This is a genomic window from Haloarcula onubensis (genome assembly GCF_031624605.1).
GTDB classification, from domain to species: domain Archaea; phylum Halobacteriota; class Halobacteria; order Halobacteriales; family Haloarculaceae; genus Haloarcula; species Haloarcula onubensis.
In genome coordinates this window covers 326,491-381,677 of the sequence record NZ_JAMQOS010000004.1, presented here as the reverse complement: position 1 = coordinate 381,677, position 55,187 = coordinate 326,491, and the positions used below count along the sequence as shown (strand labels likewise).

Annotated in this window: 53 protein-coding genes (2 of these 53 only partly in view); 25 read left to right on the top strand and 28 right to left on the bottom strand. The window is 68.2% G+C overall.

The features are described 5' to 3' along the window. Nucleotides 1-1,412, top strand: the 3' portion of a protein-coding gene (locus tag NDI86_RS14065) for a DHH family phosphoesterase (RefSeq protein WP_310901071.1). Its footprint begins 43 nt before the window's first position; the window shows 1,412 of its 1,455 coding nt (coding positions 44-1,455); the start codon falls outside the window, past its left edge; its stop codon occupies nt 1,410-1,412. Here the strand turns inward: NDI86_RS14065 and NDI86_RS14060 are convergent. Then, nucleotides 1,409-1,714 (bottom strand): PRC-barrel domain-containing protein, encoded by a 306-nt coding sequence (locus tag NDI86_RS14060; RefSeq protein WP_310901070.1) that lies wholly within the window; start codon nt 1,712-1,714, stop codon nt 1,409-1,411. The genes NDI86_RS14065 and NDI86_RS14060 overlap by 4 nt on opposite strands. A gap of 121 nt (nt 1,715-1,835) precedes the next feature. Between NDI86_RS14060 and NDI86_RS14055 the strand changes: the two genes are divergently transcribed. Next, nucleotides 1,836-2,318 carry an SRPBCC domain-containing protein gene (locus NDI86_RS14055; RefSeq protein WP_310901069.1) on the top strand — a complete coding sequence of 161 codons (483 nt, stop codon included), beginning with the start codon at nt 1,836-1,838 and terminating at the stop codon, nt 2,316-2,318. A gap of 9 nt (nt 2,319-2,327) precedes the next feature. Here NDI86_RS14055 and NDI86_RS14050 read toward each other — a convergent pair whose 3' ends face one another. Continuing rightward, on the bottom strand, nt 2,328-2,861 hold the full coding sequence (locus NDI86_RS14050; protein WP_310901068.1) for a DUF7504 family protein: 534 nt from the start codon (nt 2,859-2,861) through the stop codon (nt 2,328-2,330). Nucleotides 2,862-3,049: 188 nt separating this feature from the next. Here NDI86_RS14050 and NDI86_RS14045 point away from each other — a divergent pair, with 188 nt between their 5' ends. After that, entirely contained in the window at nt 3,050-3,727 is a 678-nt protein-coding gene (locus NDI86_RS14045) for a protein sorting system archaetidylserine synthase (protein WP_310901067.1), read from the top strand. On the opposite strand, the gene NDI86_RS14040 is transcribed toward NDI86_RS14045, so the two are convergent. Further along, complete coding sequence (locus NDI86_RS14040; RefSeq protein WP_310901066.1) at nt 3,712-4,506, bottom strand: alpha/beta fold hydrolase; 795 nt, start codon at nt 4,504-4,506, stop codon at nt 3,712-3,714. The genes NDI86_RS14045 and NDI86_RS14040 overlap by 16 nt on opposite strands. A gap of 148 nt (nt 4,507-4,654) precedes the next feature. On the opposite strand from NDI86_RS14040, the gene NDI86_RS14035 reads away from it, so the two are divergent. The 6 genes from NDI86_RS14035 (at nt 4,655) to NDI86_RS14010 (ending at nt 9,749) form a co-directional block, all read left to right on the top strand. Next, on the top strand, nt 4,655-4,897 hold the full coding sequence (locus NDI86_RS14035) for a DUF7127 family protein (RefSeq protein WP_310901065.1): 243 nt from the start codon (nt 4,655-4,657) through the stop codon (nt 4,895-4,897). Further along, nucleotides 4,898-7,165 (top strand): CDC48 family AAA ATPase, encoded by a 2,268-nt coding sequence (locus NDI86_RS14030; RefSeq protein WP_310901064.1) that lies wholly within the window; start codon nt 4,898-4,900, stop codon nt 7,163-7,165. Nucleotides 7,166-7,396: 231 nt separating this feature from the next. Further along, nucleotides 7,397-8,224 carry a cytochrome c oxidase subunit 3 gene (locus tag NDI86_RS14025; protein ID WP_310901063.1) on the top strand — a complete coding sequence of 276 codons (828 nt, stop codon included), beginning with the start codon at nt 7,397-7,399 and terminating at the stop codon, nt 8,222-8,224. Between the two features lie 246 nt (nt 8,225-8,470). Further along, nucleotides 8,471-9,169, top strand: a complete 699-nt coding sequence (locus tag NDI86_RS14020; protein WP_310901062.1) for a helix-turn-helix domain-containing protein — start codon at nt 8,471-8,473, stop codon at nt 9,167-9,169. A 95-nt stretch (nt 9,170-9,264) separates the two neighbouring features. Further along, nucleotides 9,265-9,597, top strand: a complete 333-nt coding sequence (locus NDI86_RS14015) for a hypothetical protein (protein ID WP_310901061.1) — start codon at nt 9,265-9,267, stop codon at nt 9,595-9,597. A 2-nt stretch (nt 9,598-9,599) separates the two neighbouring features. Further along, nucleotides 9,600-9,749, top strand: a complete 150-nt coding sequence (locus NDI86_RS14010) for a hypothetical protein (RefSeq protein WP_310901060.1) — start codon at nt 9,600-9,602, stop codon at nt 9,747-9,749. Between the two features lie 59 nt (nt 9,750-9,808). Here NDI86_RS14010 and NDI86_RS14005 read toward each other — a convergent pair whose 3' ends face one another. After that, nucleotides 9,809-10,318: a DUF7979 domain-containing protein gene (locus NDI86_RS14005; RefSeq protein ID WP_310901059.1), complete on the bottom strand. Its 510-nt coding sequence runs from the start codon at nt 10,316-10,318 to the stop codon at nt 9,809-9,811. Nucleotide 10,319: 1 nt separating this feature from the next. Further along, nucleotides 10,320-12,587 carry a DUF6789 family protein gene (locus NDI86_RS14000; RefSeq protein WP_310901058.1) on the bottom strand — a complete coding sequence of 756 codons (2,268 nt, stop codon included), beginning with the start codon at nt 12,585-12,587 and terminating at the stop codon, nt 10,320-10,322. A 173-nt stretch (nt 12,588-12,760) separates the two neighbouring features. Between NDI86_RS14000 and coxB the strand changes: the two genes are divergently transcribed. Beyond that, nucleotides 12,761-13,576 (top strand): cytochrome c oxidase subunit II, encoded by an 816-nt coding sequence (coxB, locus tag NDI86_RS13995; RefSeq protein ID WP_310901057.1) that lies wholly within the window; start codon nt 12,761-12,763, stop codon nt 13,574-13,576. Nucleotides 13,577-13,700: 124 nt separating this feature from the next. Beyond that, nucleotides 13,701-14,258, top strand: coding sequence for a DUF420 domain-containing protein (locus NDI86_RS13990; RefSeq protein ID WP_310901056.1), 558 nt, complete (start codon nt 13,701-13,703; stop codon nt 14,256-14,258). Nucleotides 14,259-14,301: 43 nt separating this feature from the next. On the opposite strand, the gene NDI86_RS13985 is transcribed toward NDI86_RS13990, so the two are convergent. Then, entirely contained in the window at nt 14,302-15,009 is a 708-nt protein-coding gene (locus tag NDI86_RS13985) for a DUF2270 domain-containing protein (protein ID WP_310901055.1), read from the bottom strand. A gap of 217 nt (nt 15,010-15,226) precedes the next feature. Here NDI86_RS13985 and NDI86_RS13980 point away from each other — a divergent pair, with 217 nt between their 5' ends. Beyond that, entirely contained in the window at nt 15,227-16,507 is a 1,281-nt protein-coding gene (locus NDI86_RS13980; RefSeq protein WP_310901054.1) for a cation:proton antiporter, read from the top strand. Between the two features lie 278 nt (nt 16,508-16,785). Here NDI86_RS13980 and purF read toward each other — a convergent pair whose 3' ends face one another. The 6 genes from purF to NDI86_RS13950 all read right to left on the bottom strand — a co-directional run bounded on the left by purF (nt 16,786) and on the right by NDI86_RS13950 (nt 21,950). Next, on the bottom strand, nt 16,786-18,228 hold the full coding sequence (gene purF, locus NDI86_RS13975) for an amidophosphoribosyltransferase (protein WP_310901053.1): 1,443 nt from the start codon (nt 18,226-18,228) through the stop codon (nt 16,786-16,788). Between the two features lie 9 nt (nt 18,229-18,237). Then, entirely contained in the window at nt 18,238-18,411 is a 174-nt protein-coding gene (locus NDI86_RS13970) for a 50S ribosomal protein L37e (RefSeq protein WP_220587618.1), read from the bottom strand. Next, complete coding sequence (locus NDI86_RS13965; protein ID WP_262177988.1) at nt 18,408-18,590, bottom strand: LSM domain-containing protein; 183 nt, start codon at nt 18,588-18,590, stop codon at nt 18,408-18,410. Before NDI86_RS13965 ends, NDI86_RS13970 begins: the two co-directional genes overlap by 4 nt. A 76-nt stretch (nt 18,591-18,666) precedes the next feature. Next, on the bottom strand, nt 18,667-19,800 hold the full coding sequence (locus NDI86_RS13960) for an AI-2E family transporter (RefSeq protein ID WP_310901052.1): 1,134 nt from the start codon (nt 19,798-19,800) through the stop codon (nt 18,667-18,669). A 187-nt stretch (nt 19,801-19,987) separates the two neighbouring features. After that, nucleotides 19,988-20,782, bottom strand: coding sequence for an HpcH/HpaI aldolase family protein (locus NDI86_RS13955; protein WP_310901051.1), 795 nt, complete (start codon nt 20,780-20,782; stop codon nt 19,988-19,990). A gap of 109 nt (nt 20,783-20,891) precedes the next feature. Beyond that, the gene (locus NDI86_RS13950) at nt 20,892-21,950 is read right to left on the bottom strand and encodes a zinc-binding metallopeptidase family protein (protein WP_310901050.1); all 1,059 of its coding nucleotides are present in this window, start codon (nt 21,948-21,950) and stop codon (nt 20,892-20,894) included. Nucleotides 21,951-22,027: 77 nt separating this feature from the next. On the opposite strand from NDI86_RS13950, the gene NDI86_RS13945 reads away from it, so the two are divergent. Both NDI86_RS13945 and NDI86_RS13940 read left to right on the top strand, forming a co-directional pair. Next, nucleotides 22,028-22,252, top strand: a complete 225-nt coding sequence (locus NDI86_RS13945) for a hypothetical protein (protein ID WP_310901049.1) — start codon at nt 22,028-22,030, stop codon at nt 22,250-22,252. Between the two features lie 43 nt (nt 22,253-22,295). After that, nucleotides 22,296-23,246, top strand: coding sequence for a zinc-dependent metalloprotease (locus NDI86_RS13940; protein WP_310901048.1), 951 nt, complete (start codon nt 22,296-22,298; stop codon nt 23,244-23,246). Between the two features lie 11 nt (nt 23,247-23,257). Here the strand turns inward: NDI86_RS13940 and NDI86_RS13935 are convergent, their stop codons facing one another. Together NDI86_RS13935 and NDI86_RS13930 are read right to left on the bottom strand one after the other, a co-directional pair. Continuing rightward, nucleotides 23,258-23,581: a hypothetical protein gene (locus NDI86_RS13935; protein WP_310901047.1), complete on the bottom strand. Its 324-nt coding sequence runs from the start codon at nt 23,579-23,581 to the stop codon at nt 23,258-23,260. Nucleotides 23,582-23,594: 13 nt separating this feature from the next. Beyond that, on the bottom strand, nt 23,595-24,140 hold the full coding sequence (locus NDI86_RS13930; RefSeq protein ID WP_310901046.1) for a hypothetical protein: 546 nt from the start codon (nt 24,138-24,140) through the stop codon (nt 23,595-23,597). A gap of 131 nt (nt 24,141-24,271) precedes the next feature. Here NDI86_RS13930 and NDI86_RS13925 point away from each other — a divergent pair, with 131 nt between their 5' ends. The 8 genes from NDI86_RS13925 (at nt 24,272) to NDI86_RS13890 (ending at nt 35,160) form a co-directional block, all read left to right on the top strand. After that, the gene (locus NDI86_RS13925; protein ID WP_310901045.1) at nt 24,272-26,602 is read left to right on the top strand and encodes a DUF4129 domain-containing protein; all 2,331 of its coding nucleotides are present in this window, start codon (nt 24,272-24,274) and stop codon (nt 26,600-26,602) included. Beyond that, entirely contained in the window at nt 26,599-27,507 is a 909-nt protein-coding gene (locus NDI86_RS13920) for a DUF7269 family protein (protein WP_310901044.1), read from the top strand. Before NDI86_RS13925 ends, NDI86_RS13920 begins: the two co-directional genes overlap by 4 nt. Then, nucleotides 27,507-28,811, top strand: a complete 1,305-nt coding sequence (locus NDI86_RS13915) for a DUF58 domain-containing protein (RefSeq protein ID WP_310901043.1) — start codon at nt 27,507-27,509, stop codon at nt 28,809-28,811. The genes NDI86_RS13920 and NDI86_RS13915 overlap by 1 nt, the downstream gene beginning before the upstream one ends. Next, a complete protein-coding gene (locus NDI86_RS13910; RefSeq protein WP_310901042.1) occupies nt 28,812-30,266 on the top strand; it encodes a glycosyl transferase in 1,455 nt (484 codons plus the stop codon). A gap of 105 nt (nt 30,267-30,371) precedes the next feature. Beyond that, complete coding sequence (locus tag NDI86_RS13905) at nt 30,372-31,529, top strand: AAA family ATPase (RefSeq protein WP_310901041.1); 1,158 nt, start codon at nt 30,372-30,374, stop codon at nt 31,527-31,529. A gap of 45 nt (nt 31,530-31,574) precedes the next feature. Then, nucleotides 31,575-31,949 (top strand): DUF2237 family protein, encoded by a 375-nt coding sequence (locus NDI86_RS13900; RefSeq protein WP_310901040.1) that lies wholly within the window; start codon nt 31,575-31,577, stop codon nt 31,947-31,949. Next, nucleotides 31,946-32,401, top strand: coding sequence for a DUF6653 family protein (locus NDI86_RS13895; protein WP_310901039.1), 456 nt, complete (start codon nt 31,946-31,948; stop codon nt 32,399-32,401). Before NDI86_RS13900 ends, NDI86_RS13895 begins: the two co-directional genes overlap by 4 nt. A gap of 38 nt (nt 32,402-32,439) precedes the next feature. Further along, nucleotides 32,440-35,160, top strand: a complete 2,721-nt coding sequence (locus tag NDI86_RS13890; protein WP_310901038.1) for an AAA domain-containing protein — start codon at nt 32,440-32,442, stop codon at nt 35,158-35,160. Between the two features lie 25 nt (nt 35,161-35,185). On the opposite strand, the gene NDI86_RS13885 is transcribed toward NDI86_RS13890, so the two are convergent. Both NDI86_RS13885 and NDI86_RS13880 read right to left on the bottom strand, forming a co-directional pair. Continuing rightward, nucleotides 35,186-36,754, bottom strand: a complete 1,569-nt coding sequence (locus NDI86_RS13885; protein WP_310901037.1) for a PH domain-containing protein — start codon at nt 36,752-36,754, stop codon at nt 35,186-35,188. Then, nucleotides 36,751-37,212 carry a PH domain-containing protein gene (locus NDI86_RS13880; protein WP_310901036.1) on the bottom strand — a complete coding sequence of 154 codons (462 nt, stop codon included), beginning with the start codon at nt 37,210-37,212 and terminating at the stop codon, nt 36,751-36,753. The genes NDI86_RS13885 and NDI86_RS13880 overlap by 4 nt, the downstream gene beginning before the upstream one ends. A 151-nt stretch (nt 37,213-37,363) precedes the next feature. On the opposite strand from NDI86_RS13880, the gene NDI86_RS13875 reads away from it, so the two are divergent. Further along, entirely contained in the window at nt 37,364-38,344 is a 981-nt protein-coding gene (locus NDI86_RS13875) for a spondin domain-containing protein (RefSeq protein WP_310901035.1), read from the top strand. 80 nt (nt 38,345-38,424) lie between these two features. Here NDI86_RS13875 and NDI86_RS13870 read toward each other — a convergent pair whose 3' ends face one another. The 4 genes from NDI86_RS13870 to NDI86_RS13855 form a co-directional block, all read right to left on the bottom strand. Beyond that, the gene (locus tag NDI86_RS13870; RefSeq protein WP_310901034.1) at nt 38,425-41,160 is read right to left on the bottom strand and encodes an ATP-dependent helicase; all 2,736 of its coding nucleotides are present in this window, start codon (nt 41,158-41,160) and stop codon (nt 38,425-38,427) included. Between the two features lie 120 nt (nt 41,161-41,280). Continuing rightward, on the bottom strand, nt 41,281-43,692 hold the full coding sequence (locus tag NDI86_RS13865; protein WP_310901033.1) for a VWA domain-containing protein: 2,412 nt from the start codon (nt 43,690-43,692) through the stop codon (nt 41,281-41,283). 2 nt (nt 43,693-43,694) lie between these two features. Then, nucleotides 43,695-44,537 (bottom strand): CARDB domain-containing protein, encoded by an 843-nt coding sequence (locus NDI86_RS13860; RefSeq protein WP_310901032.1) that lies wholly within the window; start codon nt 44,535-44,537, stop codon nt 43,695-43,697. Next, entirely contained in the window at nt 44,534-47,029 is a 2,496-nt protein-coding gene (locus NDI86_RS13855) for a PKD domain-containing protein (RefSeq protein WP_310901031.1), read from the bottom strand. Before NDI86_RS13855 ends, NDI86_RS13860 begins: the two co-directional genes overlap by 4 nt. A gap of 204 nt (nt 47,030-47,233) precedes the next feature. On the opposite strand from NDI86_RS13855, the gene NDI86_RS13850 reads away from it, so the two are divergent. Both NDI86_RS13850 and NDI86_RS13845 read left to right on the top strand, forming a co-directional pair. Then, nucleotides 47,234-48,019 carry an ArsR/SmtB family transcription factor gene (locus NDI86_RS13850; RefSeq protein WP_310901030.1) on the top strand — a complete coding sequence of 262 codons (786 nt, stop codon included), beginning with the start codon at nt 47,234-47,236 and terminating at the stop codon, nt 48,017-48,019. Nucleotides 48,020-48,206: 187 nt separating this feature from the next. Then, the gene (locus tag NDI86_RS13845) at nt 48,207-48,968 is read left to right on the top strand and encodes an MBL fold metallo-hydrolase (protein WP_310901029.1); all 762 of its coding nucleotides are present in this window, start codon (nt 48,207-48,209) and stop codon (nt 48,966-48,968) included. Nucleotides 48,969-48,990: 22 nt separating this feature from the next. Here NDI86_RS13845 and NDI86_RS13840 read toward each other — a convergent pair whose 3' ends face one another. The 8 genes from NDI86_RS13840 to rqcH all read right to left on the bottom strand — a co-directional run. Next, nucleotides 48,991-50,148 carry a sensor histidine kinase gene (locus NDI86_RS13840; RefSeq protein ID WP_310901028.1) on the bottom strand — a complete coding sequence of 386 codons (1,158 nt, stop codon included), beginning with the start codon at nt 50,146-50,148 and terminating at the stop codon, nt 48,991-48,993. 120 nt (nt 50,149-50,268) lie between these two features. Further along, the gene (locus NDI86_RS13835; RefSeq protein ID WP_310901027.1) at nt 50,269-51,336 is read right to left on the bottom strand and encodes an mRNA surveillance protein pelota; all 1,068 of its coding nucleotides are present in this window, start codon (nt 51,334-51,336) and stop codon (nt 50,269-50,271) included. Nucleotides 51,337-51,414: 78 nt separating this feature from the next. Continuing rightward, nucleotides 51,415-52,140: a DUF4013 domain-containing protein gene (locus NDI86_RS13830; RefSeq protein WP_310901026.1), complete on the bottom strand. Its 726-nt coding sequence runs from the start codon at nt 52,138-52,140 to the stop codon at nt 51,415-51,417. A gap of 131 nt (nt 52,141-52,271) precedes the next feature. Then, a complete protein-coding gene (locus tag NDI86_RS13825) occupies nt 52,272-52,772 on the bottom strand; it encodes a DUF4013 domain-containing protein (protein ID WP_310901025.1) in 501 nt (166 codons plus the stop codon). Further along, nucleotides 52,760-52,924 (bottom strand): hypothetical protein, encoded by a 165-nt coding sequence (locus NDI86_RS13820; RefSeq protein WP_310901024.1) that lies wholly within the window; start codon nt 52,922-52,924, stop codon nt 52,760-52,762. The genes NDI86_RS13825 and NDI86_RS13820 overlap by 13 nt, the downstream gene beginning before the upstream one ends. Nucleotides 52,925-53,107: 183 nt before the next feature. Then, nucleotides 53,108-53,374 carry a PIN domain-containing protein gene (locus NDI86_RS13815; protein ID WP_417936273.1) on the bottom strand — a complete coding sequence of 89 codons (267 nt, stop codon included), beginning with the start codon at nt 53,372-53,374 and terminating at the stop codon, nt 53,108-53,110. Between the two features lie 121 nt (nt 53,375-53,495). Beyond that, on the bottom strand, nt 53,496-53,681 hold the full coding sequence (locus tag NDI86_RS13810; protein ID WP_310901023.1) for a hypothetical protein: 186 nt from the start codon (nt 53,679-53,681) through the stop codon (nt 53,496-53,498). A gap of 62 nt (nt 53,682-53,743) precedes the next feature. Next, nucleotides 53,744-55,187, bottom strand: the 3' portion of a protein-coding gene (rqcH, locus tag NDI86_RS13805; protein WP_310901022.1) for a ribosome rescue protein RqcH. The gene runs 701 nt beyond the window's last position; only the last 1,444 of its 2,145 coding nucleotides appear in the window; its start codon lies off the right edge, out of view; its stop codon occupies nt 53,744-53,746.

Here is a 55,187-nt window from a genome sequence, read left to right as displayed (position 1 = left end):
ACGCCATCCTCGGGTGCGGGAGCGTGGGACACGCCGTCGCCGAGGAACTCGTAGACGAAGGGAAGGACGTGCTCATCATGGACGCCGACGAGGGGCGTGTCGAGGCACTCCGCGACCAGGACCTGAACGCCCAGCAGGCCGACATCGCGGACGAACACGTCGCCGAGACCGTCTACGACCGGGACGTCATCCTCATCATGTCACCGGACGTGACAGCCAACGCCGAGGCAGTGCGCAACATCCGCGCGGCCGACGGCGACCAGTTCATCGTCGCCCGCGCGGACGACCCCGTCTCGGCCGACGAGTTGACCGACCTCGGCGCGGACGTGGTCATCAACCCCTCGGCGGTCATCGCCGACTCCGCGCTGCGGGCACTGGAGACGGGCGAACTGGAGTACAAAGCGTCCCAGCTCGGCGACGTCATCGACGCCACGGAAGAGCGGATGGCGATTCTCATCCACCGCTCGCCGGACCCGGACTCCATCGCCTCTGCGGCCGCACTGCGTGCTATCGCGGAGAGCCGGGACGTCGAGGCCGACATCATCTACGAGGGCGAAATCGGCCACCAGGAGAACCGGGCGTTCGTGAATCTGCTGGGTATCGAGCTGGCCTCCCGCGAAGAAGTCGAACTGTCGGAGTTCGACACCTTCGCCCTGGTCGACGTCGCGAAGGGCGGCGAGGTGAGCGTCAACGACATCGACATCGTCATCGACCACTACGAGCACGACGAGGAGTACGACGCCGCCTTCTCCGACATCCGTCCGAACGTCTCGGCCACCTCCACTATCCTCACGAAGTACATCCAGGAACTGGACCTCACGCTCGACCAGACGGTCGCCACGGCGCTCCTGTACGGCATCCGCGCCGAGACGCTGGATTTCAAGCGCGACACGACGCCCGCGGACCTCACCGCAGCCGCCTACCTCTACCCCTTCGCCGACCACGACACCCTGGAGCAGGTCGAGTCGCCGTCGATGAGTCCCGAGACGCTGGACGTGCTGGCCGAGGCCATCCGGAACCGCGAGGTCCAGGGGAGCCACCTCGTCTCGAACGCGGGTTTCATCCGCGACCGGGACGCTCTCTCACAGGCCGCTCAGCACCTCCTCAACCTGGAGGGTATCACCACGACGGCCGTCTTCGCCATCGCCGACGACACCATCTATCTCGCGGCTCGCTCGAAAGACATCCGCATGAACATCGGGAAAGTGCTCGCCGACGCCTTCGGCGGGATGGGCGAGACGGCGGGCCACTCGACGGACGCGAGCGTCGAGATTCCGCTCGGTATCTTCACCGGGCTGGACACCTCGGACGACAACCGCGACACGTTGCTGGAGCTAACGGAGGAGGCCGTGAAGCGAAAACTGTTCGAGGCGATGGGCGTCGACAGCGGCGAGGGGTCGAACGGGAACTAGGCCGGGACCTCTTCCTCGTCGGTCTCTTCGTCGGGCTGGTGGAGCCGTTCGACGATGTCGTTGACGATGACCACGTCGCCGACGGCCTGGACCCACCGGTACGGGATGATGACCCCGCGAGCGCTGCGGGCCTCGGCGTCGAACAGCTCCGTGTTCAGTTGATGCAGCGCCAGTCCGGTGACCGTCTGTCGGTCCAGGTCGAGCCGGATATCCTCGACCTCGCCGACGAAAACCCCGTTCTTCGAGTACACTTCCCGCCCCACCAGCGTCGTTATCTCCTGGGGAATCTTCTCCGTTTCCATACCCCTGTCCAGTACCGGGCGGGTATTAAATGTTGAAGGCGCGTCAGACGGGCGTCCTCGGCCGGGACCCTGACTGTGGCCGGGCCGGGGACTTTTGCTGACTCGGCCCATATACAGGGCGATGCCCGAGGTCAGCGTCTCCGTCGACGTTCCCGCCGCCCCCGAAATCGTCTGGTCGGTGTTGACCGACACCGAGGCCTACCCGCAGTGGAACACGCTGCTCTCGGTCCGCGGCGAGTACGCGGTCGGCGAGACCGTCGCCGTCAGGCTCTCCGTTCCGGGCCTCCCGACGGTCCCCATCTCGCCCGAGATTACCGCCGTCGAGCCCGAACGGGCGCTGCGGTGGCGCTCGCGGCTGTTCGGTATCGAGGCCGAACACGCGTTCCTGCTGGCGCCACTCGACGGCGGCGGGACGCGGTTCGTCCAGACCGAACAGTTCAGCGGCGCGATGGCGGGGCCGGTCGTCCGGCGGTTCGAACGGCGGATTCGCCGCGGGTTCGAACAGATGAACGTCGGACTCCGCCGCCGGGCGATAGAGCGCAGCGAGGCCTCGGACCGCTCGACGGACGATGCGACCGCCGACGCTGGCAACGAGGTATCGTAGGTCGGTCAGTCAGCGACGGTCCACGTCGGTGTCGACGCTCAGCCTGAGTCGGTCGTACGTCTCGTCGGCCACGGCGTCGCCGACCAGCGTGTAGATGCCGGTGATGTCGTGGTCTTCGGCCAGTCCGGTCAGGTGGTCGAGGAAGCGGACCACGCGGGCCTGGGCCGCGTACATGAGGAAGACGTTGAGATTCTCGACGAGGAGGTAGCCGCCGGCGCCGAGCGCCTCGAAGGCCCTCGAGAGGCGCATGCTCAGTCCGGTCAGGTCGTCCGGGACGAGCGCGTCACAGGTCCACATCGGGCCGTCGTACTCCGTCTCGGCACCCGAGATGGGGATGTGCGCAACGGCGTCGAGGTCAGCGCCGGCGTCCGCCAGGCGGTCCGCGACGGCCGCCGGCGGCTCCGAGGAGACCACGATGAGGTTACGTGTCGCGTCGGCCGGCAGGTGGGCGACTGGGGACTGCATCGAGGAGAGCGACAGCAGGAGCTGTGTCCCCTGGTCCAGCGACAGTTCCCCCGGAAGTACGTCCTCGTTACGACTCACTACGGATTACCCCACTCGACGGCCCACAGGCGTTTCCCCACATAGACTGTCCCCTTGGTACCCCTGATTCGCGGTTACCCATAAATAATTTATGTAGATACGACTGTCAATTCTTGGGACACGACGGTGTGAGCCCGACGGCGAGTGGCTTTCGACTCTTTCATGTAGTCGGTGGTCCACCGCCAACCATGGGCTTCAGGGTGCATCGCCGACTCAGCCGAGCCGACGCCGTGACGCTGTGTAACGCTGTCGTCGGGTTCGCCGCCGGGGTGGTGGCCTTTACCGACCTCCAGTTGGCCGCGAGGCTCGTCCTCCTGTCGGTCATCGTCGACGCGCTCGACGGCATCGCCGCCCGCAACGGGGAGAGCTCCGAGGTCGGACCGCTGCTCGACTCCATCACGGACGTGCTCTCGTTCGGAGTCACGCCCAGCCTGTTCGTCTACGTGGTCTTGCAGTCGGGCTACGGCGACGCCGCGCCCGTCGCGACCGTCGGACTCGTGGTCGTCGCCTCGCTGTACGCCGTCTTCTCCATCCTCCGGACGGCGTTCTACACGACCTACTTCGACGGCGCCGAGGAACGGCCGGGGATGCCGAACTCGCTCGGGGCGATACTGCTGGCGACGGCCTACCTGGCCGGTGTCACCGACCCCCTCGTCGTCGCCGTCGGCGCGACCCTCCTCGCGGTCGCGCAGGTCTCCCCGTTCGACTACCCGAAGCCGGGAGTGAAGACGGTCGGGCCGATGGGCGTCGTCCTCTTCGGGGCCGTCGTCGCCCCGACCGCCTTCGGTCGCGCGGCGCCGCGACTCATGCTCGTCATCGCGCTGCTGTTTTTCGCGCTGGGCCCGCGCTACTACCGGGCCGAGTAGCCGTCGACCGCGTCGTCGAGAAACCCCTCGACGGCGCGGTTGAACGCCGCCGGCCGCTCCAGCATCGCCAGGTGGGCGGCGTCGGGCACGACGGCGAACTCGCCGCGCGGGAGTTCCCGGGCGAGCGTCTCGTGGTAGCGCCTCGGGGTGAGCCTGTCGTGTTCCCCACACAGCGCCAGCGTCGGGGCCTCGACCGCAGGGAGTCGCTCGCGCACGTCGAAGTAGTCGCAGGTCCGGAAGTCCCGGCGGGTGACGCGACGACCGACGGCCCGCAACTGCTCGCGTGAGGGGGCCAGCAGCGACTCGTCGGTCGCGTGAAACAGCCGGTCGCGCCCGTGGAGGAACTGGACGGCGCGCTCGAAGTCGTCGTCGAGCCACGCCAGGAGCCCGTCGAAGACCGGCAGCGCCGGTCCGGTGCCAGCTAGCACGAGCGCGTCGGGGTCCCAGTCGGTCTCCAGGGCGACCCACTGGGCGACCGCACCGCCCAGAGAGTTGCCGACCAGAACCGTCGCGTCGACGGCCCGCGCGACGGCGACCACGTCCTCGGCGTAGGCGTCGAGCGTCTCCCTTCCCGGGGCAGTCGTCACGTCTCCCGAGTCGCCGTGGCCGCTCAGGTCGAGCGCGACGGCGGGGTGTGCCGGCCCGCCGGGCGCGTACTGGCGGCTCCAGGGCCGGTGTGTCGCGCCGCTCCCGTGGACGTACAGCGTCACCGGCCCCGAGCCGTCGCCGGTGACAGTTCGGTACGCTGTTGTTCGCCCGTGATGTTCTACTGTCTCCACGCGCTTGCGTACGCGAGCGTAGCGAATAAAGGCCCCCGAGACCTACCGTAGAGTGTGAACCGCATTCAAGCAACAAACCGAGAATCCCCGCTATAGGGCGGTTTTTGGCGAAAGCTTTAAATACTTATCGCACTTACTCGTGGTTAGGATGAACACAGACCAACAGTTGTTCGACGAGCTGCCCGTCCGCCGATTCGAGTACGACGACAGCGTCGTGCTCGCGGCGGACGTGGGTGTCGCCGACGACACCAGCGTGGATGTCGTGGACGACACGGTGATTCTCGTCGCCGGTGACGAGCAGTACGAACAGCCCCTGCCCGAGGAGGGCGCACGTGCGTTTATCAACAACGGCGTCCTCACTATCGAACTGTCAGGCGAGGAGGACCACTAGATGAAACTCACTGTCAAACCACTCAAACAGAAGGACGCGGGTCGTGGCCTCGCGGCCATCGACCGGGCCGCGATGGACGAGATGGACCTAGAGAACGGCGACTACATCGTTCTCGAAGGCAAGGGGAGCAACCGCGCCGTCGCTCGCGTGTGGCCGGGCTACCCCGAGGACGACGGCAAGGGAATCGTCCGTATCGACGGCCAGCTCCGCCAGGAGGCCGGCGTCGGTATCGACGACTCGGTGACCGTCGAGAAGGCCGACGTCAAGCCCGCGACCAGCGTGACCGTCGCGCTCCCCCAGAACCTCCGCGTTCGGGGGAACGTCGGGCCGATGATTCGCAACAACCTCAGCGGCCAGGCCGTCACGCAGGGCCAGACCGTCCCCGTGAGCTTCGGCCTCGGGCCGCTCTCCTCGATGTCGGGCCAGAAGATTCCGCTCCGCATCGCGGAGACGGCCCCCTCGGGCACCGTGGTCGTCACCGACCAGACCGAGATTCAGGTCAGCGAGAAGCCCGCCGAGCAGATTCGCGAGGGCGAGGGCGCGGCCAGCCCCGAGTCGCCCGACGTGACCTACGAGGACATCGGCGGCCTCGACGACGAACTGGAGCAGGTCCGCGAGATGATAGAGCTGCCGATGCGCCACCCCGAGCTGTTCCAGCAACTGGGCATCGAGCCGCCGAAGGGTGTCCTGCTCCACGGCCCGCCGGGCACCGGCAAGACGCTCATGGCGAAAGCCGTCGCCAACGAGATAGACGCGTACTTCACCACCATCTCCGGCCCGGAGATAATGTCGAAGTACTACGGCGAGAGCGAGGAGCAACTGCGTGAGGTCTTCGACGAGGCCTCGGAGAACTCCCCGGCCATCGTCTTCATCGACGAGATAGACTCCATCGCGCCCAAGCGCGGCGAGACCCAGGGCGACGTGGAACGCCGCGTCGTCGCCCAACTGCTCTCGCTGATGGACGGGCTCGAAGAGCGCGGGCAGGTCATCGTCATCGGCGCGACCAACCGCGTCGACGCCATCGACCCCGCCCTGCGCCGCGGTGGTCGCTTCGACCGCGAAATCGAAATCGGCGTCCCGGACAAGGAGGGCCGCAAGGAAATCCTGCAGGTCCACACCCGCGGGATGCCCCTCTCCGAGGAGATCGACCTCGACAGCTACGCCGAGAACACCCACGGCTTCGTCGGTGCGGACCTCGCCTCGCTCACGAAGGAGTCGGCGATGAACGCGCTCCGGCGCATCCGCCCCGAACTCGACCTCGAATCCGAGGAGATAGACGCCGAGGTCCTCGAGAAGCTAGAGATTGACGACGACGACGTCAAAGACGCGATGAAGGGCATCGAGCCCTCCGCGCTCCGCGAGGTCTTCGTCGAGGTGCCCGAAGTCACCTGGGACTCGGTCGGCGGGCTCGAAGACACCAAGGAACGGCTCCGCGAGACCATCCAGTGGCCCCTCGAATACGGCTCCGTCTTCGACGCGATGGACCTCGAAGCCGCGAAGGGCGTCCTGCTGTACGGCCCGCCGGGCACGGGGAAGACCCTGCTCGCGAAGGCCGTCGCCAACGAGGCTCAGTCGAACTTCATCTCCGTGAAGGGGCCCGAACTGCTGAACAAGTTCGTCGGCGAATCCGAGAAGGGCGTCCGCGAAGTGTTCGCGAAGGCCCGCGAGAACGCCCCGACGGTGGTGTTCTTCGACGAGATAGACTCCATCGCCACGGAACGGGGCGGCGGCCAGACCGACTCCGGCGTCGGCGAGCGGGTCGTCTCGCAGCTGCTGACCGAACTCGACGGCATCGAGGAGATGGAGGACGTGGTCGTCGTCGCGACGACGAACCGGCCCGACCTCATCGACAGCGCCTTGCTGCGCCCGGGCCGACTGGACCGCCACGTCCACGTCCCGGTGCCCGACGAGGAGGCTCGCCGGGCCATCTTCGCGGTCCACACCCGCGACAAACCGCTGGCCGACGGCGTCGACCTGAACTCGCTTGCCCGCCGGACCGACGGCTACGTCGGCGCCGACATCGAGGCCGTCTGCCGCGAGGCGTCGATGGCCGCGACCCGCGAGTTCATCAACAGCGTCGACCCCGAGGATATCGGCGACTCGGTCGGAAACGTCCGCGTGACGATGGACCACTTCGAACACGCGCTCGACGAAGTCGGCCCCAGCGTCACCGACGAGACCAAGGAACGCTACGACGAGATAGAGCAGCGCTTCGACACGGCCGAACCCGACATGGAGGAAGACAAGGTCGGCCGGACGTTCCAGTAGTCCTTTTTGCTTCGGGAGGCGTCCTCGGCCGCTTCGCGGCCTGCGGGCACCCCCACTCGCAAAGAGCTACGCTAAAAGGGCCGGAATCACCGACGGCGATTCCGGTGTACCGCGTCTCGCTTCGCTTGCGCGGATGTCCACCGCAGTGTTCTCGTTCGTATCTCTGCTCCATCACCGCCCCGCTCCGCCACCCGGCCACTTATTTAACGACAGCGTCCCCACAGTACGACAATGTCCGGTTGGCTCACCAGCGCAGGCGGTCACGCCGAGGAGGACCACGACGGAGAGCACCACGACCACCGGAGCCGCTGGCCGCTCATCGCGGCCATCGGGGCCGGCATGCTGTACCTCGGGGCGGGCTTTTACTTCGTCGGCCAGGACCTCGTGCCCGTGCTCGTTCCCGCCGGCCTCGCCGGGGTCGGCGTCCTGGGACTGCTGACGGGCCTGTTCGGCTGGGCCTTCGAGGCCTTTATCGCGCCGCGGGCGGGTCACGCCGGCGGGAGCGCCGACCTCTACACGACGACGATGATTCTGTTTCTCGTCTCCGACGTGGCGACGTTCTCGGCCGGGTTCATCTACTACGCCTTCATCCGCTCGGCGCAGTTCTGGCCGCCCGACCACCTCCCGCCGCTGCTTGGCTCGCTGGTCATCATCAACACGGCCCTGCTGGTCGCTAGCAGCGTCACCATCCACTACGGACACGAGGCGCTGGAAGACGGCGACCGGACGAAGTTCCTCGGGCTCCTCGGGGCGACGTTCGCGCTGGGTGTCGTCTTCCTGGGCGGACAGGCCTACGAGTACTACGAACTGCTCGTCGTCGACGGCTTCTCCATCTCGACGGGCGTGCTGGGCAGCGCCTTCTACGGTCTGACGGGCCTGCACGGCCTCCACGTCGCGCTGGGCGTGTTGCTCATCGGCATCGCCCTGGCGCGCTCGCTGCGGGGCGAGTTCGGGCCCGCCCACGACACGGCCATCAGGACGACGTCGCTGTACTGGCACTTCGTCGACGCCGTCTGGATTTTCCTCGTGGTGGCGCTGTACGTCGGCGCGACGGTGTAGTCGGGCCCTGGGCGTCGTGACCGGGGCGAACCTGTTCGGAAGGGCTTGCTCGCCGAACCGTTCGCGGCTATCGGCTGCTATATAGAAGTCTGATTTATATACACCTTCTATTTGCAACCCCAGCCGTGACCCGCGGTAGTGTACAATTAGATGACAGATGTGCCCTCCTCCCGGTCGATGCAGTCGGTCGCACGCACCGAGAGTCCACCACCCGTTTCGACCCCCTGCTCCGGAGCGGCCGCGTCGATGAGCGTCGTCGTCGAGTTCTCGATGCCCGGCGAGTCGTTTCCGTTCGGGCGCGCGACGAGGGGCGGGGAGGACATGCAGGTGCAACTCGAACGGCTCATCCCGCTGAAACAGGAGCGAATCCCCTTTCTGTGGGCGATAGGCGAGGACTTCGACCAGTTCGAACGGCACCTGAGAGAGAGCGACGCGGTGAAACACGTCGAGGCCGTCTTTCGCCGCGCCAACAGCGTCCTCTACTACGTCGAGTGGTACACCGACAGGGAGTCGTTCCTGAACGGCGTCTGCGAGGCGGGCGGCGCGATTCTGGCGGCCCACGGCAACGCCGAGTGGTCGTTCACGATACGGTTCCGGGACCACCAAGCGCTCACGGAGTTCCACCAGTTCTACCAGTCCGGCGAGTACCCGGTCGCCATCGAGCGCGTCTACTCGCCCGAGGAGTCGTCCCGTCTCACGTACGGGTTCGGACTCACGCCGGAGCAGCGAGACGTCCTGATGCGGGCGGTCAAACAGGGGTATTTCTCGGTCCCCCGCGAGACGGACCTTGGCGAAATCGCCGAGCAAGTCGGAATCAGCCGTCAGGCCGCCTCAGAGCGTGTCCGGCGCGCGGCCGAGAAGGTCCTCCGGCAGTCGCTGGTCGGCCTCACCGCGGACGCTCTCGGACCGCCGACGGACGGGACCGAAGGGGAGCAGCAAGGTTGAAGTATATATATGACCTTGATATAGATGCCTGAATCGGTCGTGGTGTAATACATCAAACAGACTGCTGACACCGGTCAGTATCGTCTCTCTGAACGATGATACCTATCACGAACGGCCCGCCCGTCGAACTGCACCCGATGCTACGTGCGGTCTCGCGCCCCTACGCACCGCTGGTGTGTCGGTACTTCCGGCGCTACTCGACCGAGACCGCAGACGTGGACGACCTCGTACGATTCGTCCGGGACCACGACGAGCGGGCTACAGAGCCCGACCGTGTAGACATACTGCTTCATCACGTGACGCTCCCGGCGCTCGCAGCGGCCGGCGCCCTCGACTACAGTTCCGGTGACACCGTCCGGTATCTGAGGCCCGACCTCGTGGAACCGTGGCTAGACAACGTCTCCGGGGACGGAGGTGGTCGGAATTGATAATGGTCATGTGTCAGTCCTGTGGCGAGTTCGTCACAGCCACCGAAGAGAGCGGGGACCTGGTGCCGTTGTCGGACGCGTGTCCCGACTGCGGTGAGACGAAGTTCAAGCATATCGAGTCGGGCCGAACGATGGATACCGAGGAGACGTAGGCAGACTGCTGTCGAGACCGGGTCCCGTGGACGAGCGAGTGTCCCGGCGCCACGCCCTCCTATTCTACGTTCGCCCGCTCTTCCAGTTCGATGAGCTTCCGGTAGATTGGCGGCGTGAGGATACCGACGACGCCGAAGATGATGGCGAAGACGCCGAGCGGGAACTGCAGCGCCGGCGCGACGAAGCAGGGGTTCTCCGCGACGACGGTGACGTAGTGGCGCTCGCCCTCGTACGTGACGATGGTCCCGTTCTGGAAGGCGTCACGGTTGGGGAACGGGCCCGCCACCCGGGCTTCCCCGACGGGGTCTTCAAGCGCCGACCGGAACGCCGCCTGCTCCGACTCGGCGAGGTCCTCGTACCGGAGTCGCGTCAGGTTGGGCGCCGTCTCGTTGAACGCCAGCGGTGACTCTTCGGCCCCCTCGACGGCGATAGTCGGTTCGTCACAGTCCGTGATGTCCTCCTGGATGATGGCGTAGCCGCCGGGGACGGCGCCGCCGATACCGACGGCGACCAGCAGGACGCCGACGAAGGGCGCGACGTAGGTAAAGAGGATTGACTCGTCCGCCATGTCAGGCCCCCACGTCCCCTCGGCGCGACCGGAGGAACTGGAACGTGACGCTCAGTCCGAGGCCGTACGCCCAGTGGGCGACGAAGACGAAGGTGAGGTAGCCAACGAGCGCCAGTCCGGACTGGTCGGTGTAGAACGCCACCGAGAACCCGGTCGCCATGAGCGTCGCGAACACCAGTCCGGTCTCGAACATGCGCCGGCCGGGCAGGTACTCCTGGAACGAGAGGAACAGGAGGGGCCAGACGACGGTGCCGGCGACGAGGAACAGGCCGGCGCCGACGAGCTGGTTCGTCCCCAGTCCGACCAGTTCGGATATCTCGGCGAACGACGCGGGGTCTAACACGCCGATGACGATGGCCGTCCCGATGCCGCCGGTCATCAGGAAGGTGCCGATGAACCCGGAGATAGCGGCCAGGGACGCGTTCCGATAGACGTTCTGGGCGACGCTGCCGACCCCGCCCAGCAGCCCCATGGGCTCCATCTCGGGCGCGTAGGCCCGCCGCGTCGTCTCGGGCTGGGCCCGTTCCATGTCGTACTTCTCGACCATGCGGTCCTCGAACCACTGCCACTCGCGGGTGAACTGGTTCGTCGCCTTCAGGTTCCACGGGTCGGTCGACTGGACCACGTCGCCGCGCCAGTACGACACCAGCATGTTGTAGAGCCACATCACGGCCGCCAGGCCGATGACGTAGGCGCCGACCGTGGCTATCTGCTGGGCGAGCTGGTACTCCGGCGGGTAGATGGCCTGTCGGCGCGGCAGCCCGAGCCCGCCGATGACCAGCAGAATCATGAACGTGACGAACGAGCCGGTGATGAGCAACCCTGACTGGAACTTCGCCAACCGTCGGTCGTACCACCGGCCGGTCATGATGGGGTACCAGTAGTAGCTGGCCGCTATCATCATCATCGGGATGATGCCGACGACGATGAGGTGGAAGTGGCCGACGACGTAGTACGTGCCGTGATAGAGGATGTCGATGGGGATGACCGCGAGGAAGACGCCGGTCACGCCGCCGATGATGAACGTCCCGATACCCCCGGCACAGAGGATAAAGGGGGCGCTCAACGTGATGTCGCCGTCCCACATCGTCGTAATCCAGTTGAACACCTTGATGGCGCTCGGGACGGCGATAGCGATAGACAACGCCATGAACGAGGCCTTGAGCCGCGGGTCGACACCGGAGGTGAACATGTGGTGGGCCCAGACGCCAAAGGAGAGCACGGCCAGTCCCAGCGTCGAGTAGACGATGAACTGGTAGCCAAAGAGCTTCCGGCCGACGAACTTCGGCAGCGTGAGACTCATCAGCCCCGTCGCCGGCAGGAAGAGGATGTACACCTCGGGGTGGCCCCAGAACCAGAAGAGGTGTTGCCAGAGCACCGGGCCGCCGCCGCCGGTCGCGAAGAACGTCGTCCCGAGGTTGCGGTCCAGCAGCAACATGACGAGCGCGCTGCCAAGCAGCGGGAAGGCAAACAGCGCGATGCTGCTGGTGACCATCATGTTCCAGGAGAAGATGTCCAGGTTCCCCCAGGAGACGTCGTCGGCCCGCTCGTAGATGACGGTCGCGATGAAGTTGATGGCGCCCACCGTCGTCGCGATACCGCTCAGGTGCAGGCCGAGCAACAGCAGGTCTATCTGGGGGTTGGGCTGGGTGGCCGACAGCGGCGCGTACAGCGTCCACCCGACGCTGACCTCGCGCAAGGAGAGGAAGAAGGTGATGGAGTCCTCGGGCAGAAAGAGGCCCAGCACCTGGCCACCGATCTGGACGAGGAGACCGAAGCGGGCCATCAGCAGGGCCGGCGGGAGCAGCCAGAAGCCGATGGCGTTGACCCGCGGGAACGCCATGTCGTCGGCCCCGATGAGCAGCGGGAGGAAGTAGTTCCCGATGCCGAAGAACACGGGCAGGACGAAGAAGATGAGCATCGTCAGCCCGTGGGTGGTAAAGAGGGCGTTGTACGTCTCGGGCGTCCAGATGTCCGCCGGCGGCGTCAGCAGTTCCGTGCGGAGCATCATCGCGTCCATCCCGCCCCAGAGGGCGGCGACGGTGCCAAAGACGATGTAGAGGATGCCGATTTCGCGGTGGTTCGTCGTCGTCAGCCAGCGCAGCGCCTCGTCCTGGAGGCGGCCGAGTTCGAACTGGAGTTCCTCGCGGGTGAGGTAGCCGCCGTCGCTGGCCGGACGGGCCTTGTACCGGGCCCGGAACCAGAGGGTGAGGATACCGAGTGCGAGGAGCGCCAGGGCCGACCCCTCGATGACGGCACGGTTCATCATCGGTGAGCCGTCGTGAGAGCCGCAGTAGTTAGCGTTTCTGTCGGGGAAAGCATTACTCGAATCTCACGGAGCCACGGACATAAAACTACGCGACGACGGGGGCGGTGTCTGTCGATGACACGGGGGGGTAGACTGGCCAAGCTATATCATACCCCCGCCGTAAGTTGTGACCAATGCGTCTCAGTCGCGTCCTGTCCTACCTGTGCGTTCTCACACTCGGTGCGGTGGTGTTTACCACGCCCGCCGCCGCCCAGTCGGTCAACCGGGCGGCCATCGACGAGCTGAACGAGCAGTTGCTGTACGTCGCGCTCCCGTTGACGCTGTTCGTCGAACTGACGCTCGTCTACGCCATCTACCGCTTCCGCAACAACGACAGCCCCCGACCCACCATCGACGACCCGGCCCTGGAGATAACCTGGACGGCCGCCACCGGCGCCATCCTGGTGTTCGTCGGCGTCTCGGGCTTTTTCGTGCTGGCGAACCCGTATATCTCGCCGGCCGCCGCGGACACGACAGGCGACGACGTGGGTGAGCAACTGGAGGTCGACGTGCTGGCCTACCAGTGGGACTGGCAGTTCACCTACGGCGACACGGGCGTCACCACCAGCGAACGGCTGGTGCTACCGAAGGGGGCCGACGTCCGGTTCACGATGACCTCCTCGGACGTGATACACTCGCTGTATATCCCCGAGTTCGGCGTCAAACAGGACATCTTCCCCGGCCAGGAGACGATTGCGCGCACCAGACCGACCGAGAACGGGTCCTACCGGCTCTACTGTGCCGAGCTGTGTGGCTCCGGCCACAGCCGAATGCAGGCTACCGTCATCGTGATGAACCAGTCCGACTACGACGACTGGTTGGCCAAGCGCCAGGGGAACGCGCCGCCAGCGAACGGCACGGCGGCCGACTCGAACGCCTCGGCGGACGGCGCGACGGCCACGCCGACAGAAGCGAACGCGACCCAGGCGGCCCTCGCTCGACCGGCCTGACACCGGTGGCCGCGGCGCTGTGGCTCCCGACCTCTGACTCCGGACTCGTCTACGCGATGTTGCACCACCGCTGGTGAAAACGGGGTTCACAACCCACTTTATCGGGCGTCGCTAACGGACGCCCATGTTGGACGTACGCGAGCAGGTGCCGGCGCTCACCGCCGTACTGACGGTCGTCTCGCTGGCGCTGGTGTTTGGCGCGGTCGGCGGGGCGATTCCCGCCGTGTTGCTCCCCCGAGCGCCCGAGTCGGTCCTCGAAGCGATACCCACGGTCAACGCCCTCATCAGCGCCGCTGCCATCGTGAGTATCCTCGCCGGTGTCAGGGCAATACGGCGGGGGAACGTCGAGCGCCACCGGCGGTTGATGGTCGGCGCGTTCGGCCTCTTCGTGGCCTTCCTCGTCCTCTATCTCTACCGCGTTACGCTGGTCGGGCCGACGGATTTCCCCGGCCCGGCCGTCGTCGAGACGTACGTCTACTTCCCGCTGCTCGCCATCCACATCCTGCTCGCTATCGTCGCCATCCCCGCGGTTTACTACACGCTCCTCCTTGCCGCGAGCCATCCGGTGTCCCAGCTCGGACGGACGAACCACCCGCGAGCGGGGAAAGTGGCCGCGACGATGTGGCTGATTTCGTTCTCGCTGGGCATCGTCGTCTACGCGATGTTGTACGTCGTCTGGTGAGCGCGGTTCTCGCGACCAGAGGGAGCGAGAACCGCGTCGGGCCTCACCGCTTCCAGTCGCCCGACTCCTCCCCGTGGAACTCCCCGCGGGCGCGGCGCTGCCGTGGCCAGAACGTGAAGACAGTCAACAGGAGGAAGAACACGGCCACGACGCTCACGACGACCTCTCCGGCGAGCCCCGGGACCGACGCGGTGGCAACCCACGACTCTCCGGGCGTGTACAGCGAGATGCGAAACGCCCAGGCGACCCCGAGAAGGACGTACAGCGGGAAGTACACCTTCCGGAGCCGCCGTGCGAGCGCTTCCCAGTAGGTCACTTTGAACGTCGGCGTCCGGAGGTCGGCCGCGAGTTCGCTTCGCCAGGTCTCCATCGGCACCTCCTCGGGGTCGAGCGAGTTCGCAAAGAGGTTCTCCTCCAGCACGCGGACGCGGGCCCGACTGGCGTCGAAGGTCCGGTAGCGACGGACGTCGAAGAGGGCAAAGAGCGTGACCCCCAGCATCCCGATGAGCAGCAGATACGCGGCCACGTCGCCGCCCTGGAACGCGAGCGCGAGTACCGCCGTGACGACGACGATTGCCCAGTCGATGGTGAGGTCGAGCCGCGAGAGCAGGTTCCCGCTCTGGGCCACCTCGCCGCGGTAGTAGTGGGGCATCAGCGAGAGGAACGCCTCGGTGTCGGTCGCCGCCTCCTTTGCGACTTCGCTGGCCGCCGGCGCGGTCGCGTCGAAGTCGTCCGCGCCGTCACCGTTCATCCCGTCCCCCGGTGGCTACCGGCGCCGACCGGCTGTTTCCCGCAGTATCCGGTGGCTGTGCTGTGCGTGTCCATACAGTCAGTTACGCTGACAGCTGTGATGACGGTACCGCCCGGCGGCGATGGGACCGCGGCGGCCCAGGGGTCAGCTCTCGGCACAGACCCCGCAGGCAAGTCGTCACTATCCACTTTCGAGGTGGCGGCGAACGTCCACGCCCATGGAGTTCACCGGCGTCGAAGCGGTCCTGCTTGACCTGGTCGTCCTGTTCGCGCTGGCCGGTACCATCGCTGCCTTCGCCGCCGCCTCCGCCCGCATCCCGTACACCATCGCGCTGGTCATCGTCGGGCTGGCGGTGTCGCTGCTGGGCCTCGAATTCCAGAGCGGGCTGACGACCGAGCTGTTGAGCGAACTCATCCTCATGGTGCTGGTCCCCGCGCTACTGTTTCAGGGTGCCTCGCGGGTCAACATCGACGAGTTCGCCGAGAACGTAGGACCGATACTCGGGCTCGCCGTCGTGGGTCTCCTCGCGTCCGTCGCGCTGCTGGGCGCCGTCGGCCACCTCGCGCTCGGATTCCCCCTCCTGTTGAGCCTCCTCTTTGCGACTATCGTCCTCCCGACCGACCCCGTAGCCGTCCTGCCGCTGTTCGAGGAACTCGGGGCGCCGGAGCGGCTCTCGATACTCGTCGACGGCGAGAGTATGCTCAACGACGGCGTCGGGGTCGTGCTGTACACCAGCTTCATCGACGTCGTCCTGCGCGAACAGGCCCTCGGGGAGCCCACGGGCTTTGGTCCCCAGCCGGTAGCGTTCCTCGCGACACTGGCGACGGACATCGCTGTCGCGATGGGTGGCGGGATACTCGTCGGCGCGGTCTCTGGCTACGTCGTCTACCGTGTCATCGCCGCGTTCGACGACGAACTGACGACCGTCATCCTCTCCTTTGTCCTCGCGTACGGCGCCTTCCTCATCGGCGAGACACTGGCCACGAGCGGCGTCGTCGCCGTGGTCAGCGCCGGGCTGTTCATCGCCGAGCGCCGCGAGGACAGCCCCCTCGGCGCCGATACCCGCCTGACCTTCCGCGTCACCTGGCAGTCCGCGGCGTTCATCGGGAACACCTTCCTGTTCCTGACTATCGGCCTGGTGACGCCGTTCGGCGTGCTCGTCGACGAGGCCGCGCCAATCGCCGTCGCCATCGTCCTGGTCTTTCTGGCCCGGGCCGTCGTCGTCTATCCGCTCACCGGCCTGCTCAACCGCGGGCCCATCGACCCGATTCCGCTGTCATACCAGCACGTCCTCGTCTGGGGCGGCATCCACGTCTCCATCCCGCTCGCGCTGGCGCTTGGCCTGCCCGCCGCGTTCCCCGACCGGCTAGCGGCGCAGTTCCAGGCGCTCACCTTCGGCATCGCGACCTTCACGCTCATCGTCCAGGGCCTCACGATGGCGCCGGTGCTCGACCGACTCGGGCTCACGACGAAGCGAGGCGGCAATGGGGGACCGTAAGCGGCGACGGGGGCCGGCTCGCCGTCGGTCGTGGCTCACGGGTACGCGCGGCCGTCCGGAACGACTCGCTCTCCGCAGGCGCTGCTCGTGGGTCGTTCCGCCCCGTTTGCACGTACTGGGGTTCCGAACGGAACGTACAACCCCGCGGCTCACGGCTCGCTACGCTCACCGTTCGCGGTGACGGAGACGTCTCACTCCGTTCGAAACCCACGCGGCTCACGGCTCGCTACGCTCACCGTTCGCAGTGACGGAGACGTCTCACTCCGTTCGACGTCTCCCTAGTCGTCGGCGGGCCGTGGCTGCCCACTGATGTGGGGCCGGTCGACGTCGCGGTCGGTCGCCTCGCCCTCGATGTCGTAGGGGTACTCCCCGGTGACACAGCCCAGACAGAGGTCCGCCTTGCTCGTCTCTAGCGTCTCGGCGATGGCGTCGATAGAGAGATACGACAGCGTGTCGGCCTCGATTTCGTCGCGAATCTCGTCGACGGACTGGTCGCCGGCGATGAGTTCGTCGCGGGAGGCCATGTCGATGCCCATGTAGCAGGGCGCGATGATGGGCGGCGCGCCGATTCGGACGTTCACTTCCTCCGCACCGGCGTCTTTCAGCAGTTGCACGAGCTGGTTCGAGGTCGTCCCGCGGACGATAGAGTCGTCGATGATGGTGACGGATTTCCCCTCGATGGTCGACTTGATGGGGTTGAGCTTCAGTCGCACCGCGCGTTCGCGCTCGTCCTGGGTCGGCATGATGAAGGTGCGGCCGACGTACCGGTTCTTCATCAGCCCCTCGGCGAACTCGATGTCGGAGCCGTCGTCCTGTGCTGCCTCGGCGTACCCGGAGGCGAAGGCGCGCCCGGAGTCCGGTACCGGAAGCACCACGTCGGACTCGACGCCCGACTCCTCCCAGAGCTTGCGGCCCAGTTCGCGCCGGACCTCGTAGACGAGGCTCTCGTCGATGGTGGAGTCCGGGCGCGCGAAGTAGACGTGTTCGAAGAAGCAGTGGGCCGTGTTCTCCTGTTCGATGAGCTGGTAGGTGTCGTAGCCGGTGCCGTCGTCGTGGAGGACGACGAGTTCGCCGGGGCGGACGTCCCGAATCAGCTCCCCGTCCAGCGTGTCGATGGCGGCGGACTCGGAGGTGAGGACGTAGCCGTCGTCGAGTTCGCCGATACAGAGCGGTCGGTTGCCCTGCGGGTCACGCACTCCGAGGACGGTCTCGTCGTGCATGATGGTCAACGAGTACGAGCCGTGGATGCGTTCCATCGTCCGCTTGACGGCACGCACGAGGTCCTCCTCCAGCAGGTTACGGGCGAGGTCGTGGGCGATGACCTCGGTGTCGCCGTCGGAGGTGAACGCGTGGCCAAGCTCGGCCAGTTCGTCCCCGATTTCGTCCGCGTTGACGAGGTTCCCGTTGTGCGAGAGGCCCAGCGAGCCGGACTTGAACGACACCGAGAACGGCTGGGCACAGCAGGCGTTGACGCTGCCAGCGGTCGGATACCGGACGTGACCGATGCCGTTCGAGCCGTTCAGCGACTGGAGGTCGCCGGGGTCGAAGGCGTCGCCGACGAGGCCCATCTCGACGTGGCTGTGTTGCTGGAAGCCGTCGTGGGTGACGATGCCGGCGGACTCCTGGCCGCGGTGCTGGAGCGCGTACAGAGAGTAGTAGAGGGGTCGGGCGGCGTCACGGTCTTCGAGAGCGATGCCAACAACGCCGCACTTCTCGTGCATGGTGATGAGTTATTCGCCGGCTTTCGACTGCCACTCGTAGTCGCGTCGTTTCGCCGATTTACCGAAGCCACACGACGAACAGACCTTCTTTTTCGTATGATACGATTTGTTCCCACACCGTCGACATTTCGTGTGTGTCGTGGTGTTTTTCTTGCCCTGGCTCGGGGTTCCTGCACCAGTCATGGGTTGATAGATACGACGTTATCGCCGCGTATAATCGTTGTGTCTTCGTCTTCAATTACGAGGTTCATGTGCTGGTCGTAGCCTGTCAGCTCGCCCTCGAATATCTCGCCACCCTTCAACTGTACGGTGACGGCCTCGCCGAGCGACGCTTCGAGCACGTCCAGCGGTCGTCCACTCATGTTCGGTTGGCATCGTGACTGGCGCTTAAACGTACCGCTTGGCGGGCGGAATTGGTCAACTGCTGGACATCCGCGGCTACGCCGGGTCGCTGTCGACGGCGTCGTCGGCGTCGCTCGACTCCCCGCCGTCGTCCCGGCGGTCGACCGAGACCGGCATCGCGTCGACGCCGTCGCCGTCGATGAGCACGGGCAGGACGAGCCGGGCGAAGTGGTAGATGACCACGAGCAAGAGCGGCCCCAGGAAGAGTCCGTACCAGCCAAAGAGGAGCGGACCGATGATGTACGCTATCATCACCAGCCCGACGTGGAGGTTTCGCCCGGAGACGTAGGGCCGCAAGACGAGGTCCGGGATGAAATCCACGAAGACGACGGTGGCGACCACGAAGACCGCCGGGAACCACAGCGGGTCGCCGCGCAGGACGGCCCGTGCGAACAGGCCGATAGCCAGCGGGACGTAGACGAGTTTCATCCCGACGACCGGAATCAGGCTCGCCGCGCCGGCCAGTACGGCCACCAGCGCGGGGTAGGGTATCCCCTCGGCGGGCGCGAACGCGTTCAGCACCGAGTAGACGATTGCAGCGACGACGGCGATGGCGATGGCGTTGAGGATGTTGCCGAAGAAGACGCTCCCGAGGTCCTCGTCTACCTCCCGCAGATACACGGAGAGGAACGCCTGCTGGTCGTCGAACGTCTCCCGAATCCAGCGACCGAGTCGGTCGCCGTCACGCAGCAGGTAGAACGCCACGGCGAGCGCCAGGAAGACGTTGATGAGTGCGGTACCGACCAGCGGGACGTATCCCAGCGCGCCCTCGGCGACGAGCTGGCCGGCGTTGACGACGTCCGGGTTCTGGAGCAGCATCGCCGGGTCCTGGACGACCTCGGAGACGTTGACGTACGGCTCGACCTGGTCGGTCAGCGGACCCAGGTCGACGGTCCGCTGTAGCCGCGCCAGTTCCTGGGCCGCGATGGCGAGGGTGTAGGCCATCAACAGGACGACGGGGACGGCGAGGACGAGCAGCGCCGTCGCCGCCGCGATTGACGGTCTGAACTGCGGCCTGAACCGCCGGTAGGCCGGGCGCGCCACGTAGTACAGGAAGAGGCCGAGCACGAAGGTACCGATGTACGTGAGCACGACCCAGGCGGTGATGGCGCCCAGGAGCAGGGCGACGGCCCACCACGCGACACGGCTCCGGGAGTCGGGCCACTCCATGTTACGAGCGGTGGCGCCGACGTGACTGACTCCGTCGCCCGGTCGACACACAGCCTTCGGTGAGCATACCGGGACTACTGGCTGCAGTCGATTGGTTATACGTCGCCTATCGGCCGGGGGGCGGGGTACGGAAGTCCTACCCGAGGGTGCCACTGGCCCGTCGGGACGGCGGCGCCGCGCTCACGGGCTACGAACGGTCACCCTCGAACGCGTCCAGCCACTCGGTGACCATCTGCTGGAGCGCGCCGGTCGTGCTGCCGAGATGGAGCAGCTGGTAGCCGCTGGCCGCCTTCTCGTTTACGTCGTCCATCCCGAAGCCGAGCCCGCCGACGGGGACGCCGGCGTCGACGGCGCTCGAACGGACCCGTTCGACGGCGTCCCTGACGTCCGGGTGGTCGAGTTCACCCGGGTGGCCCAGCGACACGGACAGGTCGAAGGGACCGATGAAGACGAACCCGAGGTCGGGGACGGCCAGAATCTCGTCGATGGCCGCGACGGCCGCTGCGGTCTCTATGGTCGTCCCCACGACCGTCTGCTCGTCCTCCCGCTCGACGTAGTCCTCAGCGAGTCCCCACCGACTCGCCCGCGGGGCGGCGAGGCCGCGGTCCCCCGGGCCGCCGTCGTATCGGAACCGCGCCGAGCGGACCGCTCGCCGGACCTCCTCGGCGGACTCCACGCGGGGGAGGAACACGTTTCTGACGCCTATATCCAGCGCTTTCCGGACCAGCGTCGGGTCGGTGTCCGGCAGTCTGACCAGCGGGTCGATGCCCGTGCGTTCGCCCGCGAGGAGGAGGGTTTCGAGGCGCCCCGCGTGCCACGGGTCCGGCCCGCCGTGTTCGAGGTCGAGCCAGACGAAGTCGAGCCCGAGTTCGCCACAGAACTCCATCACCGTCGGGCTGTACGTGGAATCGAGCAGCCCCAGGGCCACCTCGTCGTCCCGCAGCGTCGCCGGGAGGTCGTTGGTCTGCCGTGCGTGTGCCATACGAAACTGTCGGATGGTCAACCGATAAGTGTGGTGGGCGGGCAGGTCGCGGGTCGCACTCGACGGGGCGACCGAAGCGACGGCCGACTGCCAGCGAGCGCCTGCCGTCTCAGACGTCGACCGAGAAGGGGGCGTACTCGTCGGCGCGGACGGCAAAGCCCGCGAGCAGGTCGGCCAGGCCCACCAGGTCGCCCTCGTCGATGACCTCGACCGGCGTGTGCATGTACCGGTTCGGGAGGCCGACGTTCACCGACGGGATGCCTCCACGGGACGTGTAGAACGCGTCGGCGTCGGTCCCGGTCCGGATGCCCGTCGCCTGCAACTGCACGTCGACGTCGGCGTCCTCGCCCGTTTCCCGCAGCGCCTCGACGACGACCGGATGGTTGGTACTGCCCCGGGAGACGACCGGTCCCCCGCCGAGTTCGACGCCGGTCGAGCGCTTGCCGGGCGAATCCGGTGAGTCCGTCGCGTGGGTCACGTCCGCGGCGATGGCCACGTCGGGGTCGAGGCCGAAGCCGACCATCTTCGCCCCCTGGAGGCCGACCTCCTCCTGAACCGTCGAGACGGCGTGGACCGTCGCCTCGACGCCCTGTTCGGCCGCCCGACGTAGCCCCTCGGCGGCCGCCCAGACGCCGATGCGGTTGTCCATCCCGCGGGCCGAGAGCCGGCCGTTCTCGAGTTCGGTGACGGTCTGCTGGAACGTGATGGGGTCGCCGCGGTCGACCAGGTCGGCGAGTTCGTCGCCGTCCGTGGCGCCCACGTCGACGTGCTGTTCGGCCACGTCCGGCACGTCGTCATCGCCGTTCTCCCGCAGGTGGATGGCCGTCTGGCCGACCACGCCGTCGACGGGGCCGTCGGCGGTGTGAACCGTGACGTGTTGGCCCCGCGAGACCGTCTTGTCGGAGCCGCCGATACGACCCAGGCGGACGAACCCGTCGTCGGTCAGGTCCCGCACGATAAAGCCGATTTCGTCGCCGTGACCGGCCAGCGCGACCTCGGTGTCGCCGCCCGAGAGCGTCGCGACGGCGTTGCCGTAGTCGTCGGTGCGGACCTCGTCCGCGAACTCGCTCACGTAGTCGACCCACACCCGCTGGCTGTCGGCCTCGTAGCCAGACGGGCCGGGCGTCGAGAGCAACTCCTCCAGGAACTGTCGTCGTCGGTCGTCCATACCCCGCTTTTGCCGTCACCGGTCATGAATATCCGGGGTGGCGCAACCACTAAGAGTCAGGAGGGTGAAGATTCAGTATGGTAGACATCACGCTTTTCGAACTGCACCTGGACGGCTCGAAGTTCACTGCCAACGCCCCCGGCGTCGGGGAGAGCGACGAGGAAGAGACGGACGAAGATGACGGTGGCGGCGCGCCACTTGGTCTGTTTGCCGCCGTGGCGCTGGTCGTCCTCGCGGTCACAGCGGTGGCTGTCAAGAAGAAGGGCGGGAGCGACCAGGACGGCGGCATCGACGAGGTGTGACCGTCAGGAGAAGGCCTATCACGTCCCGTGCCGTGTCTCTCATATGGGATTATATCACAGTGTGCGCGCCGTCGCCGGTGCGACAGGTGACGGCCCGATAGACTGGGGCGCGGTCGCCGATGCCGCCAAAGGGTCGACAGACCCCGGTGACCTGACACTCTCGGCGGCGGAGGAGGCGGGCTACACCACGGACGTCCGGGACGCCCGCGACCGGGTCCGCGAGGTCAGCGAACTCGACTTCGACCTCCCCAACACCGTCGAGATTCAGAACCGCCACCACTGGATCGACGCCAACGTCGCCACCTTCGAGCGCGTGATGGCCCCCATCGAACAGCAGGCCGAATACATCCCGGGCGTCGCCCGCGTGGTCAACACCGGGTCGATGGCCTTTGCCCTCTCCTTCCTGGGGAACAACGTGCTCGGTCAGTACGACCCGCTCTTGCTCGCGGACAACGACGACCACGCGCTGTACTTCGTCCGGCCGAACATCCAGCGCGTCGCCGACCAACTCGGCGTCGAGGGCGACCGCTTCCGGCGCTGGATTGCGTTCCACGAGGTGACCCACGCCGCGGAGTTCGGCGCCGCGCCGTGGCTCTCCGAGCACATGGAGGAGACGATGGAGGAGACCATCGAGAAGCTCTCCAGCGGCGAACTCGACCGCTCCTCGCTGGGCCAACTCGACACCACGATGACCGCCGTCGAGGGGTACGCCGAACTGCTCATGGACCGCGCCTTCGACGACGAGTACGACGACCTCCGGCGGAAGGTCGACGAGCGCCGGAAGGGTCGGGGGCCCATCGCCTCGCTCGTCCGTCGATTCCTCGGCCTCGGGATGAAGCGCCAGCAGTACGAGCGCGGCAAGGCGTTCTTCGACGAGGTGGCCGACGCCCGCGGCGTCGCGGCGGCGGGACGTGTCTGGGACTCGCCCGAGACCCTCCCCACCGACGACGAGATAGAGACGCCGCGGCGCTGGATGCAGCGCGTCCTCGACTGACGCCGGAACCGTTATCGCGGGCCGTTGCGGTCGCTCGCCTCTGTCTCGCCGCCGTCGGAGCGCTCGCGCCGCTCTCGCATCCGGGTCCCGGGTTTCGGGCCGCGCTCGCGGTCGTCCTCGTAGGGCGTCTCGGCGATGCTGTCTGGGAACGTGAAGTGTGCGAGGACGCCGCCCACGAGCGTCGCGGCGACGCCGACGCCCAGAGCGACCAGCGGGCCGCTCGCGCCCCACAGCGCCACCAGCGCCATCGAACCGCCCACGAGCAAGGCGAAGCCGACTTTCAACTGGACGAGGAACTTCTCGCGGTCGTCCTTCGTTATCGAGGGGCCGACCATCAGCGGGCACCCATCAGTAGAACCCCCGTTCGACGTCCTCGTCGATGACGTCCTCGAACTCCGCCTCCAGCAGTTCCTCGGCCTCCTCGAAGGTGTCGGTCAGGTCGTCCATCCGGTCGGGGCGGTCGTACTGGTCGTACTCCATCGGGCCGTAGGCGGGCGAGTCCATCGCGTCGAGCATGTCTTCGATGAGCGCCCGCGGCGTCGTCGGCGCGTCGGCGTGCGTTTCGAGGACGGTTTCGAGGTTCTTTGCCTTCTCCTTGGCGTCGTCCTCGTCTTCGGGACCGCGCTGGACGCCGAAGACCCCGGTCCCCTGTTCGGGGAAGAGCGGGTCGATGTCGTCGTCTATCTTCCGGGCGACCTGCGAGCCGACCCCTTGGACGGACATCGGGTTCTTGGCGTAGGTCTTCAGCTGGTACACCCCCGCGGCGGGGTGGCCGATATACATGTCCTCGCCGATACCCCGCGCGCGGTCGCCGCCGACGGCCCGCCACCCGGCGGGGTCGGCGCTGCTGTCCATCACGTCTTCGATGATGTCCTGCCAGTCGCGAACGCGCATGTGACACGGTTGGGCCCCAGCCAGAATGAAGCCATCGGTCTGGCCGATGGCGGGGATTGATTACCGTTCCGTATCCACCTGAATATAGGTAGCGACCGACGCGAGCGGTGCGGAAACCAGGGAGACAAATCGTGACTCCATCCAGCGGGGACGGCGATGGCGGCGTCGACAGCCGCCAGCTTCTCCTGGTGAGTGTCTGTCTGGTCGGGCTCGTGACGGCGGCGTTTCTCGCGCCGGTCACGAACGAGAACGAGCCCATCGGCATCGACGGGAGTGCCGTCCCGGCGGACCTCGTCGCCGACTTCGTGGAGTTCCTGCTCGGGCGAGCCCCCGACTCAGTCGACGCGGCCGACGGCGGGGACGACGGCTCGGGCAATCCGGGGCCGGTCCCAGACTGGCTCGTCGACCTGCTAGACGGGCTCCCGCTGCTGGAGTTCGGCGACACCGACGCTCCCGAGCGCGACGACGGTCCCGACGGCCCCGAGAGCGACGACGGCGGTGGCGGCGGTATCCCCGACTGGCTGCGGGACATCGCCGACGACCTGCCGGGCATCGACTTCGGCGACGACGAGGGCCGGGCGGGCGGCGAGCCGACCCCGTGTCAGGTGTACGTCGGCGGGAATCCGAGGCCAGGCACCGAGACCACCGTCCTGGTGACGGTCGAGGGCGACCCGACCAGCGGCGTGCGAGTCTGGTTCAACGACGAGTACGTCGGTCGGACGAACGACCGGGGCGCTGTCAGCGGCGAGGTACCCTACGTCGAGGAACTCGAGGTCACGGTCGAGTCCCCGACCGACCGGCCCTGTGCCTTCTCCCGGGAACCCTCGCTCGGCGACCCACAGCCACGGCCTGCCGACGCCGGGCAACCCGCGGCGGTGGTCGGACGGAGCGTCGGCGCGGCAATCGGCGCCGGTGTCGCCGGTGCGGGGATGTCCTCGACGGGCGGGGCGGTACGGCTCGGCGGCGACCGCACCGCCGCCTTCGTGTCGCTCCCCGACCGCTCGAACCAGCAGGCCACGCCGGGTGGCGCGAACAACTCCAGTCGGTACAGGGTCGCCGGCGACACCAGCCTGCGTATCGAGGGGGAGCCGTACCCGAACGCGGACGTCACGCTCGTCGCGACAGTCCGGGGCGTGCCGATGCGGGACGCCACCGTCACCGTCGACGGCGAGGCGGTCGGCGAGACCGACAGAGCGGGGCGCTATCGACTCTCCCTGCCCGACCGGGACGGCATCACGGTGGCGGTGACCCGAGGCGAGATACGCGGCCAGCGGCGGATAGACATCTGGGAAGTCGATCTGGCGTTCGCGCGGAAGCTGGTGGTGCCGGGCGAGACGACCACGCTGAACGTCACGCGCGACGGGGCCCCGGTCGCGAACGCGACGGTGACGCTGGCCGGGCAACGACTGGGGACGACGGGGCCGGACGGTAGCGTGACGCTCGACCTGCCGATGCGGGCCGACGGGACGGTCAGGGCCGTCACCGACGCCGGTGACGCGACCGTGCCGCTGTGGCGGGCCTACTGGCTCACCGGCGGTCTCTCGCTCCTGTTGCTCGGGCTCTCGGCGTCGACGACGTGGCTGACGGCGCGTCGCCGTGACCGCGCGACGGCGCGGCGGGTCGCGCTCTGGTGGACCCGCGCCGCGGCGCTGTTCGTCGGCGTCGCGGTCTGGGAGCTTCGCGGGCTGGTCGGTGTCGGGGCTGTCGTCTTGCTCGTCGGCCTCGTCCGCTATCGGCGGGCCGTCGCCGCGGGCGGCGCGACGGCGGCCGAACAGTCGGCCTCGGCCCTCGACTGGTGTCGGCGGCTGGTACTGCGGGCCGTCTCCGGCCTGGAAGCGACCGTCGACTGGCTCCGCTACCAGACCGGGCGGCTCGCGGCGTGGCTCCGCTCGCTCCCGCTGTCGGTGTCGGGGCTGCTGGGCCGACTGCGGGCACGGCTCCGGTCGCTCACTGCGGCGGCTCTGGCCCGGTTTCGTGGACTCTCCCGGCGCCAGGTCGGGGCGGCGGCGCTCGCGTTCGGCCTCCTCCTCGCGGCCACCGCCGCGCTGGGCGCCCGCGGGTTCGTCCTCGCGGCGCTGGCGCTCCTCCTCGTGGCCGTCGGGTGGTGGCTCCGGCGGCGCCGGTCGGGGCCCGACACGACCGGCGGGTCGGCGGGGACCGGCGCCGGGAGTGAGACGAGTGTCGCGAGCGCGACCGGCGACGACGAGACACCCACGCTCCGACGGCTCTGGCGGCGACTGGCCCAGCGGGTCACGCCCGCGGACTGGCGGACGCGAACGCCCGCTGAAGTGTCCCGTCGAGCGGTCGAGAAGGGATTCCCCCGCGGACCGGTCGAGACGCTGACCGACGCCTTCCGGGACGTGGAGTACGGCGGCCAGTCCGAGGAGAGCCGACGGGAGCAGGCCAGGGCCGCGTTCGACAAACTCGACCGCGAGACCGACGGGGAGGAGACGGAGCGATGACGCGACGCTTGCTTCGTCTCCTCGTGGTCGGCACCGGGCTGGTGCTCCTTGTCGGCGCTGTGTTCGCCGGGCTCTCGACGGCGGCGGTGGGCGGCGACGGAGCGCCGGTTTGGCTGGCCGTCCCGCTCGCTATCGTGGTCGTCGTGCTGTCGCTGGGGAAGCTGCTTCGCTCTCCGGCGGCTGACGGCGTCTCGGCCGCGCCGTGGACGGCGGGCGGCACGATAGTCACCGACCCTCCCGAGTCGACCCCCGACAGCGACCCGATTTCGGGCACCGAGCTATCGAGCGTCATCCAGCAGGCGGCGACAGACGCCAGGAGCGCGGAGACCGTCGAGGCCGGTCTGGCGACCGTCAGGCCGCCGTTGCGGGGGGCGCTCGTGGCGGCGCTCCGACAGGGCGGCTGGAGCCAGGCCCGCATCGACGCGGCGCTCGCCTCGGGGTCGTGGACCGACGACCCGGTGGCGGCGGCCGTCCTCGACGAGACGGTCAGGCCGCCCGACCGCTCCCTGCGACACCGGCTCTGGGCGTGGCTCTTTCCCGAGAAGGCCGTCCGCCGCCGGACGGCGCGGGCCATCGGCGCCGTCGCCGGCACGGCCGAGGCGGTGTTGCCGCCGGTCGTCGGCCAGAACGCCCCCCGCCCGGTACCGGTGCTGGAACCGCGCCTCGAAGAGCTACAGCGAGCCAGCGACGGGAGCCTGCGCCGGGCCGTCGAGGGAGCGGCGGCCGTCGGGGCGCACGAGTACGACCGTAGCGGTCCCGAACCCGAGTCGACGGCGGCGGGCGAGCGTGACACCGCGGTCGCTGGTGAGGATACCGGCGTGGGAATCGCGACCGGGGACGATGGTGACGGCAATCGCGACTCGCCGACGGCGGCCGACTGGCCCGGCGAGGGGGGCGCGGACTGATGGCTCGACGGGTCCGGTGGCGCGGCGCGGTCGTCGCGTCGGCGATACTGGCGGGCTACGGCGCCGTCGAGGGCAACGCCACCCTCCTACTGGCCGCGACCCTCCCGCTCGCGTATCTGGCCGTCGGCGCCGTCTCGACGGCGTCGGTACCCGACTCTCTCACCACCGAGCGCCGTATCGAGCCCCGCGTCGCGCCGCCGGGCCGGCCGGTGGCGGTCACGGTGACGGTGACGAACGACGGCGACACCACCGTCTCGGACCTGCGGGCCGTCGACCCCGTCCCCGACAGACTGGCCGTGATGGACGGGACCCCGCGTGGCGGCGAGACGCTCGCCCCGGGCGAGACGCTGACACTCACCTACTCGGTCATCGCCCGCCGGGGCGAGTTCGACTTCCCGCCGGTTCGGCTGCGGGTCCGCGGCGCCGGCGCGGGGACAGTCTCGACCGCCGACCGCCAGCCGACGGGCGACCGGACGCTCGTCTGCCGGCTGGACGCCGACGCGCCGCCGCTGTCCGATATCGGCGACACGCGGGTGGGCCGGCTCACCACGGACACGCCCGGCGAGGGGCTCACCTTCCACTCGACGCGGGAGTACCGCCACGGCGACCCCGCGGGCCGCATCGACTGGCGCGGCTACGCCAAGCAGGGAGAGCTCTCGACGGTCAACTACGACCGGCAGGTGTCGGCCACCGTCGTGTCCGTCCTCGACGCCCGCCCCGCCTCGCGGGTCGCCGCTGGACCGGGCCGACCGACGGCGGTCGAACTCGGCGCCTACGCGGCGACCCGGACGCTCAACACGCTGCTGGCGGCGGGCCACGAGGTGGCCGTGGCCGTGGTCGGCGTCGACGGCGACGGACCGGGTGGGCTGGTCTGGCTCCCGCCCGGCAGCGGGAGCGGCCAGCGGGCGAAGGCCATCTCGGTCCTGTCTGACGGCATCGACGCGGCGGCGGGCGACCGGAGCCCGACCGGACAGGCGCGCCGGCTCGGCGAACTGGCCGGCCGGCAGTCCCAGTTCGTCCTCGTCTCGCCGCTGCTGGACGAGGCCCCGCTGGAGATGCTGGAACAGTGGTCCGGGTTCGGCCAGACCCGGACGGTGCTGTCGCCGGATATCGTGGCGGAAAACACCGTCAGCGGCCAGTTCGAACAGGTCAGGAGACGGACGCGCCTGGCCCGCGCACAGGCGGGCGGCGCTCGGGCCATCGACTGGCGCCGCGGGACGCCGCTGCCGACGATTCTCGACGCGGTGTTCGCCGTCGAAGCGCACCGCGCCGGCGCGGGCGTCCGAGCCGGAGGTGGACACTGAATGCCGCTGGGCACGCGGCTGGACAGGCCCTCGGCCGTCGGCGACGAGGGGCGGGCACGCGAGACCAGCCTGACGGTCGTCGCGGTGGTCGTCGTCGCGCTGTTGACCGTCACCGGGTTTCTGGTGGGCCAGCCGCTGCGATTTCTCTCGTACGCGCTGCTGGTCGGCGTCGCTACCACCGGCCTGGCGCTCCTCCAGCGCGACCGGTTCGGGGCGGTCCTGCTCGGCCACCTGCTCTTCCTCCCGGCCGGGGTCGCTCTGGCGGGACTGGTCGCGTTCAGCGGCGTCGCGACGCTCCTCGTGCCGGGCTTTCTGTTTCTGGTCGCGGGCGCGCTGGCCGCCATGTTCGGCGTGACGAGCGGCTGGAACGACGCGTTCGACCGGGCGACGGTGCGGACGGCGCTGGTCGGGAGCGGACTCTCCTACGGCGTCTGGCTCGTCGGGTTGGTCGTCGTCGGCATCCTCGTCGCAATCGGGTCCGTCGGTCGGGCCGTGGTCGTCGGCCTCACCGCCGGCACCGGGCCGGTCGCGGCCTTGCTGGGGCTGCTCGCGCTCGCCGGCGTCGCCAGTGCGTGTCTCTACCTCGCCGTCCGCGCGGTGCCGGCCATCCAGCTCACCCCCGTCCACCGACGGCCGGCCGCGCGAGCGCGATACACGCACATCCGCCGGGCGCTCGGCTACACGGCCGTGGGGGCGTTCGGCCTGCTTTCGGTCTCCGTCGTGGGGCTGTTGCTGGGGGCGCTCGGAGTGGTTCTGGCCGTGGCGCCCCTCTCCGCTCTGCTCGTCCTGGCTGCGAGAGTGTTCGCCGTGCCGCTGGCCTTCCTAACGGTGTTCTCGGTGCTGGTTGCCGTGGCCGCCTGGGCGCTCCGGCGGCTGGCGACCGGGTTCGAGGGGCTCTCGACCCGGACCGTCGCCGCCGCCGTCGCCGGCGGCTGTTATCTCGTCGTCTTCCTCCTGCTCATCGGGGTGGCGATGCTCCGGCTCGGCGTGTTTGCGGTCCCGCTCCTCGTCGTGGCCCCCGTCGCCCTGCTCGTGCCGCTGGCGCTGTACGCGCTGTTGCTGGTCACCCTGGTGGCGCTGTACGCGGGCGTCGTCCCGAACCGGGCGGGCTCGTCGGCGCTGACCGCGGCGGGGCTGGTGTCGATGGGCCTGGGCGGCGCGCTCTACGGGTTCCCGTCGCTGTACGTCTTCGCCGCGGTCACCGGCGGGCTCGTCGCCTGGGACGTGGGCACCTTCGGACTCGGCGTCACGGCCGAACTCGGGCACATTCCGAGGACACGGCGGCTCGAGCTGTACCACGGGCTCGTCGCCGTCGGTATCGGCCTGCTCGCCGTCGCCGGACTGACGGTGGTCGACCTCTCGCGCCGCTCAGTGGGGGTGGCAGTCGGCACGCCCGTCGCGACGGCTATCGCCGTCCTGGGCGTGTTGCTTGTCGCGGTGGCGCTGCGTGGGTGAGGTTCAGTACGCGCCGAGCGAGGGGAAATTTCCGGCCTCACGCGTCCAGGGGCCGATACAGAACGATGCCGGGGATTCTTGGCGGGCGGCGCCGAGAGGTGGGGTATGAGCGAGCAACCCCTCACGCCCGACGCGGCCGCCGACCGCTGTCGGGACATCGTCGGCCGCGTCGAGGAGGCCGTCGTCGTCGAGCGGCGCGTCCTCTACGAGGCGCTCGCGGGCATCATCGCGCGGGGCCACGTCCTCGTCGAGGACGTCCCGGGCACCGGCAAGACCGTACTGGCCCGCGTCCTCGCGGAGTCGCTCGGGCTGACGTTCACGCGCATCCAGTTCACGCCCGACCTCCTGCCCGCGGACGTGACCGGGTCGAACATCTACAACGAACACGAGGGGCGCTTCGAGTTCGCCGAGGGACCCGTCTTCACCAACGTCGCGCTCGCCGACGAGATAAACCGCGCGCCGCCCAAGACGCAGGCCGCACTCCTGGAGTCGATGGAGGAGCGCCAGGTCAGCGTCGACGGCACCACCCACGACCTGCCCGAACCGTTCGTCGTCATCGCCACCCAGAACCCGGTCGAGCAGGAGGGCACCTTCCGCCTGCCCGAAGCTCAGCGGGACCGCTTCAGCGTCAAGACCGCGATGGGGTATCCCGAGGTCGACGGCGAGATGGAACTGCTCGAGATGCGCGACAACCGACGCACGCTCGCCCCGAGCGTCGACCCCGTGGTCACGCCCGAGACGGTGCTCGAACTGCAGGACCTGGCCGAAGAGGTCCGCGTCGACGAGACGGTCCGGCGTTACATCGTCGACCTCGCACGGGCGACGAGGGAGGACGACCGCACCGAAATCGGCGTCTCGCCCCGCGGCGTCCAGCGGGTGTTCGAGGCGGCCCGGGCCAGCGCCGTCATCGACGGCCGCGAGTACGCGACGCCAGAAGACGTAAAGCGGATGGCCCGAGCGACGATGAGCCACCGGCTCATCCTGACGACGGAGGCGACGGTGGAGAGCGTCGACCCCGACGACGTCGTCCGGTCCGCTCTGGACGGCGTGGACGTGCCCGGCGTCTCGCCGGACGCGCCGTCGGTCCCGGACGACGCCGCGTCGGCCAGAGAGGGCGGGAGCGACACGATAGCTCCGGAGTCGAGCGGCGGAGACGCCCTCGGCGACCGACCGAGCGGCGAGGGCGATGCGAGCACGCCGGGCGTCGGCCGACCCAGTGCCGACGGGGACTCGGCCTCGCCAGCCGACCGGCACGACGAGTAGCCGCCCAGCCAAACGGTTTTGCGTCGCCGCCCGACATGGCAGGGTATGGAGAGCGAAGCCAACGTCCTCGGCGGGGAACTCGCCGGCTGCTCGATGGACCCGACGACGGGCTTCATGCGCGACGGCTACTGCTACCCGCTCCAGCGGGACCCCGGCCGCCACGAAATCTGTGCGGTGATGACCGACGACTTTCTGCAGTACAGCAAAGCACAGGGCAACGACCTCGTCACCCCTCGGCCCGACCTGTCGTTCCCCGGACTGGAACCCGGCGACCACTGGTGTGTCTGTGTGCCACGCTGGATAGAGGCCCACGAGGCGGGGGCCGCCCCGCCGGTCGTCCTCGACGCCACGAGCGAGGCCGTCCTCGAAGACGTGTCCCTGGAGACGCTCCGGGCGTACGCCCACGACGGTGACACGTGAACGAACGCGGCGACGGGACGGTCCCACAGCGGCTCTTCTGGGAGCGCCACGCCAGCCCGCGAAGCGTCTGGCTCCTGGTCGCCACCTACCCGGTCGTGGTGCTCGCAGTGTACCGACGGAGCCGGGGCCTGGCGGCTGCCGTGGTCGTGTCGGTACTCCTGAGCCTACGTGTCTCGCCGCCGGCGACCGACGATGCGTGGGCGACCCGCGTCGTCCGCGGTGAGCAGGTCTGGCTGGACCGGGGGCTCGGCTCCGAACCGTGGACGCTCGCCCTGCTGGCCCTGGGCGCGCTCGTCCAGTTCGCCACGTTTCGGGCCGCGAGTCGACGGCGGGGGCGCCGAACCGCCGTCGGGACGGCGGCCTCGGTGGGGCTGATGGGCCTGTTCTTCGACCGGATGGCCCGGCTGTACGAGGGCCACGCGAGCGGTGACGGTGGCGCGGGGCGTGACTGACCGACAGCGTTTTTCCCGCCCCGGCCGTTGCCTGCGCCGTGCAATTGCGCGGTGTCGTCGTCGACGTCGAGGCGCCAAAGACCGTCAACACGCAGTACGGCGAGAGTGAACTCTGTGAGGTGACTGTCCGGCCCGACCGCGGCGCCGGCGAGCCGACGACCGTGACGCTGTGGGGGAAGTGGACCGAGACGGCCGACTACCTCGACCCCGGGATGGAACTGGCCGTCTACGACCCCGACGAGCGCGAGTACCAGGGCGAGACGCAGTACTCGGTCGGCGGCGACTCGACCGTCGTCGTCGAGCCCGACTTCCTGGTGGACGTGACCGACGTTCGGGCGTGGGTGCAGTGCCCGCGGATGTACTACCTCCGGAAGCTCGACGGCGCGGAACTCGCCTATCCGCTCGTGAAGGGGACCGTCGTCCACGAGGTGTTCGGGGACCTCTTGCGTGGGCGAGACGTGGAGACGGCCATCGACGAGCAGGTCGAACAGGCCGGGCTGGACATCGGCCTCCTGGGCCGGACCGCCGACGAAGTGGCCGGCGACGTCCGCGACCACGCGAAGGCTATCGAAGGGTGGCTGAACCAGGGGACGCTCACCGAGTCTGACCAGTGGCGCTCAGAGATGACGCTCATCTCCGAGCGCTACGGGATGAAAGGGCGGGCCGACGCCGTCCGCCGAGGGATGCCCGTCGAACTCAAGACGGGGAAGAACACCAAGCGCGAGCCCCGCTTCCAGGACAAGATTCAGGCGACAGCGTACGCGTTGATGCTCGGCGAGCGGGAAGCGAACTCGCTTTCGGCCGGCGCGGTGATGGCCGGCGACGGCGGCGCCACGCAGACCCCTATCGACGCGGCGCCCGACACCGGGACGCTCCTCTATACGAAGAACGCCGCCGTCGAGCGCACCGAGGAGAGCGGCGACCTCTCGCCGGCCAAGGAGTTCTCAATCGGCTCGGGACTGCTGAAGTACGTCGTCCGGACCCGCAACGCCATCGCGGCGATGGAACACGACACCGGCGTGCCGACGGGATACGAGGCCAACGCGAAGTGCGAGTACTGCTTCGAGCAGGACACCTGCATGGCCGTCTCCGGCCGACTGGACCAGGAGTCCAAGGCCGGACAGGTCGGCGTCGCCATCCCCGACGAGGAACGCGAGTACTTCGAGCGGTTCTACCGCGCCATCGAGGCCGAGCGCCGCGCGGTCCACCGCGAGTACGCCAAGCTCTGGGAGCAGACCCCCGAGGAGCGGGCCGATGACGACCGCGCGCTGGTGAACTTAGAGCCGATAGGCCGGACCGAACTCGACGACGGCCAGTGGGAACTCCGCGCCGAGGGAACCGGTGCCGTCTCGAAGATTCGCGAGGGTGACTACGTGATGGCGAGCGACGGTGACCCCGTCACCGGCGACGCCGAACTGGGTCGGGTCCGGCGCTTGAGCGAGGGTGAAATCGTCGTCACGACCGACGAACCGCTGGACCTCCGACGGCTCGACGTCTACCCCTCGGAGATAACGACCGACCGACTCCAGAACGCGCTCCACGACGCTCTGCTCACGCAACCGCCAGAGCGCAAGGACGTGCTCTTTGGCCGACGGGAACCGGCGTTCACCGAGGTGTCGGAGACGTTCATCGACAACAACGAGTCACAGAACGAGGCCTGCCGACTGGCCGTCGGCGCCGAGGACTTCGCGCTCGTCCACGGCCCCCCCGGAACCGGGAAGACCTACACGCTCGCCCGGATGGTGCGGGCGCTGGTAGCACGGGGCGACCGAGTGTTGCTCTCCGCGTTCACGAACCGGGCCGTCGACAACGCCATCGAAGCCCTCGAAGACCAGGGCTACACCGACATCGTCCGCGTCGGCACGGAGAGCGGCGTCCGCGAGGACATGCAGAAATACCGACTCGAACAGTCCGGCGACCCCGATGCGTGTGCGGGGACGCTGGGGACGGCACAGGTCGTCGCCGCGACGACCGCGACCTGTGGCGGGACCGCGATGCAGAGCCAGTCGTTCGACGTCGCCGTCGTCGACGAGGCCGGGCAGTTGACCGAGCCGGGGACGCTCGCGGCGACGACGCTGTCCGACCGGTTCGTCCTCGTCGGGGACCACCAGCAGCTCCCGCCGGTCGTCCAGTCCGACGACGAGACCCTGACGCGGTCGCTGTTCGAGCGGCTCATCGACGCCCATCCCGACGCCGGCGTCATGCTCGACCGGCAGTACCGGATGGCCCAGCGCATCCAGGCCTTCGCCTCGCGGGAGTTCTACGACGGCCAGTTGCGCCCGGCGACCGGCGCGGTGGCCGCCCAGCGCATCGACGACCTCGGCGGCGTCTCGATGGGGGAACTGCCCGAACATCTGCGAGACGGCGTGAGCTTCGTCGACCCGGACGGCTCTCAGACCGGCAACACCAACCCCGCCGAGGCCGACGCGGTCGCGGAGGTGGTCGGTGCCTACCGCGAGGCCGGCGTCCCGGCCGACGACATCGGCGTCATCGCGCCGTTCCGGGCGCAGGTCGCCGAACTGAACCGCCGCTTGCCCGACGTAGCCGTCGACACCGTCGACCGCTTCCAGGGGTCGAGCAAGGAGGTTATCGTGGTCTCGTTCGTCGCCACCGGCGCGCTGGAGGGCCCCATCTTCGAGGACTACCGGCGCATCAACGTCGCGCTGACGCGGGCCAAGAAGGCGCTCGTCCTGGTCGGCGACGCCGACGCGCTCGGGACCGACCCCGTCTACGGACGGATGGTCGAGTGGGCGCGGTAGCAGGGTCGCTTCGGCGGCGCGCCCCTCACGCGTCGCGGTCGCGCTTTCTCGCCAGCAGGTCGGTGTACAGCCGCTCGCGGAGCGTGTCCCGGAGCTGTGCGGCCCGGTCGTCGTCCACGTCGTAGGCCCTGGCGTCCCCGCCGAGGAGACTGCTCGTCGAGGCGGTGTCGGCCGTCACCGTCGCGAGGTCGCGTCGTCGCTGGAACGGCGACCGACCGACGAACACAGTCTGGACCCGGTAGTACGGGACGACGCGCGTGGTCTGTCGCCAGAACCCCGTCCGCGTCGCGAACACGTCCTCGTCGAGGGCAACGCCACGGTGTCGCCACCGGAGGTGCGCAGCGGGCGGGACGAGGACGAACAGCCCGAGGAGGAGCCACCAGTAGCCAGTGCCGAGCAGGACGGTATCGACGGCGTAGCCGACGGCGGTCACGGCCCCCGCGACGATGGCAAAGCGGGCACCGTACCGGCGACGGGCGCGCGTCGGCGCCCGCTCGAACTCCAGGTCGCCGAACGGTTCGATGTCTCGCGCCAGGTCGTACACCACCGACCGCGGGGCCATCGGGATAGCGACGCCCTGTCCGGTGTCACCGTTGGCGCCGCTGTAGCCCGCGGTCTCGACGGCGAGGGTGGCGAAGCCGAACCGGCGCATGGCGACGTTCTCGCGCACGGAGACGGTCTGGACCTTCGACAGCGGGATGGTACCGCTGTACCGGCGCAGCAAGCCCCGCTCGTATCGCAGGTCGTCGCCCTCTCGGACGAGTCGGAAGTCGTAGTACTCGACGACCGTCAGGACGACGCTCAGGAGCAGGGCGGCCACCAGGAACTGCAGGGCCGTGAGCAGGACGAGCGCGACCAGCCGCGGCGGCCCGAACGCTTCGAGGACTGTCAGCGACACCGTCCGCGGGCCGCCGACCAGACCCAGATTGAACCGGACGACCGTCAGCAGGGCGTCGATACCCAGGGGGAGGCCGATTAGCAGCAACACCGGCGCGGCGGGTCGCACCGAGACGACGGCGTAGGTCAGCAGGTCGCGGGTCGTGAAAGTAAACAGCTCCTCGGTGTCAGGCCGGGCGGCCGGTTCGGCGGCTGGACTGGTCGACGGTTCGGTCCCGTCCTCGGCCGTCACGGTGTCGGGCTCCGCTGACTCCTCGGGGGTCTCGCCGTAGCGCTGGACGACCCCCCGAAGTCGCTCGGCCTCGGCCTCGTCGACGGCGTCGAGGGTCGCCTCCGTGGTCGCGCCGCCGGCTGTCTCGAACTCCACGACGGCGAGCCCGAGCAGCCGGTTCAGGACGCCCTGTGTGACGTCGACGTTCTGGATTCGCCCCAGCGGAATCTCGCGTGACTGCCTGGCGATGACGCCCGATTCGACCCGCAGCGTGTCGCCGTCGATTGCGTAGGTGAACCGGTAGTACCGCGCCAGCGCGAAGCCACCGATTGCGAGCGCCAGCGCCAGGATGAGGAGCGGGACGGCCGCGGCCGGGAGGCCGAGAACCCCGGCAAGCGTGGAGCCGGCGATGACGCCGAAGACGGTGCCCTGCAGGACGGCGCGACCGACGCTCACCGCGCCGCTGAGGGGGTGGAGCCGTCTCATACCGCGTCCGTGGCCTCGCTCTCGCCGGCGAGGTCACGCAGGCGCTCGCGCAGTTCGGTCGCCCGCTCGGGACGGAGCCCCGGTATCGTGATGTCCGCGCCGCGGGAGCCGGCGGTGTAGACCACGACACTTGCGAGTCCGGCGGTCCGCTCTACGGGCCCCCGTGTCGTGTCGACGTGCTGGACTCTGACGTACGGGACGGAGGTGTCGGTTCGCGTCACCACGCCCCGGACGAGAAAGAGCGCGTCGTCCTGCAGGTCGAACCGCCAGATGCGGTGGGCCAGGACGGCGTGGCCCGCACCGAGAGCGACGAGCGCGACCCAGCCGGCGACGGCGACCGGGAGCGGCAAGGAGAGGAACAGCCGGTCCACGACGGCGACGAGGGCGAGAAGGACCAGGCCGGAGAAGGCGGTCCGACCGGCCCAGAGCAACCTGACTCGCGGGTGCAGCGACTCCATACCGGTCCGTGGGCCGAGAGTCGGATTAATCGCACGGACCGCGGTTGCGCGTCGGGGACACAACCCGGAGAGAATCCGGGGGAATTTGGAAGAGAGTCAGCCCGAATGTTGAAAAATCCCTATTCAACATCTCTTCGTCGGCCCAACCGCAATGTCAGACAGTTCGACTCGACGGACGTTCCTCGCCGCGACGGGCACCGCGGCCGCACTCGCGCTCGCCGGCTGTAGCGGGGACAGCGGGGGCACAACGCCGTCCGTCGCCGAAGACACGACCGAAGCGGGAACGATGGGCGAACAGACGACCGAGACCGATTCGACGGGCGGCGGTATGGACGCGAGGACCGTCACCGTCCGCATCGAGAACGTCGCACCGGCAGAGTTCTACGAGAGCGATAGCCACACCGGCGGCGCAATCTGGATCACGCCGGGGGCCTACGCGGTCCACTCTGGGGGCAACCCCATCTACACCGAAGGGGAGTCGGCTTCTATCGGGCTGGAGGCGCTGGCCGAGGCCGGACCGCCGACCGGCTTCGAGGGCGAACCGGGACTCGTCGACGAGTTGGCCGAGACGAGCGGTAACGGCATGGGAGATGACATGGACAGCAGTGTCGCCCACTCGGGCGCCTACACCCCGGATAACACGGTTGTCGACCCGAACGACCCGATGGGCGAGGTGCCCGGCGCGCCGCCCATCGCGCCCGGCGGCGCGTTCGAGTTCGACGTGCAGGTCCGGCCCGGCCAGAACCTCTCCTTCGCGAGCATGTTCGTCCCCTCCAACGACCTGTTCTTCGCGCCGGGTCCCGACGGCATCACGCTCTGGCCCCAGGACGGCGAACCGGTCGAAGGCGACGTGACCGACGGCGTCGACCTCTGGGACGCCGGGACGGAACCCAACGGCCAGCCCGGCCAGGGGCCGGACCAGGCGCCCGCACAGGACAGCCCGACGCAGGGCGACGACGAGGGCGGCGTCGTTCGCCGGCTGAGCGAGGTGAACGACGGCTACAGCTACCCCGACGCGAGCGACGCCATCCGCGTGACGGTGACCCCGCACGACTCGATGAGCGGCGGCTCGATGGAGGACGGCGATTCCATGGGCACCGAGACGACGAGCGATGGCGACTCGATGAACTGAGTCGGTCAGCACGGCCAGTCGTCTCGCCCCCTGATTTCGCGCAGCAGACGGTCCTAACCCGACCCCTTTCGAGGGCGTTCTCAGTCCACCGCCGCGCCGTCGTCGCCCGCTATCTCCTCCATGACGCGGCGATGGAACTCCGCGAGCACCGCGGACTCGTCCTCGGCGAGCACCACGTCGCTGGCAAGCAGCGTGGCGAGGCCGAAGGCCCGGGGCGACGGGGAGTCGACGCGAATCGTCGTCACGTCCAGGGTCCCCCGGTCGATATCCGTGAGCACGTCCTCGATGGCACCGACGTTGAGTTTGTCATGCAGAATCTCGCGGTAAGTCTCCTCGACGACGGCGAAGTCGCCCAGGTCCTCGGCAAAGCCCAGCAGCATCTCCGCCGAGACCTGTTGCTCGCTGGCCGACTTCTCGTACCCCTTGTAGCGTTTGAGTATCATCAGCGAACGGGTGGCGTTGATGCGGAAGTACCGCTGGAGCAGGTCGGTGCCGTCGAGGGCGGCCCTGAGGTCCCCGCGGACGTCTCCGGGGTCGACATCGCGGACGATGCGCTCGATGTCCACCTTCCGGTTGAGCGGCATCGAGAGTGTGAAGCCGTTGTCGGCGACGGCGACCTGGACGTTGGCGTTGGCGGCCTGGGCAATCCGGTAGGCCAGCAGACGTGAGAAGCCGTCGTTGAACCGCCGGCCGTAGTTGGCGTGGACGTGGTAGTGGCGCTCGTACTCGTCGTGCTCCATCGCCTCCTCGATTACCAGGCGTTCGTCGGTGGCGACGGACTCGGCCCCGGCGTAGGCGACCTGCTCGCGGAACATCCGCGCGATGGCGCGTACGGAGTTCTCGTCCAGCGGGAAGGTCCTGAGCCAGTTGCGGACCTCCGAGAGCCCGCCGGCTTCCAGTTTGTCGAGCAGGTCACGCTGGAACCCGAGCAGTTCCCGCCCGAGGTCATAGGAGAGTGGCAACCGCTCGGAGAACCACGAGGGGACGTTCGGCCGGGCGGCTGTCGGGTCGACGTACACCTTCGACCCGCGTCGGTACCGGTACTCGTAGTTACTGCCGCCAAGCACGAAGACGTCGCCCTTCTCCAGTTTGTCGAGGTAGCCCTCGTCGAGTTGACCGACCCACTCCTCGCCGCTGCGGGTGATGACATCGCAGGTAAAGGAGTCCGGAATCGTCCCGATGTTGGTCATGTAGATGACCCGCGCGAGGCGGCCGCGCTTGCCGATAAGCGGTTCGCCCACGTCGTACTCCTCGTAGTGGTACTCGCCGTCGGTGGGGTCGTTCTCGTCGCGCCATATCTTCGCGTAGACGTTCTTGTCCTCCATCCCGTCGTAGTCGGCCGTGAGGTACCGACAGAGCTGTTCCCAGTCCCCGTCGGCGTAGTTCCGGTACGGGTAGGCCCGTTCGAGGATGCCCCTGACTTCGGCCTCGGGGCGCACTTCGTTGATAGCCATCCCGTAGACGTGCTGTGTCGCCACGTCCTGGGCGTTCTCGGGGATGAACACCCGGTCGACGAAGCCGTCGGTCGCCTTCCCGAGCATCACCGCACACTCGATTAGCTCGTCGCGGTCGAGCGCGATGACGCGGCCCTCGACGGTCTCGCCGAGCTGGTGGCCCGCTCGACCCACCCGCTGGAGCAGGGCGGCGACGGACTTGGGCGAGCCGACCTGGACGACGAGGTCGATGTAGGGCATGTCGATACCCAGTTCCAGACTCGTCGAGGTCGTCACCACGTCCAGGTCACCCGCCTTCAGTTTCGCCTCTATCTCGTGGCGTTTCTCCTTCGAGAGCGAGCCGTGGTGACAGCCGGAGTTGTCCTCGTCGTAGTCGTCGTAGCGCTCCCGGAGGTTCTGCAGGACCCGCTCGGCGCCCGAGCGGGTGTTCGTAAAGACCAGAGTGTTCGTGTGGTCCCGGACGTGCTGGTGCAGTTGCCGATAGAACCGGTCGGTGACGACGCCGCTGGGCGTGTCGATGAGGTCGTCGGTCGGGCAGGACAGTTCGACGTCGAGGTCGCGGACGAAGCGGGTGTCGACGATTTCGCAGGGCCTGGGGTCGCCGCCCGGTTCCTCGCGGCCGACCAGGAACTCCGCGACGGTCTCCAGGGGTTCGACCGTCGCCGAGCAACCGATTCGCGTCGGTGACGCCGCGGCCATCGCCTCCAGACGCTCCAGCGACACGGAGAGGTGGGTGCCCCGTTTGTTCTCCGCCAAACTGTGAATCTCGTCGACGACCACGTACTCCACGGTCTCCAGTTTCTTCCGGAACTTCGGCGAGTTGAGCAGTATCGCGAGCGTCTCCGGGGTCGTGTTCAGAATGTGGGGCGTCGTCTCAAGCATCGCCTGGCGGTCGGCGCTGCTGGTGTCGCCGTGGCGGATGGCGTGGCGAATCTCGACGTCCTCGCCCCGCTCGTCCAGTTTCCCGCTGATGCCGTCGAGGGGAACTGTCAGGTTGCGGTGGATGTCGTTGGCCAGCGACTTCAGCGGCGAGACGTAGAGGCAGTAGACGCTGTTTTCGAGGCTGTCTTCGCGGGCCTTCCCGAACAGCTCGTTGATGATGGCGGTGAAGGAGGCAAGCGTCTTGCCCGAGCCCGTGGGCGCACAGACGAGGGCGTTCGTGCCCTCGTGGATGTGCGGAATCGCTGCCTTCTGTGGCGGCGTGAAAAAGCCGCCGTTACCGGGGACGAACTCGCCGAACTGCTCGACCCACCACTGTGCGACCACCGGCGCGAGCCGTTCGAGCACGTCCGCGTCGTCGATAGCGACCGACGCCGCGTCGAACTCCGGGTCGGTTGCGGCGAGTCGTTCGCGCGGGTCCATCGTCTGAGTGGAGGTTGGCCCGGACGGACAAGTGGGTTCCGCACGTCGCCGCCGTTGTCCGGTCCGGACGCCCGTTTCCGGTGGCGTCGCTGCGCGCGCGAACGGCGGCCCGACCGGGAGCTACTCCTCGGGCGGGTCGCCGTCCGTGCCTTCCTCGGCCCCTTCGTCGGGGTCGTCCGCCGACCCGCCGCCGAACCGCCGCGCGAGGGCCCCGATGAGCACCACCGCCGCGAGCGCCACGCCCCCGACCGGGCCGTACTGCTCGAGCAGACCGAACAGTCCCACCGACGACTCTACCTGCTCTGGGGTCTCCGTGGGCTGTATCGGCTCGCGTTCCTCGTAGGGCCGTATCGGGTCGACCACCTCGTCGACGGTCAACTGGCGCGTGAAGTCCCGCTGCAGCTCGCCGACGTTCCCGCCGCTAATCTGGGCGGTGAACCGGTACTCGCCAGTCTCTTTGGGGTGGAAATACCCCGTATAGATGCCGTCGTCTCCGACCGGGTCCGGGCCGCCGCGGTCGTCGCGGAGGTCGATCTCCTCGGTCGTCTCGCCGTTCTGTGCCTGCAGTGTGACCTGGGCGCCGGTGTAGCGTTCGGACCCGTTGGTCGCCTTCAGTTCGACGCGGTACATCCCCGTCTGCTCGTAGTGGAAGTCGTTGACGAACAGTTCGGCGTCGATGGGCGAGTCCGCGCTGACCTCCGTCGTGGCCATCTCCGGGCGGTCGAGTTGCTCCCCGGTCATGGTAAAGGACCAGTCGCCGGTCTGTGGCGACTCGACGGTCCATATCTCGCTCGTCTCGCCGACCCGCCGGCTGACCGAGTCGGATTCGGACAGCAGTTCCCCGTCCGGCGTCTCCGGCTGGAGCGTTATCCGACTGCCCGGGTACGTGAGCGAGAACTGCACCTCGTCACAGCTCCCGTCGACCGTCGCGCTGCCCGAGACGGTGTCACCCTCCGTGAGTTCGGCCCGCTTCGACGTGAGCTTCGACCGGTTCTGTGCGGATATCGAGAACGACTGGAACACCTGGCGAATCTGGCCCGGCTGTGGCCTGAAGGCCGTCTGCCCGCCGGTCTCGTTCGCCAGCCGGCGCAGTAACTGCTCGTCGGCCGACGACCCCATCCCGATGGTGTAGATGGTGACACCGAGGGACTTCAGCTCCGAGAGGACCTGCGTGGGGAAGCTCGACTCCCCGTCGGACAGCAGGATAATCGACTTCGAGCCGTCAGTCTGGCGGAGCATCCCCAGCGCCTCGCGGAGGCCCGCGCTGATAGAGGTGTTCCCGTACGACGACAGGTCGTCGACGTCGTTCTTTATCGCGTCGCGGTTGTCGTCGGTGAGCGGCTGGAGCCGCGAGACGGTCCGTGCGTTGCCGTCGAAGGCGACGACGCCGAGCTGGTTGTTGTTCCCGACGAAGTCGACGAGCGAGCGGGCGCTCTGTTTGGCGACGGTGATACGCTGGTCGCCCGAGACGGTGTCGCGGTCCCCCATGCTGCCGGACTTGTCGAGGACGGCGACGGTGTTGCTGAACTGCGCTCCGTCGGCCTCGTCATCCCCGCTTCCGTCGGACTCCCACCGGCCAGGTCGGGTGTCGCCGACGACGATGTCCTGGCTCGTGGTCGACATCGAGGCCGAGTCGGTGCCCCCGCCACCGAAGTCGACGGCCTCCGTCGTTCCCTCGTGGGCGACGACCGAGCCGCCCGCCGGCCGCGGATACTCCGTCTCGTAGCTGTAGTCAAGATTCGCCAGCTCCGTGGTGAGTCGCGCCCGGCTCCTGAGCTGTGTCCCGAGGAACGAGGCCCGCTCGCCCGACGTCGTCGAGCTATCGATAGTCGTCCGTTCGGCACCGCGTCGGACGCGACTCGTGTTCAGGTAGACCCCACGACCGCCGCCGAAATCGACGGCGCTGTCCTCGCGTCCGGCGTAGTCGACCGTCCCGACGACGGTGACGGTGGTACCGGGTTCGACCCGCTCCGAGGCGGGGGCGACCGCCCACACGGTCGGAACGGTCCCGTAGCGGTCGTAGAAACGCTGGTCCTGCTGGGCCGTCCCCGCGAGACGGACGAGTTGGTGCTCCTCGTAGAATTCGTCGTCGAGCGAGACGGCGCTCCCCGCCACCCACGAGGTGGGTTCGAGCAGCGGGGAGAGGATGCGGTCGCCCTCCCACTCGAACTCGGTGAGGTCGGTGTTCGAGCCGACTGCCGCGCGCTCACCGTCGGACCTGACGGCGTTGAGCACGACCGCGTTCAGCTCGATGTCGGTGCCGACGACCGGGTGTGCCGGCGTGTCGAACTCGATGAACAGCTGGGCCAGCTCGCCGACTGGAATCCGCTCGTCGAACGTCACCTCGTCGGCGTTCTCGATGGTGTCGCCCGTGCCGACGTTGACCGCGCTGCCACCGCCCGCGCTGTCGTCGTCGCTCTGTGCCGCTGCCTGTCCGACCGCGAGCGCGCCACCGGCGGCGATGGTGGAGATGAACCGCCGTCGCGTGGCCCCGATCCTGTACGTCCTGTCGCTTGCTGTGTCCTCAGTCATGTTTACTCCTCCGTCTCGTCCGTCTCGCTCCCTTTCGAGAGGTACCGGTACAGCGCCGCGCCGCCGCCCAGAGCACCGAGTCCGGCCGCGCCGGCCAGCGGGAGCCCGCTGACGGCGCTGTCGCCGCCGGACGGTGTCGGCGTCCCCTGGTCGGTGACGACCACCGTCGCCGAGTCCGCGGCGGCGGTCTCACCGTCGCTCGTCACAGCAACGGAGAGGGCCGACTCGCCGGCAGACGAGCCGGTCACCGTGACGGTGACCGTCTGTCCGCTCGACCCCGACAGCCGGCCGATGTCGTGGGTCGTCGACCCGAGTGCCAGAGTGTCCCCGGCACTGGCCGCCAGGCTCAGCGGCGGCGTCTCCTCGTCACCGACGTTCTCGACGCGGATTTCGAACGTCGTCTGCTCGCCGACGGGCAGCCGTCGCCGACCCGCTATCTCGATGATAGCCGGGCGCGCCGGGACGGTCACCGATTCCAGTGCCGTGGCCGCCTCGGTCCGCCGTTCGGTGGTCGTCCGTTCGGCCTCCTGCAGGCTCTCGGTGACCGATACCAGTTCCGAGCGGTCGAAGGCGTCGGGCGCGGAGAGGAAGGACGACGCCTGCAACAGGAACTGTCCCCGCTGGAGGTCGATGGTCGCCGCGGACTCGTTGTACGCCGCCAGCGTCTCCTCCGCGTCCGTCACGGGGCCGGCCGCCAGCGACCGTGCGTACACCCGCGTCGTCTCCCGTTCCGTCTCGGCGAACAGGTCGGCGATAGTCGAGAGCGTCGCCTCCGCGTCCCCGTACCGCCCGTCGGTCAACTGCGTCTCGAAGCCGTCCAGTTCCGCGAGCAGCGCCTCGCTCATGACTGGTGTTGCGCCCTCCCCTCGGCGATGCCGGTCAGCGTCTCCTCGTGGACCGAGGCCACGTCGAGCATGGTCTTGACGCCGTAGCCGGCGCCCACGATGTTGAACACCATCGAGACGATGTCACCGACCAGCGAGCCGATGGCCCACAGCACCTCCAGGACGGCCTGTGTCGCGTCGCCCTCCGCGATGGCGGTGACGGCGTCGACGAGGTTGTCGACGAGCCCGAAGTTGTCGAGCGTGTCCTGTATCGCCTGCAGGCCAGCGTGGGCGACGCGGAGTTCGTCGTCGACGCGGCTGACGCCGGCCGAGAGCGCGGACCGGGCGCCGCTCTGTGAGCCGGCCAGCCCGTCGCGCTCGATTCGGTCCGGGTCGAGGTCCGTGTACACCAGCCCGAGGCCGTCGTCGAGGTGGGCGACGGAGCCGCGACGGAAGGGGTCGCCGTCCCACTCGACCACCTGGCGCAGGCTGTCGGCGACCGTGGACTTGACCGCGGCCACCTGTTCGTCGATGAACCCGCCGACGACGTCCGTGGCGCCGCGCTCGCCGGCCTTCTGCCCGAGCGTCTCCAGGGCGTCCTCGGCGATGCTGTCGGCTCGGTTCTTCAGGGCCTGCCCGGCGGCGCCGCTCAGGTTCGCGACGTAGTCCGCCAGCTTGGCGACGGCGTCGTCGAGCTTCGTCACCAGGTCGTCGACGTACGACGAGACCAGCGGGAGCTTCTTGCCGACGTACTTGCCTATCTTCCCGCCGGCCAGACTCAGCGCGGCCATCGTGATGTTCACCAGCACCGTCAGCGCCAGCTCCGTCGTGTGTCCGGCGAGGTCGTACTCCGCGCTGGACCGGTCGTAGGTGTCGGGCCCGAGTCCGCCGACGACGCTCTCGGTGAACCGCTCGGCCAGCAACAGCCGCTCGGTCGCTTCCTCGGCCGTCTCGAGCGGGACGCGCCCCTCCCGAACCCGCTGGTTGAGTCGCGTGACAGCCGACTCGACGGTTGCCCCGTGGTCCATGGACGCGACCGTGACACCGTCGACGTTCGCCGCCGCCTGCCGCAACGCCCCGGACCGAGCCACGGAGACGTCGAGCGACCGCGTGACGGTGTCCGCCGTACCGTCCGTGCTCTCGATTCGCAGTGTCACCGGCACCGTCCCGACCTGGTCGAAGCGGTGTGTCACCGACTCGCCCGACCGCTCGAACCGGTCGTCGCCGTCGACGTCCCAGCTGTACGCCCGTATGGAGCCGTTCGGCGTCGTCGAACCGCCGCCGTCGAAGGTCGTCGCCAGTTCCGTCTCCGGCTGACTCGGCGTGACGACGAAGGCGGCCGACGGCGCGGCCCGGGTCCCTAGCTGCACGAGCCGTGCGTCGCTATCGCCGGCCGACTCGGTGGTCCCGGCGATGAGCGGCGGGTCGCTGCCCGTGACCGCGTTGGCGTAGTCCAGGTCGTCGGTGCCGTAGGTATCGGCCCACAGTTCCGTGCCGTCGGCGTCGAACTGAACCGCCCACGTCGACTGCTGCCCGCGACCCGACGAGGCGGTCGAGCCGACGGCCAGGTAGCCGCCGTCCCGACGACAGAGCGACACGAGCCGGTCGTCGCTACCACCGCCGACGCGGGTCTCCCACTGCTGTGTGCCGTCGGCCGAGACCTTCACTATCCAGCCGTCGGTGCCGCCGCTGCCGGCCGACTGGGTCCCGCCCACGAAGACGTACCCACCGTCCTGTGCAGTGACGACATCCCGTGCGTAGTCGTCGGCGCTCCCGCCGTACACCTTGTTCCACTGCGCGTCGCCGTCGCTGTCGGTCTTGAGCAGCCACGCGTCGCGGCCGCCGCTTCCGGCGGAGTCGGTCTCGCCGGCCAGCAGGTAGCCGCCGTCGTCGGTGCCGACGTGTGAGAAGGCCCAGTCGTCGCCCGGGCCGCCGTACACCTTGTTCCAGCGTTCGTCACCGGTGCCGTCGACCCGCATCACCCAGGCGTCGATACCACCGCTGCCCTCCGAGTTCGTCCCGCCGGCGAAGACGAAGTCACTGCCGTCGGTGATGACCGAGGAGGCGCGGTCGTCGCGGGTGTCACCGTACGGGCGCTCCCACTGTTTGGCCCCGTCGGCGTCTATCTTCAACAGCCACGCGTCCAGCTGGCCGTTGCCGAGCGACGCGGTCTGTCCGGCGAGGAGGTAGCCGTCCGCGGTCGGTGTCGCCGCGGATATCCACCCCTCGGCGTCACCACCGTACGACCGGCGCCACACCTCACCGCCGCCTTCGTCCACTTTCATCGCCCAGCCGTCCCGGACGCCGTCCACGGTCGTCTGGCCGGCGAAGACGAATCCGCCGTCGACCCCCGGGACGGTCGTGTTCGCGGTCTCCGTTCCGCCGAGCGTGAACGTCTCCGTCCACGCTGCCGAGGGCGGACCCGACTGCTGACCGGCGCTGCCCGGCACCGTGCCGACGCTGGCCAGTCCGGCTACCAACCCCGTCGTCCGCAGGAACGCTCTCCGGTCCATTAATTCACCCCTCTCGTCTGTTGTGTGAACACTATTGGCTGATACTTCTGGTGGTCACGTATGTTACTTTATCCTGACTCACTGCTCGATATCGGTCCGGGCGTGTCGAAGGCCCGAGGAACCGCTCGGAGACGCCGACGGACGCTGTACGGTGTCGGCTACCACTCCACGAGATTCATTACGCTGGCCGTCAGTGGGTGGAATATGTCCCTCCTGCCCTCCCGCGGCCCCGAAACGAGCACGTCACAGGACGGCGAGTTGCAGGTCGTCGGCGTCGACGAGGACGTCGCCGCCGTCCTCGACGCGCTCTCCTCGGAGACGGCCCGTGACATCCTCAACGCGGTGTACGAGGAACCCGGAACGCCCTCCGAACTCGCCGACCGTCTCGATATGTCCATACAGAAAGTCTCCTACCACCTGGAGAAACTGGAGAGCGAGGAGCTCATCGCCGTCGCCGGCACCCAGTACTCCGAGAAAGGCCAGGAGATGACGGTGTACGAGCCGCCCGAGGACCCGCTCGTGGTGTTCGTGGGCACGCCCGACCGGAAGCGGACGCTGCGCTCGTTCGTCGAGCGACTCGTCCCCGCTATCGGGCTGCTCACCGCGGCGAGTGTCATGGTACAGGCCGTCTTCGGGACGGTTCCGGGGCTACTCGGGTCGCCCGAGAGCGCCGGGGACGGCGCCGGCGGTGGCGGTGGGGCCACCAACGGGACAGCCGCCACGCCGGAGGCAACACCGACGCCAGAGGCGACCCCGACGCCGACCGACGGCGGCGGTGGTATCGGCATCATGGAGGTCACCGAGCAACCGACCGAGGCACCGGCGACGGAGCCGTCGACCCCCGTCGAGATGGCCCGGGAAGCGACCGAGACCGCCACGGCCGTCGCGAGCGGCGGCGGCGTCGACCTCGAACCGGGCGTCGCGTTCTTCCTCGGCGGGCTGCTCGTTCTGGCCGTCGTCGGGGTGACGTGGGCCTACACCGGCCAGTAGCTAAAACGCGTTTTTGAGCCTCGGATGGACTTTTTATCTCCCCGGAAGTAGCCATAGTCAGGCCGTCGCCCGACACGTCTGCCCACGTGTCTTGCCCCCCTCCAGCGACGGCCGTCCCGTCGGTTCTCCAGCCGACGTCCCCGCTGGCGCACCAACCCATTTGCCCCTCCGTCCGCAAAGCCCGGCTATGCGACTCACTTTCCTCGGGACCGGGAGCGCGATGCCGACCGGGAGACGCGCCCAGTCCGGAACCCTGCTCGAAAGCGACGAGAGCGCCCTACTGGTCGACTGCGGGAGCGGCGTCCTCGACGCGCTCGCACGGACCGACACCGGCTACGAGGGCGTCGACGCCGTCCTGCTGACCCACCACCACCTCGACCACGTCTCCGACCTCGACGTGTTGCTGAAGGCCCGCTGGCTGGCCGGCGAGACCGAACTGACGATTGCCGGACCGCCGGGCACCGCCGCGCTCGTCGAGGACTTGCTCTCGGTCCACGAGTACATGCAGGGCCGCCTCGACCTGACGCTGGTCGACGTCGAGACGCCGACCTTTGCCGTCGCTGGCTTCGACGGCGAGTGCCTGGAGACGAGACACTCCATGCAGTGTTTCGCCTATCGGCTCACGCCGTCGGCGGGCGGCCCGACGGTCGCGCTCAGCGGCGACTCCGAGGCATTTCGGGAACTCGCCGAGTTCGCCGACGGCGCGGCCGTCTTCGTCCACGACTGCTCCTTTCCCGACGACGTGGACGTCTCGAACCACCCGACCCCGACCAGCCTCGGCCGCGCCCTGGCGGCGGCCGACGCCGACCTGGGCCGTGTCTACCTGACCCACCTGTACCCCCACACCGAGGGCCGCCACGAGGAGATGCTGTCCTCGCTGGCCGAGCAGTACGACGGCGACGTGCGATTCGCAGAGGACGGCCTTTCGCTGACCGTCGACGAGGCCTGAGAACCAGAAGATTCTGCTCGTCTCAGGCCCGCGGAAGCGTCACGCGGAACTCGGCGCCGCCCGCCTCGCTCTCGCCCACCGTGACGCCGCCGCCGTAGGACTCCGTGAGCGCGCGAACGAAACCCAACCCGAACCCGGTCCCCGAACTATCGGGCCCTTTCGCACCCATCTCGAATATCTCCGAGCGCACTTCCGGCGGGACGCCCGTGCCGTCGTCCGCGAACACGACGACGACGGCGTCGTCGCCGGTCTCCCGGACCGAGATGTCCACGTGGACCGCGCCATCGTTGTGGACGGCGGCGTTCGAGATGAGATTCGTGAACACGGAGTCGAGCAGGTCGCCGCTGTAGACGCGGTACTCCGCGGTCGCCGGGTCGAAATCGACGGTCAGCTCCGGGAAGTTCGCCTCGACTTCGGTGACCGTCTCGTCGAGGATGGGGCGAAGCTCACGGGGCTCGGGTTCGTCTTGCTCCTCCAGCGTGCTCACCAGGTTGCCGACCCGCTCGATGAGGTCGGCCGAGCTCTCGGCGGCCCGCTGTATCTTCCCGACGTACTCTGCGGTCTGGCCCTCGACCTCGCTCGCGACGGCGTCGGCAAACCCCGCGATTATCTGGAGGTCGTTCCCCAGGTCGTGGCGCAGCAGACGGTCGTACATCTCTATCATCTCCTTGCGCGTCTCCAGGTCCTGGCGCGCCCGTTCGAGGCGCTCGCGCGACCGGATGTTACTGATGGCCGTCGCCGCGTGGGAGGCCAGAATCTCCAGCGGGCGGCTGTACTCGTCGCCGAACGTGTCGAACGAGGTCGACCGGGTCACCAGAATCGCGGTCACTTCGCCGCCGACCTGCGCCGGAACCGCGAGCGTCGCGGTCACGTCCGAGTCGGCGTCCAGTCCGGCCTCGGTCCCGGTCGTGACGACCGTCTCCCCCGTCTCCAGCGCCCGCCTGGCAACCGGTCCCGGTTTGCCCCCCTGTGTCAGTCGCGGGTTCGTACTGTGGACCACCTCGAGTTCCCCGTCGCGCACTTCGATGAACGTCGAGTAGGAGAACTGGAACAGCAGCGACATCGCTTCCAGGGTCAGCGAGACGACCTCCTCGACGGTCTCACACCGGTTCAGCGCCTGACCGTACTTGTTGAGGTCCGCGACCTGCCGCGCGAAGTCCTGCTGTTCTTCGAATGACATTGTTTCGTTACCCCCCGATTCGTGTGTCGTTACTGGGTAACAGCATAAAAAAGAGTCCCGGCGATTACCAAATTCGATACTCCAGACCGACCCGTCCCGACAGCGCCGTCTTGAGCTGGCTCATTCGAGCCGGTATCGGAGCAGCGCCGCGATACCGCCGAGGTTCGCCAGTTGCTGGCCGGGGGCGAACTCCGCCGAGAAGACCGTCACGTCGCCGCCTTTCTGCTCGGTCGTCTCGATGATGCGGTCGGCGTCGACGTCCCAGTCGCCCTCGCCGGCGCGCTCCTTCCGGAGCCGTTCGTCTAACACGAGCAGCGTCTCGATGGCGCCGAAGTCGGCCGCCTTCGCGACCTCCGCGGGCCCGTAGGCCACCTCGCTCCCCTCGCCGATGCGGGCCATCAGTTCGTCGATGTGGTCGGCCTCCTCGGCGATGCGAGTCTGTTGCTGGACGTCCTCGACGGCGCCGCGTTTCAGCACCTCGTGGACGCCGCGGTCGCCGACGGCCGAGGTGTCGACGACGGTTATCTGCTCGGCAATCTCCGGAATCGCGTCCTGGAAGTAGTCCAGGGCGTCTTGCTTGGTGAAGCCGGGACCGGCGAGGATGTAGGCGTCGACGTCCTGCCGTTTCAGCACGTCGGCAAGCTCCGAGAACAGTTCGTCACGCGGCCGGGCGTAGTCGCCCTTGCCGGTCGTCGAAGTGATGGTCGCGCGCTCCTCGGTGCCGTACTGAGCGACGGTGTGGACGTGGGCCTCGCCCTCTTCGACCGTCGCGATTGCCACGTCGGGGTTCTCGGTGGCATCGACCGCCGCTTCGAGGCGGTCGTTCTGGTCCGGTTTCCACCGTTTCTCGATGGTGAGCTCTGTGTGTTCCTCGACGTTCAGGGTGTGGTGAAAGCCCAGTTGGTCCTCCCGCGAGCAGTCGACTATCTCGCCGCCGACGCGCAGTCGGTTGGCGAACTTCGCGAACTCGACGTCGGTCACCTCGATTTCGAGCCACATCGGCTCGCGCTCGCCGCCCTTGTCACGGAGGGTGTCGTCGTTGCGCTGGATGCGACGGGTGGTGTCACCGGAGACGTGGTCGCCCGGCTCGACGACGTACGAGAGGTGCCAGAGGTCGTCGAGCGTCTCGGGGACCAGTTCGACGCGCTCGCGACCCTCGCCGGTGGCCTGCCGGCTCTGTATCTGCATACCGGAACTGCGCCGCCGGGCCTCAAGTGCCCTGCTATTCGGACCGACGGCCGGCGGAAGATGGCGTCGCCGCCGGTATCAGACCGCGGGCTGGCCGGTTGCGGACTCCGAATCGCGCGTGTCCGTCACGAGCGGCGTGTCCGCCACCCCCGCACCGATGGCGTAGGCGCTCGCCACGTTCCCGTAGAACGTGACGAACGGGACCAGCACCGCGCCGACGAACGTGAGCGTCAGCGCGCCGCCGACGACCTGCGCGAGAAAGCCGATGACGACCGCGAGCAGCCAGGCGACGGCGTAGCTCTCGTCGGTGCCGACTGTCTGGAGTGTCGCCGGGGAGAACGCCGACGCGAACTGCCCGGTGCGGGCGTAGGCGGCGACTGCCGCCGGAACCAGATACGACGCCGCCAGCAGGGTGAGGAGACCGAGTATCGTAAACGCCATCGAGGCGAGAACGCCGAAGGCGGCGAGCGCACCGCCGCCGTTACCGCCGACACCGATACCCACCCCGACCGGGACGAGCCAGACCAGCAGCCCCGACACGAGTATCACCGACGGGACCAGGAAGTAGACGAGCGAGATGCCGAACACGACCAGCCCGTCGACGAGGAGTTCCTCCCAGTCGTCGAACGCCGGCGGTGTGTCGGTGTCGCCGCTACTGACCTGTCTGATGACGCGCACGAGATAGCCATAGACGAACAGCATCGGAACGAAAAACACGCCGAGCAGACTCAGGATGCCGCCGATGGCAAGCGTTTCGACCTTCTGTTCGCCAGTCCAGGGGTACTGTAGTGCGTCTTCGAGCATTGGAACCTCCGTCGTCGATGGCCCCGTGACGCGGTGTGACCCGCCCGCCGCGCTCCCGGGGTGACTGTCCTCGGTGAACGTTCAACGAGGGATGAAATAAAAGTTCGTTAACAGGATAGCGACCGACCGTCTCAGGCCGCGGGCTGGCTGGCGGGCGCGTCGGGGCCCTCCTCCACGGCGGGCATCTCCCGGACGGCCGAGCCGATGGCGTGGGCGCCCGCGACGTTCGCGTAGAACGTGACGAACGGGGCCAGCAGCGCGCCGATGAGGACGGCGTTCAACACGCCGATGACGATACCGCCGAGCAGGCTGATACCGATGGCGACGACCCAGCCGGTGGCGTAGGTCTTGCTGAACGCGAGCACGCGCAGTTCGGCCGGCGAGAACGCCGCGCCGAGGCTGTCGGTGCGCACCCAGGCCACGATGGCGGCGGGCAGGACGTACGCCAACAGTAGCGAGACCACGACGGTCGCGAGGACGGCGAGGACCGCCACGAGACCGAACGCGAGGTTCCCCTCACCGGGACCGCTCAGCCCCAGCGAGACGCCGGTCGCAAAGAGCGTCATGAGGACGAGCACCGTCGGCACCAGCGAGTAGACGAACCCGATGGCGAAGGTTTTCAGTCCGTCCATGAACAAGTCGCCCCACTCGTCGAACTCCGGGGCTCCTCGATACCGTCGAGGACGTACCGGAGCGACCTGACGACGTATCCCAGGACGAAAAACGTCGGGACGAAGAGGAAGCTCAGGAAGAGCAGCACGCCCCCGATGGCTACGTTTTTCACCGCACTGTCGCTGTTCCGTGGGTAGTTTAGGGCTTCTTGAAACATGGTGACTCCCGATACCCGGCGGGGAGTCGCACTGCTCGCGCGGCTCTCCGTCTTGTACCTACCTATACTACGACCAACAAGTATATAGCTCTGCGTGAGCCGTGTTATTTCTGGCCGTACCACTCCTTAGCCACCGAATTAGAGTAACTCTGCCGGACTAACACAGCCGTGTTCGAGTAGTTCTGTATCGAACGTGACTAGCTCCGCGCCGATGTCGTCAGCGAGTGCCATCAGTACACAGTCTAGCGTGTACAGAATCGTTTCGCGCTGTTGTTTGTAGGCATCAATCTGGTCTCTCGTATCCAGCGCAAAGATATCGACTCGGTCGGCGATGTCGTCGAGCACAGCTTCCACTTCTCCCTGTTCGATGCGCTTCTTTTTCATCATCACCGAACTGATTTCCATAAGATTTAAAATCGACGTGCAGAATCGAAATCCTGGTCGAGAAATTGGGTTGCGATAGTCCCTCGGTCCGGCTCGTCTGTGAGACTAGCTATAAACACGTTCGTGTCGACGAAGACTTTCATCAGGGCTCTCGTCCGTCTCGAACTGCCGCGACGGAGTCGATGGCAGCGTCACTGAGTCGACCAGACAGCAACTCACCTAATTTCAGCTTGGATTTTCTCCCGTCGAGATAATCTATCTTCGACTGAGCGTCGTCGTCGGTGGTATCGGGGTCTCTCGACGGCGGCGCGTCCACTGAGCTTCCCATACGCGTAATAGCCTGGCTTCCGGTGAGAGGTTTGTTACGCACGGCGGCCGTTTTTCAGCAGATTATTCGTCGACCATCCGGCTCCCGCCCGGCGGCAGGAACTCCTGAATCAGGTCCGGGCTGGCGACTTTTCGGACGAACGTCTCGTCGGTGAACCGCTCCTTGAACACCCGGTAGAGCCGCTTTGCGATGTCGTTCTGGGCGAACTGGCCGGGTTCGACCTCGACGCTCGTCGCCACGTCGCCCTCGATGGCCGCCGGCGGCCCGCCGACGACCTGCGTGCGGTCCTCGCAGGTGATGCCGACGGCGACGCCCACCGGCGTGTCCTCGAAGTAGGTCCGGTCGCCCCGGACCGCGAAGCCCCCCTTCTCCAGGTACTCGCCGCTCTCGGGCGTCTTCGACACCTGGTCGGGGTCGACCATGTACACGTCGCCGGCGAACTTCCCGTCCTTCCAGACCGAGCTATACGAGACGGCGAACTGCGCGGCCTGGTCGAGCGAGGACTGGGGGAAGTCGACCTCCTTTGCGGCCTCGCTCGGGCCGGTGGCCTTGAGCACCGTCACGGGGCCGCCGTGAGCCTGCGCGTGGAAGAACTTGTCACCCCGTTCGAGATACTTCTGGACCAGTTGCTCGTTGTCGTCGGCGTCCCGGCCGCCGAGGACCAGATAGCCATCGGAGGTCCGGAACCAGCGGAACTGCTCGTACCACTGCTCGTTCTTCCGGATTGGAATCGACGGCTCGGCGAGCCAGTCGGTCGGCTCTTCGTCGGCCTCGTCCTCGCGGTCGCCGCTGCCGGCGTCCCCGTCGTCGGCCGACCACTGGTCGCGGCGCTCCTTTACGGCCTCCAGGTCCTCGCGGGTGTCCTCGATGGCCGCCTGGGCGCCTTCCTTCTTGCCCTCGATGCGCTTTGCCTCCTTGTAGAGCGCGTCGGCGTTCTTCTCGACGCCCGTGTCCGCGTCGACCGTGACTCGCGTCCCGTCGATATCGAGCGTGACGGTCCCCTCGCTACCGTCGACGCCGACGACGGCCTCGGCGGCCGGGATACCGCGCTCCGCGCCCTCCCGGAACTTCGCTTCGATGTCGTCCCACGGGACGTCCTCGGCGCGGGCGCTCTGAACCGTCGAGAGCACGTCGTCGACCAGGTCGTAGCGGGCATAGAGTAGTTCGGCCTTCTCGCGTTCGGCCTGGGCGTCGGCCTCGAAGTCGTCGATGGCCTCCTGTTGCTGGCGGATGATGTGTTCGTACTTCTGAATCTCGCTCTCGAAGTCCGGCCGCGTCGTCCCGCCGCCCTCGACCTCCTCCTCGCGCTGGAAGTTGTAGAAGTAGTCGTCGAGCGCGGCGTTGAACGTCTCGAAGCGCTGGCTGTAGCGGTGTTCGTACTCCTCCAGGGCCACCGGCGTCGCGTCGACGCGTCGGCGCTCGGGCTCGCCGTCCTCGTCGGTCTCCCCGTCGACGTCCGCGTAGTAGACGCGCGGGTCAAGCGGCCCCTCGCGCAACACCGTCGCG

What these genes read in the sequence shown, in the direction of transcription:
- NDI86_RS14060 (WP_310901070.1), bottom strand. Translation starts at nt 1,714, where the DNA reads ATGGAAACGGAGAAGATTCCCCAGGAGATAACGACGCTGGTGGGGCGG.
- NDI86_RS14055 (WP_310901069.1), top strand. Translation starts at nt 1,836, where the DNA reads ATGCCCGAGGTCAGCGTCTCCGTCGACGTTCCCGCCGCCCCCGAAATC.
- NDI86_RS14045 (WP_310901067.1), top strand. Translation starts at nt 3,050, where the DNA reads ATGGGCTTCAGGGTGCATCGCCGACTCAGCCGAGCCGACGCCGTGACG.
- NDI86_RS14035 (WP_310901065.1), top strand. Translation starts at nt 4,655, where the DNA reads ATGAACACAGACCAACAGTTGTTCGACGAGCTGCCCGTCCGCCGATTC.
- NDI86_RS14030 (WP_310901064.1), top strand. Translation starts at nt 4,898, where the DNA reads ATGAAACTCACTGTCAAACCACTCAAACAGAAGGACGCGGGTCGTGGC.
- NDI86_RS14025 (WP_310901063.1), top strand. Translation starts at nt 7,397, where the DNA reads ATGTCCGGTTGGCTCACCAGCGCAGGCGGTCACGCCGAGGAGGACCAC.
- NDI86_RS14020 (WP_310901062.1), top strand. Translation starts at nt 8,471, where the DNA reads ATGAGCGTCGTCGTCGAGTTCTCGATGCCCGGCGAGTCGTTTCCGTTC.
- NDI86_RS14015 (WP_310901061.1), top strand. Translation starts at nt 9,265, where the DNA reads ATGATACCTATCACGAACGGCCCGCCCGTCGAACTGCACCCGATGCTA.
- NDI86_RS14010 (WP_310901060.1), top strand. Translation starts at nt 9,600, where the DNA reads ATGGTCATGTGTCAGTCCTGTGGCGAGTTCGTCACAGCCACCGAAGAG.
- NDI86_RS14005 (WP_310901059.1), bottom strand. Translation starts at nt 10,318, where the DNA reads ATGGCGGACGAGTCAATCCTCTTTACCTACGTCGCGCCCTTCGTCGGC.
- NDI86_RS14000 (WP_310901058.1), bottom strand. Translation starts at nt 12,587, where the DNA reads ATGATGAACCGTGCCGTCATCGAGGGGTCGGCCCTGGCGCTCCTCGCA.
- coxB (WP_310901057.1), top strand. Translation starts at nt 12,761, where the DNA reads ATGCGTCTCAGTCGCGTCCTGTCCTACCTGTGCGTTCTCACACTCGGT.
- NDI86_RS13990 (WP_310901056.1), top strand. Translation starts at nt 13,701, where the DNA reads ATGTTGGACGTACGCGAGCAGGTGCCGGCGCTCACCGCCGTACTGACG.
- NDI86_RS13985 (WP_310901055.1), bottom strand. Translation starts at nt 15,009, where the DNA reads ATGAACGGTGACGGCGCGGACGACTTCGACGCGACCGCGCCGGCGGCC.
- NDI86_RS13980 (WP_310901054.1), top strand. Translation starts at nt 15,227, where the DNA reads ATGGAGTTCACCGGCGTCGAAGCGGTCCTGCTTGACCTGGTCGTCCTG.
- purF (WP_310901053.1), bottom strand. Translation starts at nt 18,228, where the DNA reads ATGCACGAGAAGTGCGGCGTTGTTGGCATCGCTCTCGAAGACCGTGAC.
- NDI86_RS13970 (WP_220587618.1), bottom strand. Translation starts at nt 18,411, where the DNA reads ATGACTGGTGCAGGAACCCCGAGCCAGGGCAAGAAAAACACCACGACA.
- NDI86_RS13965 (WP_262177988.1), bottom strand. Translation starts at nt 18,590, where the DNA reads ATGAGTGGACGACCGCTGGACGTGCTCGAAGCGTCGCTCGGCGAGGCC.
- NDI86_RS13960 (WP_310901052.1), bottom strand. Translation starts at nt 19,800, where the DNA reads ATGGAGTGGCCCGACTCCCGGAGCCGTGTCGCGTGGTGGGCCGTCGCC.
- NDI86_RS13955 (WP_310901051.1), bottom strand. Translation starts at nt 20,782, where the DNA reads ATGGCACACGCACGGCAGACCAACGACCTCCCGGCGACGCTGCGGGAC.
- NDI86_RS13950 (WP_310901050.1), bottom strand. Translation starts at nt 21,950, where the DNA reads ATGGACGACCGACGACGACAGTTCCTGGAGGAGTTGCTCTCGACGCCC.
- NDI86_RS13945 (WP_310901049.1), top strand. Translation starts at nt 22,028, where the DNA reads ATGGTAGACATCACGCTTTTCGAACTGCACCTGGACGGCTCGAAGTTC.
- NDI86_RS13940 (WP_310901048.1), top strand. Translation starts at nt 22,296, where the DNA reads ATGGGATTATATCACAGTGTGCGCGCCGTCGCCGGTGCGACAGGTGAC.
- NDI86_RS13935 (WP_310901047.1), bottom strand. Translation starts at nt 23,581, where the DNA reads ATGGTCGGCCCCTCGATAACGAAGGACGACCGCGAGAAGTTCCTCGTC.
- NDI86_RS13930 (WP_310901046.1), bottom strand. Translation starts at nt 24,140, where the DNA reads ATGCGCGTTCGCGACTGGCAGGACATCATCGAAGACGTGATGGACAGC.
- NDI86_RS13920 (WP_310901044.1), top strand. Translation starts at nt 26,599, where the DNA reads ATGACGCGACGCTTGCTTCGTCTCCTCGTGGTCGGCACCGGGCTGGTG.
- NDI86_RS13915 (WP_310901043.1), top strand. Translation starts at nt 27,507, where the DNA reads ATGGCTCGACGGGTCCGGTGGCGCGGCGCGGTCGTCGCGTCGGCGATA.
- NDI86_RS13910 (WP_310901042.1), top strand. Translation starts at nt 28,812, where the DNA reads ATGCCGCTGGGCACGCGGCTGGACAGGCCCTCGGCCGTCGGCGACGAG.
- NDI86_RS13905 (WP_310901041.1), top strand. Translation starts at nt 30,372, where the DNA reads ATGAGCGAGCAACCCCTCACGCCCGACGCGGCCGCCGACCGCTGTCGG.
- NDI86_RS13900 (WP_310901040.1), top strand. Translation starts at nt 31,575, where the DNA reads ATGGAGAGCGAAGCCAACGTCCTCGGCGGGGAACTCGCCGGCTGCTCG.
- NDI86_RS13885 (WP_310901037.1), bottom strand. Translation starts at nt 36,754, where the DNA reads ATGAGACGGCTCCACCCCCTCAGCGGCGCGGTGAGCGTCGGTCGCGCC.
- NDI86_RS13880 (WP_310901036.1), bottom strand. Translation starts at nt 37,212, where the DNA reads ATGGAGTCGCTGCACCCGCGAGTCAGGTTGCTCTGGGCCGGTCGGACC.
- NDI86_RS13875 (WP_310901035.1), top strand. Translation starts at nt 37,364, where the DNA reads ATGTCAGACAGTTCGACTCGACGGACGTTCCTCGCCGCGACGGGCACC.
- NDI86_RS13870 (WP_310901034.1), bottom strand. Translation starts at nt 41,160, where the DNA reads ATGGACCCGCGCGAACGACTCGCCGCAACCGACCCGGAGTTCGACGCG.
- NDI86_RS13865 (WP_310901033.1), bottom strand. Translation starts at nt 43,692, where the DNA reads ATGACTGAGGACACAGCAAGCGACAGGACGTACAGGATCGGGGCCACG.
- NDI86_RS13860 (WP_310901032.1), bottom strand. Translation starts at nt 44,537, where the DNA reads ATGAGCGAGGCGCTGCTCGCGGAACTGGACGGCTTCGAGACGCAGTTG.
- NDI86_RS13855 (WP_310901031.1), bottom strand. Translation starts at nt 47,029, where the DNA reads ATGGACCGGAGAGCGTTCCTGCGGACGACGGGGTTGGTAGCCGGACTG.
- NDI86_RS13850 (WP_310901030.1), top strand. Translation starts at nt 47,234, where the DNA reads ATGTCCCTCCTGCCCTCCCGCGGCCCCGAAACGAGCACGTCACAGGAC.
- NDI86_RS13845 (WP_310901029.1), top strand. Translation starts at nt 48,207, where the DNA reads ATGCGACTCACTTTCCTCGGGACCGGGAGCGCGATGCCGACCGGGAGA.
- NDI86_RS13840 (WP_310901028.1), bottom strand. Translation starts at nt 50,148, where the DNA reads ATGTCATTCGAAGAACAGCAGGACTTCGCGCGGCAGGTCGCGGACCTC.
- NDI86_RS13835 (WP_310901027.1), bottom strand. Translation starts at nt 51,336, where the DNA reads ATGCAGATACAGAGCCGGCAGGCCACCGGCGAGGGTCGCGAGCGCGTC.
- NDI86_RS13830 (WP_310901026.1), bottom strand. Translation starts at nt 52,140, where the DNA reads ATGCTCGAAGACGCACTACAGTACCCCTGGACTGGCGAACAGAAGGTC.
- NDI86_RS13825 (WP_310901025.1), bottom strand. Translation starts at nt 52,772, where the DNA reads ATGGACGGACTGAAAACCTTCGCCATCGGGTTCGTCTACTCGCTGGTG.
- NDI86_RS13815 (WP_417936273.1), bottom strand. Translation starts at nt 53,374, where the DNA reads ATGGAAATCAGTTCGGTGATGATGAAAAAGAAGCGCATCGAACAGGGA.
- NDI86_RS13810 (WP_310901023.1), bottom strand. Translation starts at nt 53,681, where the DNA reads ATGGGAAGCTCAGTGGACGCGCCGCCGTCGAGAGACCCCGATACCACC.